A 42,824-nucleotide genomic window follows, 5' to 3' on the forward strand; every position below is an offset into this window, starting at 1 on the left:
TCATGAATATGCAGGTGTGAGGCGTGAAGTAGCGAGGTCGCCAGATGGTTGAGGGAACGCAGGTTGTTTGAAAATGACCCTTCGTGCCGCTGCCCGGAAATTGTATTTATTATTTAACAACATGACAGTACACGATTATGGATCTTGTCAAAGCTGAACAACTCAATGCGCCGTTTCAGGGGATGGTTAACCTGCCCGTGTTGAAGCAGGCCGGTCTGCTGGTGGGCCTGGCCGCCAGTATTGCGCTGGGGGTGGCGATCGTACTGTGGTCCCGCACTCCCGACTACAGCATTCTCTACAGCAGCGTTACCGGCCAGAGTGCCCAGGAGATGGTCCAGGTACTGTCGGGCGCGGGGATCAATTACCGGCTGGATCCCGACAGCGGCACCTTGATGGTGGACAGTGACAAATTGCATCAGGCCAAACTGAAACTGGCCGCGGCCAATCTTACCCAGACCGATGGCGTCGGCTTCGAATTACTGGAAGAAGCGGACGGTTTCGGTTCCAGCTCGTTCATGCAAAATGCCCGTTTTCATCGTGCCCAGGAAGGCGAAATGGCACGTACCATCAGTTCGATCGCGGCCGTGCAGACCGCGCGGGTGCATCTGGCCCTGCCCAAGCAGTCGGCGTTTATTCGCAGCCAGCGCCAGGCCAGTGCCTCGGTGATGCTCAAGTTGCGTCCGGGACGGCAACTGGAAAAACAGCAAATCAACGCGATCGTTAATCTGGTCTCGTCCAGTGTGCCGAACATGACCGCCTCGGAGGTGACGGTGGTCGATGATCAGGGGCGCCTGTTATCGTCCGGCAAGGACCAGGAAGGGCTGGCCCTGACGGCCAGTCAGTTCGATCACAACCGCAAGGTGGAAGATTCCTACGCCAGCCGGATTGAAAACATACTGACCCCGCTGGTGGGGCGTGAGAATGTTCGCGCGACGGTCAGCGCCGATCTCGATTTTACCCGTACCGAGTCCACCCGCGAGGCCTATAACCCCGATGCCCCGGCGGTGCGCAGTGAGCAGTCGTTTGAAGAAGAAATCAATGGTTCGGCCATCGCCGGCGGGATTCCGGGCGCGTTGACCAATACGCCGCCAGGTCAGGCCCAGGCCCCCGAGGAAGTCAATGCTGCCACGGGTAATCAGACGCAAACCGATGAGACCGGCCAGGTTCGACGTCGCTCAACACGCAACTATGAGCTGGACCGCACCATCAGTCACAGTCGCAATGTGCCCGGCTCCATCCGTCGACTCTCCGTTGCCGTGGTGCTGGATGTGAAGCAGGGTGTGGATGCGGACGGCAATCCGGTTCCGACACCCTATACCGATGCGGAGCTGGAACGTTTTACCACGCTGGTCAAAGAAGCGGTCGGGTTTAACGCCGTGCGGGGCGATTCGGTCCAGGTGATCAACGCCGAGTTTACCCCACCGGTACAACTGGAAGAGGTTCCGACCGAGTCGTTCTGGGAAAAACCGGGCTTCTGGTCGATTCTCAAGCAAGTGGGTGGTGCGCTGCTGGCTCTGCTAATCTTGTTTGGTGTGCTACGCCCGGTCATGCGCAGCCTGGCGAGCCACCGCCCGACCCGGGTCGTTGACCCTCAGACCGGTGAGGAACTTTCCGAGGATCAGCTCAGTCTCTCCGGCGGCGGTGGCGGACAGCCCCGTTTGCCCAAAGCGGCAACGTATGAAGATAATCTGAATATGGCCCGACAGCTGGCGGCCCAGGAACCCAAGCGCGTGGCCCAGGTGGTCAAAAGCTGGCTGGACGACAAATAAGTTCGCGGCAGGATAGTAATCGATATGGCAGAAGCAGATTCCAAAGGTAAAAACATCACCGGCACGGAGCGTGCCGCCGTGCTGTTGATGACGCTGGGCGAGCAGGATGCGGCAGCCATCCTCAAGCACATGAGCCCCAAGGAGGTCCAGCGGGTGGGTGAAGCCATGGCGACCATGAGCAATGTGAACCGGGAAACCGTGGATCACGTGTTGGCACAGTTTTGCGATACGGTGGATGAACAGACCGAACTGGGTATCGGCAACGAGGACTATTTGCGTAATGTCCTGGTTAGCGCGCTGGGCGAGGACAAGGCCGGCAATGTGATCGACCGTATCCTGATGGGTCACAATGCCAAGGGGCTGGAAACCCTCAAATGGATGGAACCGCGCGCCATTGCCGAACTGATTCGTCTCGAGCATCCACAGATTATCGCGATCGTGCTCTCTTATCTGGAAAGTGATCATGCCGCCGAAGTGCTGTCGGCGTTACCGGAGAATATGCGCACCGATGTCGTTATCCGGGTTGCTACACTCGACGGTATTCAGCCCAGCGCCCTGCATGAACTCGACGAGACGCTGGAAAAACAGTTTGCGGGACATGCAGACAGTCTCAAGTCGGCAGGGGTCGGTGGTGTCAAAACCGTCGCCAACCTGCTTAACTTTGTCGACACCAGCCTCGAGTCGCAAATCATGGATATGGTCAAGCAGCAGGACGAGGAGCTTGGCCAGAACATACAGGAACAGATGTTTGTCTTCGATAACCTGATAGACGTGGACGATCGCGGCATCCAGTCGTTGTTGCGCGAAATCTCTTCCGAGAATCTGATCGTGGCATTGAAGGGCGCCGACGAAAGCGTTAAAGACAAGATCGTCAAGAATATGTCCAAACGGGCCTCCGAGATGTTGCTCGACGATCTGGATGCCAAGGGTCCGGTACGGCTCAGCGAAGTGGAGACCGCGCAGAAGGAAATTCTGACGGTGGCACGGCGCATGGCGGAGTCGGGCGAAATATCATTAGGCGGCAGCGGCGATGAGTTCGTCTAAGGAGGTCGACAATCAGCAGTCCGCCTATGAGCGTTGGGAACTGCCCCACGTTCATGACGATGCCACATCACGTTCCCCGGCTACTGCCTCACAACTGGAAGCCGTACAGCAACAGGCGTATGAAGAAGGCTTTGCCCAGGGGAAGCAGGAAGGCTTCGACAAGGGACTGGCCGATGGACAGGAGGAAATCCGGCGTCGGGTTGAACAACTGGAACGCCTGATGTCGGCATTGACCGAGCCGTTTGCCGAACTGGATGAACAGGTGATCGAGCAGACCGGCCAACTGGCCATGGACGTCGCCCGGCATGTTATTCGCCGTGAGCTGAAAACCGAACCGGGGCAGGTCATCGCTGTGGTGCGCGAGGCCGTCAATGCCCTGCCAGTCAGTGCCCGCAATATCCGGGTTCAGTTACATCCCGAAGATGCTCAACTGGTGCGCGAAGCGCTGTCCCTCAATGAAACCGACAGCGACAACCGGTTGTGGCAGGTAGTGGAAGAACCACTGATCAGTCGTGGCGGGTGCAAGGTGGTGGCGGAAAACTCGACCATCGATGCGACTATCGAAAAACAGATTGCCCGAATCTCAACGGCCGTGTTTGGCGGGGAGCGTGTCAGCGATGGCGACGATTCCGACAACTGAGCGCAGTAACAAATGGCGACAGGGTCTCGATACCCTGTCCGGTCGCCTGCAACAGGTGGAAACCCTGATTGTCGAAGGGCGGCTCAGCCGGATGGTCGGCCTGACCCTGGAAGCGGTTGGCTGTCAGTCAGTGATCGGAGCCCGCTGCCTGGTCGAAAGCGAAGACAGTGACAGCATTGAAGCCGAGGTGGTCGGGTTTGCAGGTGAAAAACTGTTTTTAATGCCTACCGGGAATATTCATGGTATCCATCCCAATGCCCGGGTGATCCCCACCAATCGCGTGTATGAGACGGTTGTGGGGGACGGCGTGCTGGGCCGGGTGCTCGACGGTGCCGGCAAACCGCTGGACGGACGTGGCCCCCTGATGGCCTCCGAACGCATGCCGTTGACCGGCAAACCGATCAACCCGCTGGAGCGTGCCCCGATCAGTGCCCCGCTGGACGTGGGCGTGCGCGCCATCAATGCCCTGTTAAGCGTCGGTCGCGGCCAGCGTATGGGGTTGTTTGCCGGCAGTGGTGTCGGCAAGAGTGTCCTGCTGGGCATGATGACCCGCTATACCGCCGCGGATGTGATCGTCGTCGGTATGATCGGCGAACGCGGCCGCGAGGTGAAAGAGTTCATTGATAACATTCTCGGCCCCGAAGGCATGGCGCGTGCCTGCGTGGTGGCGGTGCCGGCGGACCAGACACCGGTGATGCGCATGCACGGCGCCTTTCTGGCAACCAGTATCGCCGAGTATTTTCGCGATCAGGGCAAGCATGTTCTGTTGCTGATGGATTCATTGACCCGTTTCGCCCAGGCCCAGCGGGAAATCGCCCTGGCCATTGGCGAGCCCCCTGTGACCAAGGGCTATCCGCCGTCGGTCTTCGCGCGCATGCCGCAGCTGGTGGAGCGAGCCGGTAACGGCCCCAGCGGCGGAGGTTCGATTACCGGATTTTATACGGTGCTGACCGAAGGTGACGATCAACAGGAACCGATTGCCGATGCCTCGCGGGCAATACTCGATGGGCATATTGTGCTGTCACGCCAACTGGCCGAGTCGGGGCATTATCCGGCGATCGACGTGGAAGCCTCGATCAGCCGGGCGATGAATGCGATTGTCTCAAACGAACAGCAAAAGCAAGTGCAGCGCTTCAAGCAACTTTATTCCACCTATCAGCGTAATAGTGATCTGATCAGTGTTGGTGCCTATGCCCGTGGCAGTGATTCTCGAATTGATGAGGCGATTGCCATGCATCCAACATTGATGGCGTTCCTGCGTCAGGATATGCATCAGCCGACCAACTGGCAGGAGAGTCTCAATCAGCTGGAGCAGCTATTGTCGGAACCGACAAACACGCCCCAACCGGAAGTCCCGATGGTGACGATCTGAGATGAAAAAATCCGACCGTATCAAATCGCTCATGCACCTGGCGGAAAAGCAGGAACAGCAGGCCGTACGCGATCTGGGTCAGGCACGACAGCAAATGGAAGCCCAGCAGACTAAACTGGAAGAACTGCGTGAATACCGCGAGGAGTACCGGCGGCGCTTTTTGCAGGATGGCGAGCAGGGGATCAGTGGTTCCCAGTTACAACATTTCCAGGCTTTCATGTGCCAGCTGGATCAGGCGATCGAAAATCAACACCAGGTGGTCGAACAACTGGCCGGGCAGTGCCGGCAACAAACCGATCATTGGCAACAGCGCCATCAACAGACCCGCATTCTGGACAAAACCCGGGATCGCTTTGCGCGCCACGAACGTCATCAGGCCGAACGGCAGGAACAGCGCGAAAATGATGATCTGGCCGGGGCCCGGCACAAGCCGAACAAACCGTCCTGAGGGACCGGGAACCGGTAGATCGAGTCGGCCCGATCTTCCCCTTGCGGGACAGGAAAAATAAGACAGTAACAGACTTCATTCCCCGTCCCTGAGCGGTTTGGCATACCCCTTGCAGTTACCCAGACAAACCGCTGTGGAGAACACATTCATGTCTGAAGCTGCAATGATGTTGCTGTCGGGGAAACCAACTGCCAAGGGTCAGGGTGCCGTCGAGAACGCGCGTCAGGGCGAGGCGGGGACGCAGCCCGATGGCACGGCGCCGCCGCAATTGTTCGGTGGCCTGTTGCTGAAAATGCTGAATACCGAAGGGGAGCAGGCGGCCCTGCAATTGCCGCCAGCGGCAACCGCCGGGGAGCAAAGCGGCAACAGCTTGCCGTCGGAATCGCCGGCCATCGCCTGGTCTGCCCTGATGGTCTGGGATGAGTTGCCGCGCACTGACGGACAGGCCGTTCTGCCCACCGGTGGCCGACCTGAGACTATGTTGAGTCGCGAGGCCCAGGCGGCCGCCAGTTTCCTGTTACGCCAGGCCAATCCGTTGCAAGCCAATTTACAACCGGGGGCGCAAGGCGAAGCGATGAGCCAGGTCGCCGGCGGCACGTTCCAGAATAGCGACGAGCTTTTCAACCAGAATCTGCTCAAGTTACTCACCGAGCAAAGCAGCAACCGGGTTGTCGATCCACGTCAATCGGCCACTTTGCTGACGGCCCCAGAGAGTACCGAAACGGGTTTGAACGGTTCGCTTTCCCTGAATGCCGGCTCCTCCACTTCACAGCAGGGGCAGTTCAATCAATTACTGGCGGGACTCGGGGGAATGAACAGCGCCGGAGGACAACGCCCCGAAATGCAATTGCCGCCAATGACGGTTTCGCCGCAGCATCCGAACTGGAGTAACGGGATTGGTGAGCGGATCCAGTGGATGGTCGGCCAGAACATGCAAAAGGCCGAGATTCGTCTTGAACCCCCGGAACTGGGCTCTCTGGAGCTGCGGGTGACGATCAATCGCGATCAGGCCAGTCTGAGCATTACCGCCGCCAATCCCCAGGTGCGGGATGCGGTGGAAGCCGCGGCTCCCCGGTTACGGGAGATGTTCGGCGAGGTGGGTCTTGATCTGGGCGATGTGAATGTGTCCCAGGAATCGTTCGCCGAACAGCAACAAACCGGCGATAACCCGGACACCCAGGGCCAGGGGCTCGCCCGTGGCGATGAGCCCGGGGAGGATAGCGAGTCGTCCGCCGACAGTGGAGAAACCCGGCTCAATTCGAGCGACAACGGGTTACTGGATCTTTATGCCTGAGCCAGCGGTGGTTGTCCGTCCCGGCGAGGGTTTTCGCAGGCCTGTCGTCAAACGGTGGCGGATTCATGACACCGCAGCCGGGTGATAGAACAGGGTAAATGTAAGATGTTGATTATAAATCAGTTAATAATCTTCAGAGAATGGGCACGCTTTCTGCATCTGGCTGTTCGATACGGTTTGATACAGAAGTATTCAAGTTGCCGCCTTCGGCTACCGACATTACAGCAATCACAAACAGGTGAATTCTGATGCCGCTTTCGATGTACAGCACCAGCCAGCTCAGCGAAGCCGACCAGCTCGTGGAGACGCACGGGCCGCTGGTGCAGAAGATCGCCTACCATCTGATGTCCCGCCTGCCCGCCAGTGTGGTGGTGGATGATCTGATCCAGGTCGGCATGCTCGGACTGCTGGATGCGGCCCAGCATTATGATCCGTCCCAGGGGGCCACGTTTGAAACCTATGCCACTATCCGCATCCGCGGGGCGATGCTGGATGAACTGCGCCGCAATGACTGGGCCCCCAAATCCGTGCATCGCCGGGCACGGGATCTGATGGAGTGTGTGCAACAGATCGAGGCAGACACCGGGCGCGAGGCCCGGCCAGGCGATGTTGCCGGGATGATGGGGATTACCCTTAACGAATATCACCAGATCCTGCAGGAGACCAACAGTTGTCGTATTCTCAGTTTTGTGGATATTGGGGTCGATGACGGTCAACTGGGGGATAACTACAAGGCCGGACAGACCACACCGCTGGATGGACTGGAAGAGACGCGCTTTCAGGAGCATCTGGTCGAGGCTATCGAGGCGCTGCCGGAACGCGAGAAACTGGTTATTGGCCTCTATTATGACGAGGAATTCAATCTGCGCGAAATTGGCGAGGTACTGGGGGTGAGCGAATCCCGGGTCAGCCAGTTAATGAGCCAGGCACACCTGCGTATGCGCAAGCACCTGTCCGATTACACCACCCGGGATTGATCCCGCCCCACGCCGGCGTTTTACGGGTCTGGCTCACAGAACGCTTCTTCGCAGGCCGACACGGCTCGCATCGACGCCTGAATACTCTATACTCACCGTTGTTAAGCCTTTGATAACTAAAATAACGGCGGATGTTCTGTGATCCGCTTATCGGTTTTGTCAGCTTGAATACCGTTACCATGCCCGGGTTGGAACCGTTATGTTCTGACAGGATGTGAGGAGATAATAATGAGTGATATATTAATGATTGTGCCCGGCAGCGTTTTATTGAGCGTGCTGATCTGGTTCATTATTCTGAGTTTTGTTCTGTGGGCAGCGCGTGCTCATGCCCATCGCGCTATCCGCTCCTTCGGCCAGGTGCTGCACGGCGCCATGCGCCTGACCGCGACGGCCATTATGCGCGCCGAAAAACGTCTGCTTGAACGCAACCGTGAGGTATTGCTGAACCAGGGCAGGGAAGCCACCGAACGCATTATCGAAAGGGAGTTTGAGCGGATTGATGCCACCGTGCGCAAGGACCTGGCGGAGTATCCCTCACTGCATCGTCAGTTGAGCGAGGAAATTGCCAAGATTGACGAAGATTACAAGGAAAGCACCGAAGTGCCACCGGAACCGCCGGCCTGGGTCAAGGCGGTGGAAGCTGTCGCCAAGATTCCGTCCACCAAGGGTGATCCGATGGTCGGCAATGTCCTCGAGGATATCCATCAATCCCTGGTCAAGGCCAACACCCGGGCGCTGGAAGAGTATCGCAAGGCCAGTCATAAACGCCACCAGCTGCTGAATAACATGATGCCGCACTGGCGCAACGTCAAACAGATACTCGGCAAGGTCGACAAGAACGTCAACAGCCTGTTGCAGCGTTCGGTCACCATCGATCGGCATATGGAAGAGTATGAAAATATCCAGAAACACAGTAATCGTGCTCTGGAAATGCTCTCTTCCTCGTCCATCACCCAGTTTTTTATCTCTTCATTTGTACTGATTATCGCCATTGGCGGGGCCATGATTAACTTCAACCTGATCGCCTTGCCCATGTCGGAAATGGTAGGGGCGAAAAGTGAAATTATCGGCATGCCAACCTCGGACGTGGCCGCGCTGGTGATCATTCTCGTGGAAATCGCCATGGGCCTGTTCTTGATGGAATCGCTACGGATTACCCGGTTGTTTCCGATTATCGGCGCACTGCCGGACAAGATGCGGGTGCGAATGATCTGGATAACCTTCACTATACTGCTTGTTCTGGCCTCGGTGGAAGCCGGCCTGGCCTATATGCGTGAATGGCTGGTTGAAATGAAACAGGCCTCTATGTTGACTGGCGGCGAGGAGGCCCTGCAGGGCGGTTATCTGTGGATTACCACTGCCGCGCAGATGGGGCTGGGCTTTATGTTGCCATTTGCACTCGTATTTGTGGCGATTCCGCTTGAGTCTTTCGTGCATTCCCTGCGCACCGTGCTGGGAATCATCGGTGTTGCATTCCTGCGTAGCCTGGCATGGCTTCTCAGGTTTGTTGGCAACATCTCTCGCTATGCCGCGAGGGTGCTTGAAAATATCTATGATCTGGTTATTTTTGCGCCCCTGTTAATTGAACGGCTGGTAGCGGCAAACAAGGAATCAGGAAAAGGCGGAGATAAAAGCAAGAAAATCGATACCGTATCCGCAATTTAAGGGGGAATAATGAAACCAACCAAACTGCTTATTCTGATAATGGTGGTTGCTCTGGCCGTTGTCAGTGGCTGCTCAAGGCATAACAAGGCGCGCGATCACGGTGTCTATATGCTGCTGGATACATCGGGCACCTACACCGAGCAGTTGACTGATGCACAGCGCATTATCAACTACATTTTGAGCGAGCTCGAGCCGGGCGATACATTTGCCGTGGCTCGTATTGACACCGGCAGCTTCAGCGGCAAGGATATTGTTCATCGGCAAACGTTCGATACACGTCCCAGCCAGGCCAATGCGCAACGCCGAAAATTTCGTGAGACGATCGACACGTTTGTCAAAGAGGTGAAACCCAGTTCTTATACCGATATTACCGGCGGTATCCTGCAGGCGATCGAGCATCTCAATGAAGTCGGGCCGGGGAACAAGACGATTCTGATCTTCTCCGATATGAAAGAGGATCTGAAAGAGGGTTATGTGCGTGATATACCGCTGCAGCTGGATGGCTTCAATGTGGTGGCCCTGAACGTTATCAAGTTAAGCAGTGATAATGTTGACCCGCGCAAATACATGAACCGCCTGGAAGCGTGGCAGAACCGGGTCGAATCCGGGGGCGGCCAGTGGAAGATGGTTAATGACATGGAACGCCTGGAGTCGGTCATGGATTTTGATTGAAGTAGAAGTTGTCGAACTTCACTAAAGACGGGCCGTCGGGTGACTGACGGCCCGTTTTTTGTGCGGACATCGAGCCGGTTTTGTCGCTTTTCCTCCGTCTCTCCGCCGTCATCCTGCCCTTTTCGGTGGGCGCGGGCCTACACATCCCGCAGCCGCAGTGGTAACCTGTGAAGGTTCAAGATTCTCATGGTCGGACCGATAGATACTGCATGATTTACTGATTAAAGTCTGATGAGTCATACAATTGCACAACACCGACGCCGGCAACCGATGTGGTTCTATGAAAAGAACTATCGGTTTTTGTGCCTGTTGCTGCCGGACTTGCACCATGGCCGTCAGGAGAGTTATCAAATCACACATGAGCAGCACAGACTGGATATTCAGGTCACCGAATTTGGCCCCTATACCCAGCGGTTGCAGCTATCTCAACGCTTTGATGCCAGCTCGGCACTATTGCGCGATCTCAGTATGAGCGTGCGTGTTTACCATGATGCCATGCTTGCAGAAGTGATCGGGTATCAGGGGGTGGAGCGACTGCTGGCGCGGTATGAGCTGCCCAACAGCGGCATGTTGTTACCTGACGAGAAACGCCAGGCGAATCTATTATTGCATGACTGGTTAACCGTATTCATTAACCGTCATCGGCAGGCCGATCGCAGTGTCACCCTGTCATGAACCGGCTACAGGCTGAAATGGGTCGATTTATTCCTTTTCCAGTCCATCTTGCCAGCGCCGTTGTCCTGGTGATGGGGCTGATGATCAATCCGGTATCCGCAGAAAATGTGGCGGAGGCGCTGTCGGCCAGTCAGCGCGGAGAGCATGATCGGGCCCTGTCCATTTTGAAGCAACGCGCCGAGGCGGATGATCCGGTTGCGCAATACGATCTCGCCCTGTTTTATAAAAATGGTACCGGCGTTGCCTCTAACAGACAATTGGCGGAATACTGGTTCAAGCGGTCGGCCCGTGGTGGACTGGTCAATGCCTATGCCCAGTTGCGACAGGACGCGGTCCAGCCCGGACAGCCGCCGCAGGTCGAGCTGGTGTTTGGTCCGCAGGAGTGGATACGGGTTCAGGAGCCCGGCAACTATACCCTTCAGCTGGCCAGCAGTCGCAACAGCCGGTTGATAAAGCGCTATTACGCCGAATACCAGCTCCAGGGTCGCGGCGGCTATTTTCTGAATAAAAACCGCGACCAGTATGCCCTGGTGTATGGCACCTATCCCTCCGTGGCCGATGCCACCAGGGCGATCGAAACGCTCCCTGAGGCACTGCGTCAATGGCAGCCCTGGGTCAGGCAGCTGCGCCAGATCCAGGCGAGCATGGCCGACGAGTAGCCTCCCTGCCTCTTTTAGCCGGGTTCCCGGCGGTATAACCCTCCCGGTTGTCGGGTAAAACTGTGCTAAAGTTCACATTTTGTTTGCCGACACCTTGAACAGGACTTGTAATACCGGGTCAATTTCAGGAGTCGGGCCCGAACAACCACTTCACGGGGGGTGAAGTGCCATGACATGTTCACATACCACCAATTGCCAGCTTTATGCCCAGTTCGCGGCCGATGCGTCGTTGAAATTGTGGAAACAACACTATTGCGAGGGGCTTTTCGACCAGTGCGCCCGCTATCAACTTGCGCTGGAGGGCAAACCGGTCCCCTTGACCTTGCTGCCCAACGGCAAGATGGTTGAGCGTCGCTCCAAGGAGCAGATCAGTGCTTCGGCGCTGTTCAATGCCATCCAGAAACAGCGGGTCGGGGTCGTTCGCTCGCTGATCAAGACCGGCATGTCTTCCTATGAACTCAGGACCGAAGACGGTATGACGCCGCTGATGGCCTCGGTGACCGTGGGTAATGCGGAGCTGGTGAAACTGATGCTCGAATACGGCTGTGATCCCCATGCCACCAATGGCGAAGGGAAACGGGCTATCGATCTGGCGAAGGCGTCTGGTTTCACCGATTGCGAGCAGATACTGCAAAAGCATATGGACTCCAACCCGTTCCGCAAAAATACGCAAGCGGCGCCCGCCACGGTGCAAGCCGATGCTGAATCGGAAATGAATGAAGTAGTCGGTTTTTTACGTCGCCTGAATCCGTTTCGCTCCAGGGAGGCGTAAGCGGTGGAATACTGGCCCTGGTGGATTGGTGCGCTGGCGCTGGGCGGTGTCAGTCTCGGTTACCTGTTGCTGATCGGTAAAATGCTCGGGGTTTCCGGCAGCTGGGCCAAGGTGGTCGGCTGGAAGGAAGACCGGGAGCTGGCCCGTTCCGCCGCACAACTCGAAGAGGCCGATGATGGCGAAATCGAGGATGCACTGCTGGCCGCGACCCTGGCGGAATTCGGAGCGGGTGCCGTGGATGAGAAGTCATCCGCTGAGACGTCAGCCGGGGATGACACAACCACGGCAACCTCACAGACGGTGAGCCACACGCCGTGGACCGCGCATCTGACCTTTCTGCTGGCCATGTTTATTGGGGGCCTGATTGCGGCCCTGACCTCCGGGCAGTTTGAAGTTGAACTCCAGCTGAGTGATACCCACAGTCGGATATTCGATGGTCCCATGGAAGTCTGGCTGGCGCTATTGTTTGGCGGCATGATGGTCGGCTTTGGCGCGCAGATGGCGGGAGGCTGCACCTCCGGCCATGGCTTGAGCGGTTGTGCCCGACTGATTCCAGCCAGTTTGCTTTCTACCGTGGTATTCATGCTCAGTGCCATTGGTCTGTCTTTATTGATGGAGGCGGCAATCTGATGAAACAGTCCAGAACACGTATGTATCTTGCCTATGGGCTGATGGGTGGCCTGATGGGCTATGTGATCGCGCGTATTGGTTTTGGCGATTATGATGAACTCCATAATATGTTCATTTTGGAAGACCTGCGCATGTTGTATGCCTTCGCCGGTGCCGTTGCCCTGTCATTACTGGGTTTTATCATTCTGGCGCGCCGTATTCCCAAACAGGAAAAATTTTTCCAGCCGGGAACGATTCCCGGCAGCATGTTGTTCGGCTTCGGCTGGGCGGTTTGCGGCGCCTGTCCAAGCATGGTATTCGTCCAGCTTGGTGCCGGTAAAATTCCGGCTTTGATGACGATGGTGGGGATCTTGCTGGGTATCTACCTGCACAAAAAAGCCCACGCCCGCTATTTCCGCTGGGATACCGGATCCTGTGTCAGTGACTGAATACGCACGTATCGACTCGGTTATACACGGTATGACTACGCAGAGTATCAAGTGACGTGTTACTAACTGTTACACATTTGTAACGTCTTTGCTCGAAGTGGTCTTTTACCGGCACAGCGACCGGAACAGTGTTGGCACTTCGGCCGGGCGTTGTTATATTCACCTGAAGACTATCCTGTTATTGTGCAAGTGCCCGGACGAGGCAGCATAGCAGATTGAGTAAAATTAATAAGAACAATGAGCCGCCGCGTGTCAGACAACAAAAAAACGCCACAATCGGGCGACTCCATAGCGACAAATCACAATGCTGTTCGCTATCTCCGTCACCGCCTTCAACGCCTGTTACAGCTCACAGAGTTAAATAAATTCGATCCCGATAAATTCGATGATAAGGCTCTGCTTGAACAGGATCCGCTCGCGCTTGTAGCGGATGCCCTGGCAGAGATGATCGAGCGTCATCGTGTAACGACAGAAGAGTTGCGCATCGCTTACGCGGAGATCTGTGAAGTCCTCAATGCCTCCGGTGCCGCAATTATTGTTACCGACAGCGAAATGCGTATTGAAATGTACAATGAACAGTCACAAACCCTGTTGCAGGGCGATAGGGATGAAATAATAGGGAAGGTGTTTTTCGAGCAAATAACTGATTGCCCCTACAAGGGAAATCAGCAAAAGCTGCGGGAGTTGATGGCGCAGGGAGTACGGACTAACCATACTGAATTTCAGATAGATGAAAGTTATTATAATGTCACTGTCGCGCCGATCCTCGATGAAGGCGGAGAGCCGGAAAAAACTATTTTCATGTTATTCGATGTGACCCGCCAGCGCGGAGATTTTAATCGCCAGAAGCTCTCTGCGGTGGTTCTGGAAAACACCAGTGAAGGCGTGGTGGTGACTGATCACAACAATCGGATTATCGAGGTCAATGAGGCCTTGCTGACTATCACCGGGTATAGAAAAGAAGAGCTGCTGGGTCAGGATCCGAATATCTTGAGTTCCGGTACCCACGATCGGGGTTTTTATGCCGAAATATGGGAGCAGCTTCAAAAAGAAGGCGTTTGGCGTGGTGAAATCTGGGATAGACGTAAAAACGGCGAACTTTTCCCGGCCTGGCAAACGATCAATACGATTCGTAATGACGCCGGTGATGTACTTAATTATGTGTCCATCTTCTCCGATATCAGCGCCCTCAAACAGTCACAGGAAAAACTCGACTTTCTGGCCTATCATGATCCTTTGACCTCTTTACCCAACCGGGTTCTGTTTATGGATCGCCTGACTCAGGCGCTGGAGAAATCCGCGCGTGAAAGCAGAAAACTGGCGATTATCTTTATCGACCTGGATCGTTTCAAAAATATCAACGATACACTGGGCCACGCCCTGGGCGATAAATTGCTGGTGGATGCGGCGTCACGCTTTCTTATGAATATCCGCAAGTCCGACACCGTCGCCCGGCTGGGCGGCGACGAGTTTGTGGTGTTGCTGGAGAATATTGAATCAGAAGAGCATGTGGCCTATTTCGCCGAAAAGCTGCTTAATACTTTTATCGACCCGTTTGTGATCAATGAGAACTATCTGCATCTGAGCCTGAGCATGGGGATTTGTCTCAGCCCCGATGATGGCCGGGATGTGGAGACGCTGCTGAAAAATGCCGACGCGGCCATGTATCGCGCCAAGGATCAGGGTCGCAACGGATTCCAGTTTTTCACCTCGGAATTGTCGCGCAGGGCCCACGAAAAACTGACACTCGAAACCAATCTGCGCCAGGCTATCGAGCAGAACCAGCTGGATTTGCATTACCAGCCTCAAAACCAGTTGGATAATGGCCGGATCACTTCGGCCGAAGCCCTGTTGCGCTGGTCGCATCCCGAACTGGGCGCGATTCCGCCGGATCGTTTTATCCCGATAGCCGAGGAGACCGGGTTGATCGTTCCGATTGGTGACTGGGTCATTACCCGCGCCTGTGAGCAATTGCGCCAGTGGCGCGAGGCCGGCTATGAAATTCAGCAGATAGCGATTAATGTCTCCGGTGTCCAGTTACAACGGGGTGACCTGGTCAGGCATATTCTCAGTACTTGTGATTATTATCAGCTGGCCGTTTCCGATCTCGAACTGGAAATTACCGAATCGATTCTGATGGAAGACACCGAGAGTGCAATTCGTATCCTGACCGAACTGCAAAAACACGGTGCGACCATTACTATCGATGATTTCGGAACCGGCTATTCCTCATTGGGCTATCTCAAGAAGCTTCCGGTTAACAAGCTGAAAATCGACCGGGATTTCATTCGCGATATTGTCAGCGATCCCGATGATGCCGCCATTGTGCGGGCGATTCTGGCCATGGCGGAAAATCTGCAGCTGACAGTGATTGCCGAGGGCGTCGAAGAAAAGGCGCATTGTGATTTTCTGCATGCACAAAACTGTACGATCGCCCAGGGCTATTATTTCAGTCGGCCGGTACCCGCGATCGAGTTTCAGAAACTGCTCATGCAGGAACTATCTGCCTGACAAACAGGGATCTGATAAGGCTTCTTCGCAGCCGAACATTCTGAACCTGGCTGGGATTATGCTTGTGCTGACAGACAAAAAAACGCCACCGAAAGGGTGGCGTTTTTTACTGGATGGTGGAGGCGGCGGGAATCGAACCCGCGTCCGCAAGTCCTCTGCCATTGGCTCTACATGCTTATCCGCGTCTATTGTTTTAACCGGCAGCAACCCGACGGGCAGGGCCAACTGACGGCGATTCCGGTTAGGTTTTAACGTCGCAGCCCCGGACGAGCTTTGACGCGATCCTGTGAGATATGACCCCTGGAATCTGAACGCACAGGCACGGCTTCAGTCAGAGGGCACCCTACCGGGTTTTAAGCGGCGAGTGCGTAGTTGTCGTCGTTGGCAACTATAGATTTGCAGATGGATTTACGAGGAAACCTGCATCCTCGGCATGCACCTCCGGTTTCGCAACCCGCGTCGAAGCCAGGTCGCCCCCTTGGTACTTACTATCTGACTACTATTCTAGCGGATAGTTCCCTGTATATATAGGGGCACTGCGGGGATTAACAAGGTGCTAGGTACTAGGTTCTAGGTGCTAGGAAATTGCGGGTAGGCCTGACTGAGCGCCCTTCGGGCTTACTGGCTGAGGGTCAGGCTGGTTTTCTAGGACCTGGCTCCTAGGACCTGGCCCCTTTAATGATGCGCTGTTTGTCCCGTTGCCAGTCGCGTTCCTTGATGGCGGCGCGTTTGTCGTGGGCCTGTTTGCCCTTGGCGAGGGCGATTTCGAGTTTGGCCCGGCCTTTTTTCCAGTACATGGCGGTGGGAATGAGGGCATAGCCCTTGCGTTCCACGGCACCGATCAGCTTGTTCAGTTCATCGCGGTGCAGTAGCAGTTTGCGGGTCCGCTGGGGTTCGGGCTGGATATGGGTGGAAACGGTGGGCAGCGGGGTGATCACGGCGCCCAGCAACCAGGCTTCGCCATCCTTGACGATCACGTAGCTGTCCCGGATTTGCACGCGCCCCTCGCGCAGGCTCTTGACTTCCCAGCCTTGCAAAGCCAGACCGGCCTCGAAACGCTCCTCCAGGATATAGTCGTGGCGGGATTTCTTGTTCAGCACGATAGTGCTGCTGGTGTGTCCCGATTTGGTTTTCTTTGGCTTGCCCATAACCGCGCATTATACCGGAGCTGCGCGAGGGCAGATAGTTAAGCGGGAACAAAAGCTGCCCGGGAGGTTGAGCCGGGGAGAGAATTCACCGAAAATCCGGGCATAACGAAAATAATGGAGCAGGGCATGGCACGCAAATCGATGCATGGGGAATGGTCATCGCGCTGGGCATTTGTCCTGGCGGCGACCGGTTCAGCGGTTGGTCTGGGCAATATCTGGAAGTTCCCTTATATCACCGGGGAGAACGGTGGCGGTGCGTTTGTGCTGGTCTATCTGGCCTGTATCATCGTGATCGGGATTCCGGTGATGATGGCCGAGATCATGCTGGGGCGACGGGGTCGCCAGAGCCCGATTAACACCATGCATGACCTGGCGGTCGAATCGGGTCACAATCCCAACTGGAAATGGCTGGGCTGGCTGGGTGTGCTGGCCGGATTTCTGATTCTGTCCTATTACAGCGTGATTGCCGGCTGGTCGCTGGCGTATGTCTTCCGCTCCGCCAGCGGCGCCTTTACCGGGGCCACGGCCGATGGTGTCGAGAGTCTGTTTCTGGAGCGTTTTCTGGCGCACCCTGAAACCCTGTTGTTCTGGCATACCCTGTTTATGGCCATGACCATGATAATCGTTGCTCGCGGGGTTAAAAGCGGGCTGGAATCGGCGGTCAAGTTCCTGATGCCAACCCTGTTTTTGCTGTTACTGGTCATGGTGGGCTATGCCATGAGCCAGGGCGAAGCCTTCACGCAGGGACTGGAATTCATGTTCAGGCCCAATTTTTCGGCCCTGACCTGGGGTGGCGTATTGACCGCCATGGGACAGGCTTTTTTCACCCTGAGCCTGGGGATGGGGGCCATCATGGTCTATGGTTCCTATCTCTCGCATACGGCGTCCATTAGCCGGACGACATTTGCCATCGCCGCCGCCGACACCAGTGTCGCCCTGCTGGCGGGGATTGCCATCTTCCCCATTATTTTTGCCAATAACATGGAACCGTCGGCCGGGCCGGGATTGATCTTCATTAGTTTGCCGCTGGCCTTCGGGCATATGCCGGGCGGGGTTCTGTTTGGCAGCCTGTTCTTCGTGTTGCTGAGTTTCGCTGCCTGGACCTCCAGTATCTCGTTACTGGAGCCTGTGGTCACCTGGCTGGTAGAAACCTTTAGTCTGCGCCGGATTACGGCCACGCTTTACGCGGGGATCCTGACCTGGCTGCTGGGTGTGGTCAGTGTCTTCTCCTTTAATGATTGGGCGTTTGAATTCGAGTTTGCCGGTGTACTGAAGGAGAACGGGGTTTTCGATATCCTTGATATCCTGACTACCAATATCATGTTGCCGCTGGGCGGGCTGTTCATCGCCATCTTCGCCGCCTGGTTTATGAGCCGTGAAGCGAGCCGTGACGAGCTCGGGCTGGGCGACAGCATGCGCTATAATCTATGGCGTTTCCTGGTGAAATTCGTCACGCCGGCGGCCATTTTACTGGTCTTTTTAAACATGCTCGGCATCATCTAACCTGTGACCTGATGGACTATGCAGATCAATAAAAGCGCCCTCGTGCCTTACAGCCCCGACCAGATGTATGCCCTGGTGGATGATATTGTGGCCTATCCGCAGTTTTTGCCATGGTGTCATCATGCCGAGGAACATCACCGCACGGACAGCCATGTCGAGGCCAGTCTCGAGATTGCTCACAGCGGGCTGCACAAATCCTTTACCACTCGCAATGAGCTCTATCCGCACGAGCGCATCGAAATGAGCCTGGTCAAAGGGCCGTTCAAAAGCCTGAAAGGGGTCTGGCGATTCGAGCCCCTGGGCGATGATGGCTGCAAGGTGTCGCTGGAGATGGATTTCGAGTTCTCCAGCAAGTTGATGGGGATGACCTTCGGTTCTCTGTTCAGCAAGATTGCCGGCACGCTGGTGGATTCTTTTATCGAACGCGCCCGGGTGGTGTATGGCTGAGCCTGCCTCAACACTTCCGGTGGAAGTGGCCTATGCGCGCCCGGATGAGCAGGTCCTCATTCCCCTGGAGGTAGCGCCCGGAACGACGGTCCAGCAGGCCATCGAATTGTCCGGGGTGCTCGAACAGTTTCCCGAAATCGATCTGGCCAAAAACAAGCTGGGCATCTTTGGCAAGATCACCCGCGCGGATACCGAATTGCGGGAGCGGGACCGGGTGGAGATCTACCGCCCGTTGATCGCCGATCCCAAGGAGTCGCGCCGGCGCCGGGCGGCCAAAAAAGAGCCGGAGAGCGAGTCGAAAGACTAATCAGCAGCCCTCAGGGCATCGGCAGGCCACCGCCGGGTGAGGGACGCGGCGGTGCCGGACCCCGATCGCCGCCGGTGCTCTGGCTGGCCGTGTCGGCACGGCCGCTACCGGTGGGTGTGTAAATCTTGTTGAAATCGACAAACGCCGAGCGGTCGATCTTCGCCAGGCTTCCGTTCTCGAAATAGAGCGTCAGATGCTGGCTTTCGGGCTTGCCGCCACCGGGCTTGAAGCTGTAGACATAGTCCCAGCGCCCGGGATGAAATGGATCCCGAATCAGTGGCGTGCCCAGCAGGTAAACCACCTGCTCGCGGGACATGCCGGGCTCGAGTTCATTCACCTGCGGGGCTTCGAGCGTGTTGCCCTGCTGTATGTCGACCTTGTAGACCGAACAGCCTGCCGGCCCGAGGGCGAGCAGGGTCGGTAAAATCAGAATGAGAAGGTTTCGCATTTCTATCCCGGATACGGTTATACTTGGGCGCATGATACAGCATGCGCAAGACAGGTTGTAGAGAGAGCGAAATGGAAAGCCAGGATCTGAAAAAAGCCGGCCTCAAGGCCACCCTGCCGCGGCTGAAAATACTCAACTTCCTTGAGGACACCGAGGTCAGGCATATGACCGCCGAGGAAGTCTACAAGGCCCTGCTGGAAAGCGGGGATGAAATCGGTCTGGCGACGGTCTATCGTGTCCTCACCCAGTTCGAAGCTGCCGGCCTGGTAACCCGTCACCATTTCGAAGGCGGTCAGTCGGTATTCGAGCTCAACGAAGGCACCCATCACGATCACATCCTGTGCGTCAAATGCGGCCGCGTCGACGAGTTCATGGACGAAACCATCGAAGAACGCCAGCACGCCATCGCCGACAAACTCGGCTACTCCATGACCGACCATTCTTTATATATATACGGCGTCTGCCCCGATTGTCAGAAAAAAGCGAAGTGACCTTTTTCAGGTAAACGATATTCAACGCGGAGTTCGCAGAGCCGCGGAGACGCGGAGACGCGGAGTTTACTATTATTTCTGCCTGCCTGATCGTGTGAATAGCAAGCTGCTGGTTGGGTTTTATCTGTTCGAATATAAAAACCTGTCCTCGAACGCCGGTTTATCGTAAATCGACGAAAAAATTATTCCTCTGCGCCTCCGCGTCTCCGCGAACTCCGCGTTATTTTTCGTAAATTTTGAAAAATCGTTCACCCCGCCTGGGCGCGATCGATCATTTCGCGGGCGTGGGAGAGGGTCTGGTCGGTGATTTCGATGCCGCCGAGCATGCGTGCCACTTCGTCGACGCGTTGTTCGGGAGTCAGTTCGGTAATTTCGCTGATGGTGACGTCAGAAGCGGCCCGTTTACTGACCTGAAAGTGATGCTCGCCCAGGGCCGCAACCTGGGGCAGGTGGGTGACGCAGAGTACCTGGCGATGGGCGGCCAGTTCGCGCAGTTGCAGGCCGACGATTTCGGCCACCCGGCCGCCGATGCCCACGTCCACCTCGTCGAAAATCAGGGTCGGGATGCGGGTGTCCTGCGCGGTAATCACCTGAATCGCCAGACTGATGCGCGACAGCTCGCCGCCGGAAGCGACCCGGCTCAGCGGCCGCAGCGGCTGACCGGGGTTGGCGCCGACAATAAATTCCACCCGTTCCAGTCCGTTGGGTGAGAAGCCGTCCTCGCGGGCTTCCAGTTGCACATCGAAACGACCGCCTTCCATACCCAGCGTCTGCATGCTTTGCGTGACCTGTTCGGCCAGTCGTGTGGCGGCCTTGTGGCGGCCGTCGCTTAACTGCTGCGCCAGCTGACGATAGTCGTTTTCGGCGTCGTCCAGGGCCTGTTGTAGCTGACCCAGTTGTACGTCGGCGTGCTCCAGCGATTCGAGCTGTTGTTGCAGTTGCGGCAGTACACCGGGTAATTCCTCGACGGCCACATGGTGTTTGCGCGCCAGGGCATGGATGTCGGAGAGGCGCTGTTCGACCCAGCCCAGACGACCGGGATCCAGCTCCAGCCCATCCAGATAATGGCGCAGTTCGCTACCGGCCTCGCGAACCTGGATCAGCGCGCTGTCGAGCAACTCGGCAACCGCCTTGAGCCGGGAGTCGGTCTCAGCCAGCTGTTGCAGTTCACTGCTGCACTGGCTGAGCAGATGACTGGCATTGGTTTCCTCATTGTCTTGCAGCAGCTGGCTGACCCGCTCGCTGGTCTCCAGAAGTTGGCTGGCATTGGCCAGGCGCTTGTGTTCCTGCTCCAGCTCCGGCGGTTCGTTCTCCTCCAGGGCAAGGGTTTCCAGCTCGTTGACCTGAAAGCGCAGCAGATCCAGCCGCGCGTCGCGTTCACTGCTGGCCTGGCGCAGATTGTCCAGTTCGGTTTTGTGTTGTTGCCAGCGTTGATACACCTCGCGCAATTGTTGCAGCAATGTCTGGTGGCCGGCATAGTCGTCCAGTAGCTGGCGCTGGATATCCCGTTTGAGCAGGGACTGGTGTTCGTGCTGGCCATGCAGATCCACCAGCATCTCGCCTAGCTCGCGCAGGCTTTGAATGGGACTGGGCTTGCCGTTGATAAAGGCTTTGGAGGGGCCGTTGTTGCTGATGGTGCGGCGAATGATGCATTCGTTTTCGCTGGCCAGCTCGCGTTCGGCCAGCCAGGCTTCGGCGTCGGGGGCATCGACGGTGCTGAAGGTGACGCTGATCTCAGCCTTGTCGGCGCCGTGGCGAATGACGGCGGTGTCGGCACGATCGCCCAGCGCCAGGCTCAGGGCGTCGAGCAGGATCGATTTCCCGGCGCCGGTCTCCCCGGTAAAGACGGTCAAACCGTTGTCCATGGCCAGGTCGAGCTGTTCGACTATAGCAAAATTCCATATGTGAATGTGTGTAAGCATATCAGACAGTTACTGCATAATTGTAAGGTCGCTCCCGGCATGACCTCCAGGGATGGAGGAAATGCAGGGAATTGCCGGGAGCAATTCCCTGCCCATGCCTCCCGCGACAGGGCCTGCCCCATGAGCGCAGCGAATGCCGTGGGTATTAGTACGTCCCTGTACGTCGTTCCAGATATGGATATGCGTCAGCATGCCGTGTTACTCATCCTTTTTCGATCACAACCCGCACGGTTCAGAAGTGTTCGCCCCAGTGCAGCTTGCGGCGCAGTATCTCATAATGATTGTGCTTGCAGGGATGGATCAGGCGGACCACGGTCTCCTTTTTGCGGATCAGAATCCGCTCGCCCGAGACCACGCCCAGATTGATCTGGCCGTCGCAGGTGACCTGGGCGTGGGAATGGGGATCCTCCTTGACCACCACTTCGATCTCGCTGTCGCCGTCGACCACGATGGGCCGGTAGCTCATGGTGTGCGGGCAAATCGGCACGATGATCATCGCATCCATGTCCGGCTCCAGGATCGGGCCGCCGGCCGACAGGGCGTAGGCCGTGGAACCGGTAGGGGTGGAGATGATCAGGCCGTCGGAGCGCACGCTGTTGAGCAGACGCCCGTTGATGTAGGTTTCCGTTTCGACCATGCGGGCCACTTCCCATTTGTGCAGCGCCACATCATTGAAGGCGTCGCTCTGGCTGGGCGGGCCTTCGTGATGATGGATCACCGTGGTGAGCATGATCCGATGTTCTTCCTCGAATTTGCCATTGAGGATTTCATTGATTTGTTGCGCCATTTCGTCGGGTGAGACATCCACCAGAAAGCCGAGTCGCCCCAGATTGACGCCCAGCAGCGGGACTTTGCTTTCCACCAGCGAGCGGGCGGCGTTGAGCAGGGTGCCGTCTCCCCCGATGGTGATGGCCAGATCGCTGCGTTGTCCCAGTTCCTCCAGGCTCACGCGGGAATAATCGCAACCGTTCAGGTGCTGGGCGGTGCTTTCTTCAATCAGGATCTCGCACTGACGCCGTTCCAGAAGCCGGCCCACTTCGAGAATGGCTTCATTGACGCCGGGATCGGCGTATTTGCCAATCAGTCCAACTGTGTTGAAAGCGTTATTCATTGTTATTCTTCCCGTTTTCGATTCTCCCGGTACAGCCGTCGGGCGGGCTTGACAGCGGTCGCGACGAGTTGCAAATTCGCGATTGGCACTCTATTCTGACGAGTGCTAATCATACCTCCATTTGACCAGACCGGGATGTGCCGTGAGCAACGATCCGATTATAAATGATCGCGCCCAGTCGCTGTTAAAAACGCTGATAGAACGTTATATCCAGGACGGCCAGCCGGTCGGTTCCCGGATTCTGTCGCGTGAGTCGGGCATGAACGTCAGTCCGGCGACCGTACGCAATGTCATGGCCGATCTCGAAGATCTGGGGCTGGTCAAAGCGCCCCACACTTCCGCGGGTCGGATTCCCACAGTACGCGGATACCGGCTGTTTGTCGATAATCTGCTGACCGTCCGTCCCTTGCGTGGCAATGTTATGGAACGTTTTCGTGATGAACTGCATCGCCTCGATGATCCCGAAGAGCTGATCGATCGCGTCTCCAACCTGCTCTCCAGCATGACCCGTATGGCGGGTCTGGTGATGTTGCCGCGTGCCGGCTCGGTCCAGCTAAAGCATATTGAATTTCTTCCCCTGTCCGGGGACCGGGTACTGGTGATTCTGGTGGTCAATGATCAGCAGGTGCAAAACCGGATCATCCACACCGATCGGGCCTATACCCAGTCGGAGTTGCAACAGGCGGCCAATTATCTCAATAGCGAATTCGCCGGTCGCGAGCTGGATTCGATTCGTGCGCGGGTGCTCCAGCATATGGAAGAAATCCGCGACGACATGAAGCAGATCATGCAACTGGCGGTGCAACTGGCCGACGAGGTGGTCCAGACCAGTCAGACCGCCGACTACGTGGTCCACGGCGAGACCAATCTGATGAGCTATGCCGAGATGGCTGATATGGAGCGCCTGCGCCAGCTGTTCGAGGCGCTCAAGACCAAGCAGGACATCCTGCACATTCTCGACAAGTCCATCCACGCGGAGGGCATGCAGATTTTCATCGGCGAGGAATCGGGCTACGAGGCCTTCGGCGAATGCTCGGTGGTGACGTCGCCCTACAGGGTGCAGGACGAGGTGGTGGGCGTGCTGGGGGTCATCGGCCCGACCCGCATGGCCTATGACCGGGTGATACCGGTGGTGGATGTGACCGCCAAATTGCTGGGGTCACTCTTGACCTCGGAATAATCATCCCCATATTCCCTCATAATTCTAAACAGATTCAACCACTTTCAGGTAATCGCAACGCTTCGGAGTAGAGCATGAGTGACACAGATGTGACCGATGAACAGCCCCAGGACAACCCCGGTGAGACGGAGGCCTGGCATGAGGGTGATTCCCACGCGCCTCTGGAGGCCGATAGCGTCGAGGAATTGCAGGCCAAATTGACCGAGGCGGAAAACCGCGCCCAGGAGAACTGGGAGAAGCTGCTGCGGACCAATGCGGAGATGGACAACCTGCGCCGGCGCACCGAACGGGAGCTGGAAAGTGCCCACAAATATGCGCTGGAGCGCTTCGCCCAGGAACTGCTGGCGGTGCGGGACAGCCTGGAGATGGGCGTGGCCGCCGCCGAACAGGAGGAAGCCAGTGTTGAGAAAATCAAGGAAGGGACCGAGCTGACCCTGCGCATGCTCGAGGGCGCTATGGACAAGTTCAATATCCAGCCCATCGATCCGCAGGACGAGCCCTTCGATCCGGAGCGGCACCAGGCCATGTCGACGGTTGAAACGCCGGATAAGGCCCCCAATACGGTAATCAATGTGATGCAAAAGGGCTATCTGCTCAATGACCGTTTGATCCGCCCGGCCATGGTGATTGTCTCCCGGGCCCCGGAGGCGGACGACAAGGGCACAAAGGTCGACCAACAGGCTTGAAGTCGGCGTGGATGCCCCCATTTAGAAAGCAACAACAGATTTTAAGACCCGAAACTCGCAAAACGTGGAGAACCGAACAATGGGTAAAATAATTGGAATCGACCTTGGTACAACCAACTCCTGCGTCGCCATCATGGATAGCGGCAAGGCCAAGGTGATCGAAAACAGTGAAGGTGACCGTACCACGCCATCCATCGTGGCTTACACCAAGGACGATGAAATCCTGGTGGGCCAGTCCGCCAAGCGTCAGGCCGTCACCAATCCCGAAAATACACTCTTCGCCATCAAGCGCCTGATCGGCCGCAAATTCCAGGATGATGAAGTCCAGAAGGACATCAACATGGTGCCCTACAACATCATGAAAGCCGACAACGGCGACGCCTGGGTGGAAGTCAACGGCAAGAAAATGGCCCCGCCGGAAATTTCCGCCAAGGTCTTGCAGAAGATGAAAAAATCGGCCGAGGACTATCTGGGCGAGGAAGTGACCGAAGCGGTCATTACCGTGCCGGCCTATTTCAATGACTCCCAGCGTCAGGCGACCAAGGACGCCGGCAAGATCGCCGGGCTGGAGGTCAAGCGCATTATTAACGAACCGACCGCGGCGGCTCTGGCCTACGGGATGGACAAGAAGCGTGGCGACCAGAAGCTGGCCGTCTACGACCTCGGTGGCGGGACCTTCGATATTTCCATTATCGAAATCGCCGACATCGATGGCGAGCATCAGATCGAGGTACTGTCCACCAATGGTGATACCTTCCTCGGTGGTGAGGACTTCGACAAGCGCCTGATCGACTATCTGGCCGAACAGTTCAAGAAGGAACAGGGCATCGATCTTAAAGGCGATCCGCTGGCCATGCAGCGCCTCAAGGAAGGCGCGGAAAAGGCCAAGATCGAGCTCTCTTCCTCGCAGCAGACCGACGTCAATCTGCCGTATATCACGGCCGATGCCAGTGGTCCGAAACACATGAACGTTAAGATCACTCGCGCCAAGCTCGAATCGCTGGTCGAGGAATTGATCACCCGCTCCATGGAGCCGTGCAAGACGGCGCTCAAGGATGCCGGTCTGTCGGCTTCCGATGTGGATGATGTCATTCTGGTCGGCGGTCAGACCCGCATGCCCAAGGTCCAGGAAGCGGTCAAGGAATTCTTCGGCAAGGAGCCGCGCAAGGACGTGAATCCGGACGAAGCGGTCGCCCTGGGTGCCGCCATTCAGGCCGGTGTCCTGGGTGGCGACGTCAAGGACGTGCTGCTGCTCGATGTCACCCCGCTGTCGCTGGGTATCGAAACCCTCGGCGGTGTGATGACCAAGCTGATCGAGAAGAACACCACCATCCCGACCAAGGCGACCCAGGTGTTCTCGACCGCCGATGATAACCAGAATGCGGTGACCGTCCACGTCCTGCAGGGCGAGCGCGAACGCGCTGACGCCAACAAGTCGCTGGGCCGGTTCGATCTGCAGGACATTCCGCCGGCACCGCGCGGTGTGCCGCAGATTGAAGTCACGCTGGACATCGACGCCAACGGTATCCTGAATGTGTCGGCCAAGGACAAGGCGACCGGCAAGGAAAACAAGATCGTGATCAAGGCCTCCAGCGGCCTCTCCGAGGAGGAAGTTGAACAGATGGTCAAGGATGCCGAAGCCCATGCGGCCGATGACCAGAAGTTCCACGAAATGGTCGATGCCCGCAACCAGGCTGACAATCTGATCCATGCCACCCGCAAATCCATGGATGAGCTGGGTGACAAGCTGGAAGCCGACGAGAAAGAGAAGATCGAGACGGCTATCAAGGAACTGGAAGAAGCCATGAACGGCGACAGCAAGGACGAGATCGAGGCCAAGACCAAGGCACTGACCGACGCGTCCGCCAAAATGGCCGAACGGCTCTACGCCGAACAGGGTGCTGCCGGTCAGGCCGGCGCGGAAGCCGCCTCCGAAGCCGGAAGCGGCCAGGCCGACGAAGACGTCGTCGATGCCGAGTTCGAGGAAGTGGACGACAACAAGAAATAAGTCGTCACTTTCCCGGCTGTCACTACCCTGGCTGGATACAGGTAACTGTATCCAGCCAATTGCTGTGTAAGTTTCGGCGTTGTAGTACGGTAAAAGCGAAACCACTGAAAACACTGATGTACATCGAATATTTAGCGTTAATAATGTAATTAACCATGTTTGATTCGGTGACTTCAGTGTCTGTCGGTGGTTACGAACAACGTATACAGATAGTTTGCGATTAATCAGGCGCGAGTACAGCGTTTGATGATTTGGTTTTCAGAATACGAGCAGTGACGCTTGAATGCGTGCTGCGTCGTTGATTCACGACAAAGCAAAAACGATTATGGCCAAACAGGATTATTACGACGCGCTGGGTGTTTCCAAAAACGCCAGTGATGACGAGATCAAAAAAGCCTTCAAGCGCATGGCGATGAAATATCATCCGGATCGCAACCCGGATGATGAAGAGGCGCTGGAGAAGTTCAAGGAAGCGCGCGAGGCGTATGATGTATTGAGCGATCCGCAAAAGCGGGCGGCCTACGACCAGTTCGGGCATGCCGGCGTGGATGGGGCGGCCGGTGGCGGAGCCGGGTTTGGCGGCGGCTTCGGTGGCGCCAGCTTCAGCGACATCTTCGGTGATGTCTTCGGCGATATTTTTGGCGGCGGTGGTGGCCGTGGCGGACAGCGCGTCTATCGCGGCGCCGATCTGCGCTATAACCTGGAACTGACCCTGGAAGAGGCGGTGAAGGGCTATTCGGCCAGTATTCGCATTCCCACGCACGTTCTCTGTGAAGAGTGTGACGGCAGCGGGGCGAAGAAAGGCAGCTCCCCGAGCACCTGTACCACCTGTGGTGGTCACGGTCAGGTGCGCATGCAACAGGGCTTTTTCTCGTTGCAGCAGACCTGTCCGCGCTGTCAGGGCACCGGCCAGATTATCACCGACCCCTGTGGCGTATGCCACGGTCAGGGCCGGGTCGAGAAAACCCGCACCCTGTCGGTCAAGGTCCCGGCCGGCGTGGACAACGGCGATCGTATTCGTCTGGCCGGGGAGGGCGAAGCCGGCGAGAATGGTGGCCCGCCGGGTGATCTCTATGTGCATATTCACGTCAAGCCCCATCCCATTTTCCTGCGCGACGGCAACGACCTGCACTGTGATGTCCCGGTCAGCATTGGCGTGGCTGCCCTGGGCGGTGAACTGGAAGTCCCGACTCTCGACGGTCGGATCAAGCTCAAGGTCCCGCCGGAAAGCCAGAGCGGCAAACAGTTCCGGATGCGCGGCAAGGGGGTCAAGTCGGTACGCGGCGACGGCGTCGGCGATCTGCTGTGCAAGATTTCCGTCGAAACGCCGGTCAATCTCACCAGCAAGCAAAAAGAGCTGTTGCAGCAGCTCGATGATTCCATGCAGGAAGATGGTATCAAGCATAGCCCGCGTGCCGCCTCCTGGCTGGATGGTGTGAAAAAATTCTTCGAAGATATGAAGTTCTGATTCAAGTCGTATTCGTTAACAGTATCCGCCAATGAACGCGAATCAACGCGAACAGGGCTACAATTTAAAAACTTTTTGAAAATTATTCGCGTTCATTGGCGTTAATTCGCGGATAAACACCACCGAGGAGCCATTATTCATGACCAGGGTTGCAATTGTGGGTGCCTCCGGGCGTATGGGGCGGGTGCTGCTCGAAGCCACACATCAGGACCCACAGGCCGAGATTGGCGCGGTCGTGGATCGACCCGGCAGCAGTATGATCGGTGTGGATGCCGGTGAGCTGGCCAGTCTCGGTCAAATCGGGGTCAGGGTGGATGACAGTCTGACCCGGGTGGTCGATCAGTTTGATGTCCTGATTGATTTTACCCGTCCCGAGGCGACCATGTTGCATCTGGAGATCTGCCGCGCCGCCGGCAAATGCATGATCATCGGCACCACCGGTTTTACCGATGAACAGAAAAAACAGATTGGCCATGTCGCCAAACAGATCGGGATCGTCTTTGCCCCCAACATGAGTGTTGGCGTTAATCTCTCTTTCAAGTTACTGGATATTGCCGCCCGGGTGCTGGGTGACAACGTGGATGTCGAGATCATCGAGGCCCACCATCGACATAAAGTGGATGCCCCTTCGGGGACGGCCCTGCGCATGGGCGAAGTGGTGGCCGATGCCCTGGGTCGGGACCTGATGGAATGCGCCGTGTTTGGCCGCGAAGGCAATACCGGCGAACGGGATCGCCAGACGATCGGTTTTGAGACGATCCGGGCCGGCGATATCGTCGGCGAACATACCGTGATGTTTGCCGGTGCGGGTGAGCGGGTCGAGATCACCCACAAAGCTTCCAGCCGCATGACCTTTGCCAATGGCGCCGTACGTGCCGCCAACTGGATCATGCAACAGGACAAAGGTCTGTTCGATATGCAGGATGTACTGGGTTTACGTCATATGCAGTGACGAGGTACGAGTGACGAGGCAACAATCCCCCGGTTCGTGGTGCCTCGGGTGGACCGTGCCACCCTGCAAGTCAACTTATATTTTTAAAATCAGGTAGTTGCGATGACCTTTTTATTCCTCGTCCCTTGTCTCTTGTCCCTTGTTACTTGTGGTTACAAGGCCAGTTGGTTAGAATAGAAAGGGTCTGAATTTAAGGTCAGATCGACAAATCGAATCGAAATTTTGCATAGCGGGAGACTCCAGATTGGTATCTCCCGCTTTTTGCAGGCGCCCCGCGCAAGGGAGGACTCTTGAAAAAACCGGCACTGCTGGCGTTGGAAGACGGTACCATTTTTCACGGTGAGTCTATCGGCATAGACGGCCAGACCGTGGGCGAGGTGGTGTTCAACACCGCGATGACCGGTTATCAGGAGATACTGACCGATCCCTCCTACGCCAAACAGCTCGTTACCCTGACCTATCCGCACATTGGCAATGTCGGCGCCAATCATGAGGACGAAGAATCCCGCGCCGTATTCGCCGAGGGCCTGATCATTCGCGACCTGCCGCTGGTCGCCAGTAACTGGCGCAGCCAGGAAACCCTGGACAATTATCTGCAGCGCAACAACGTGGTCGGGATCGCCAACATTGATACCCGCAAGCTGACCCGTATCCTGCGCGAAAAGGGCGCCCAGAACGGCTGCATCATGGCCGGCAACAGCATCGACGAAAAACAGGCGTTGCAGGCCGCGCGGGAATTTCCCGGCCTCAAGGGCATGGACCTGGCCAAAGAGGTCACCACCGGCACGGCCTATGACTGGCTGGAAGGGGTGTGGAACCCCGGTGAAGGCTATCCCAATGTCCCCGCCATGGTTGAAGAGGCGCTCCCGTACCGGGTGGTGGCTTATGATTATGGCGTCAAACGCAACATCCTGCGCCTGCTGGTTAATCGCGGCTGCCGGGTGACGGTGGTGCCGGCGACGACCCCGGCCGAGGAGGTGCTGGCCATGGATCCGGACGGGATCTTTCTCTCCAACGGGCCGGGGGATCCGGAACCCTGCGATTACGCCATCGATGCTATTAAGAAAATACTTGAGAGCGGGGTACCGATGTTCGGTATCTGCCTCGGTCATCAGCTGCTGGGGCTGGCCAGTGGCGCCAAGAGTGTCAAAATGAAGTTCGGCCACCATGGCGCCAACCATCCGGTCCAGGATCTGGAAAGCAAGCAGGTGATGATCACCAGCCAGAACCATGGTTTTGCCATCGACGAGGATTCCCTGCCGGATAACGTCACGGCGACACACCGTTCGCTGTTCGACGGCACGCTCCAGGGTGTGGCCTGCACCGACCGTCCGGCGTTCAGTTTTCAGGGACACCCCGAAGCCAGCCCGGGGCCACATGATCTTTCGCCATTGTTCGACAAGTTCATTGAATTGATTGAGTCCGCCAATGAACGCAAATAAACGCTAACTCAATAATACAAAATGGATTTTGTATGAAGATGAAAAGGATTTTATCTGAACAGGTCATTGGTTGTGCATTTGAAGTAAGTAACACCCTGGGAGCAGGTTTTCTAGAATCAGTCTATGAAAACGCTCTATGTGAGGAGATGGTTAGACACGGCCTGCAATTTCAAAGACAGAAATCATTGCAGGTGAAGTATAAAGGTAAAGTTGTAGGAAACTATATTGCTGATGTTGTTGTGGAAGATAAGCTTTTGCTGGAGTTGAAGGCGTTGTCTAAATTGTCAGGTGAGCATGAGGCCCAACTGATGAATTATCTGAAAGCAAGTGGGTTAAGTGTTGGTTTGTTGTTTAATTTTGGGGTGCCGAAATTATCATTCAAGCGACTCGTGTGGCAATACAACACTACAGAACGAATTTAATGACATTCATTTGCGTCCATTTGCGTTAATTCGCGGACCGAATATAGAGTAAAAAAATGCCAAAACGTACCGACATCAAAAGCATCCTCATCGTCGGCGCCGGGCCGATTGTTATCGGCCAGGCCTGTGAGTTTGACTACTCCGGGGCGCAGGCCTGCAAGGCGCTGAAGGAAGAGGGGTATCGCGTCATCCTGGTCAACTCCAATCCCGCCACGATCATGACCGATCCGGAGATGGCCGATCGCACCTATATCGAACCGGTGGAATGGACCACCGTGCGCAACATCATCGCCAGCGAACGCCCCGATGCCCTGTTACCCACCATGGGCGGGCAGACCGCACTGAACTGTGCCCTGGATCTGGATCGCGAAGGGGTGCTGGAGGAATACGGCGTGGAATTGATCGGGGCCTCCATGGATGCCATCGACAAGGCCGAGGATCGGGATCGTTTCCGCAAGGCGATGCGCAAGATCGGGCTCGAGTTGCCCCACTCGGAAGTGGCCTACAGCATGGAAGAGGCTAACGAGGTGCAGAAGCAGATCGGTTTTCCGGCCATCATCCGCCCTTCGTTTACCATGGGCGGCAGCGGCGGCGGTATCGCCTATAACAAGGAAGAGTTCGTCGAGATCTGCGAGCGCGGCCTGGAGCTGTCGCCGACCAACGAACTGTTGATCGAGGAGTCGGCGCTGGGCTGGAAGGAATACGAAATGGAGGTGGTGCGGGATCACAAGGACAACTGCATCATTATCTGCTCCATCGAGAACCTCGATCCGATGGGCGTGCATACCGGTGACTCGATCACCGTGGCCCCGGCCCAGACCCTGACCGACAAGGAATACCAGATCATGCGCGACGCCTCGCTGGCGGTACTGCGCGAAATCGGGGTGGATACCGGCGGCTCCAATGTACAGTTTGCCATCAACCCCGACGACGGTCGCATGATCATCATCGAGATGAATCCCCGGGTCTCCCGCTCCTCGGCGCTGGCCTCCAAGGCCACCGGCTTTCCGATTGCCAAGGTGGCCGCCAAGCTGGCGGTCGGCTATACCCTGGACGAGTTGCAGAACGAGATTACCGGCGGCGCCACGCCGGCCTCCTTCGAGCCGAGTATCGACTACGTGGTGACCAAGATCCCGCGGTTTACCTTCGAGAAATTCCCCCAGGCCGAAGCCCGGCTCACCACCCAGATGAAATCGGTGGGCGAGGTGATGGCCATCGGCCGTACCCAGCAGGAGTCGCTGCAAAAAGCCCTGCGCGGTCTGGAGACCGGCGCCGACGGCTTCAACGAAATGGTCGATCTCAACGACGACGATGCGCTGGAGAAGATCCGTACCCAGTTAAAGAATACCGGGCCGGAGCGTATCTGGTATGTGGGCGATGCCTTTCGGGCCGGTTTCAGCGTGGAAGACGTGCACGAGATGACGGCGATCGATCCCTGGTTTCTGGTCCAGATCGAAGAACTCATTCAACTCGAAGCGCAGGTTCGCGAGGGGGGCATGAAGGGGCTCACCGCAGAGCGCATGCGCGAGCTCAAACGCAAGGGCTTTGCCGACACCCGCCTGGCCAGGCTGGTCGGGGTCAGCGAGAAGGTGCTGCGCCAGCATCGCTACGAGCTGAATGTGCGTCCGGTCTACAAACGGGTCGATACCTGTGCCGCCGAATTCGCGACCAATACCGCCTACATGTATTCCACCTACGAGGAAGAGTGCGAGGCCGACGCGTCCGATCGTAAAAAGATCATGGTGCTCGGGGGCGGGCCCAACCGCATCGGTCAGGGAATCGAGTTCGACTATTGTTGCGTGCATGCCGCGCTGGCCATGCGTGATGACGGTTACGAGACCATCATGGTCAACTGCAATCCCGAAACCGTTTCCACCGATTATGATACGTCGGATCGGCTCTATTTTGAGCCGCTGACCCTGGAAGATGTGCTGGGGCTGATCGAAGTCGAGAAGCCCACCGGGATCATCGTGCAATACGGCGGCCAGACACCGCTCAAACTGGCCCGGGATCTGGAAGAGGCCGGCGCGCCGATCATCGGCACCTCGCCCGACTCCATCGATCTGGCCGAGGACCGGGAACGCTTCCAGGCGATGATCGACAAGCTCAACCTGCAACAACCGCCCAATCGCACGGCGCGTAGCGAAGAGGAGGCCATGAAACTGGCCGAGGAGATCGGTTATCCGCTGGTGGTCCGACCCTCCTATGTGCTCGGTGGCCGGGCCATGGAGATCGTCTACAAACCCGAGGATCTGGATCGTTACATGCGCACGGCGGTCGAGGTCTATCCCGATGCTCCCGTCCTGCTGGACCGTTTCCTGGACGATGCCATCGAAGTCGACGTCGATGCGGTATGCGACGGCGAGACCGTGGTGATCGGCGGCATCATGCAGCATATCGAGCAGGCCGGGGTCCACTCCGGCGACTCGGCCTGTTCCCTGCCGCCGTACAGTCTGAGCGCGGAGGTCCAGGATCAGATTCGCGAGCAGGTCAAGGCCATGGCCATCGAGCTGAAGGTGATCGGTCTGATGAATGCCCAGCTTGCCGTGCAGGGCGACAAGATCTTCGTCATCGAGGTCAATCCGCGCGCCTCGCGTACGGTCCCGTTTGTCTCCAAGACGGTGGGACTGCCGCTGGCCAAAATCGCCGCGCGTTGCATGGCTGGCACAACGCTGGCGGAGCAGGGCATAACCGCCGAGCGGATTCCGCCCTATTATTCGGTCAAGGAGGCGGTGTTCCCGTTTATCAAATTCCCGGGTGTGGATCCTCTGCTGGGTCCCGAAATGAAATCCACCGGCGAGGTGATGGGTGTAGGGCGCAGTTTCGGTGAAGCCTTCGGCCGCGCCCAGCTGGGCGCCGGCGTGGCTCTGCCTGCGGCCGGCACCGCTTTTGTCAGTGTCCGTGATGTCGACAAGAGCGCGGTGGTTGAGGTTGGCCGGGAACTGGTCGAACTCGGTTTCAATCTGGTGGCTACCGGCGGGACGTCGGACGTATTAAGTAAAGCCGGCGTTCTCAATCAACGGGTTAACAAGGTCAATGAAGGTCGCCCCGATATCGTCGATATGATCAAGAACGATGAAATCAACTTCATCGTGAATACCACCGAAGGCAAGCAGGCGATTGCGGATTCCTACGAAATCCGACGCCAGGCATTGAATCACAAGGTGGGCTACACCACCACGGTGGCCGGAGCACGAGCGACCTGCGAGGCGCTGCGCAGTCTGAACAACATCAAGGTACATTGTTTGCAGGATCTGCATCAGGAGATGAATGCATGAGTCGTCAACCGATGACCGCCGCCGGCGCCGACAAACTGCGTGCCGAGCTCAAAGATCTTAAAAGTGTCCAGCGCCCGAAGGTGATCGAGGCGATCGCCACGGCCCGTGAGCACGGCGATCTGAAGGAAAACGCCGAGTACCATGCCGCGCGTGAACAGCAGAGTTTCATCGAAGGGCGGATCAAGGAGATCGAGGCGGCCCTCTCCAACTCCGAAATCATCGACGTGCAGGCAGTGGGCAAAAATGCCGGCGGCAAGGTCGTGTTCGGCGCCACGGTGGAACTGTACGACATCGAGAACGACAAGGAAGTGACCTATCAGGTCGTTGGCGAACAAGAAGCGGATATCAAACAGAACCTGATCTCCATCACCTCCCCGATCGCCCGAGCCCTGATCGGCAAACAGGAAGGTGACGAAGTCACCGTCCAGGCGCCGGGCGGCAATCGCGACTACGAAATCGTGTCGGTGAAATACATTTAGCCAGGTGTGTATAAACAACGCGGAGGACGCAGAGGCGCGGAGGCGCGGAGAAAAGCATTTTATTATTTAGAATGCTCCGGGTCCTGAAAGGGCATAAAATTGTTGAAGGGAATGTCTCGTTCAGACAATGAAACTGATCCACTGGCCCAACTACTCTGTTTCTCAAGTTATCTGAAGATTGTGACTGTCATTACTTTAATTCCTCTGCGACTCCGCGCCTCTGCGTCCTCCGCGTTGTTTCCAGTGAATTCTCTACAGAGTTACATGTATGAACTACGCAATTCCTGAACGCATTGCCCTGACCCTGTGGGTCGGGGGCATGTGGATTACCGGCTATCTGGTGGCGCCGATGCTGTTCTCGGTGCTGGAGGATCGGGCGCTGGCCGGGATGCTGGCGGGCAAGCTGTTCAGTGCCATGAGTTATGTGGGCCTGGTGTGCGCGGCATTGTTACTGTTGATCCAGACCCGCAAGCCGACGCCGAAGGGCTGGCGCGAATGGCGCCGTGGATTGTTGCTGGCGATGTTGCTGGTGATTGTGATCGGCGAGTTTGTCTTGCAGCCGATGATGGCCGAGCTCAAGGCGGCGGGACTGGAAGAGGGCAGCGCGGCGCAACAGCGCTTTGGTATGTTGCACGGCATCTCCTCAAGTCTGTTTTTGTTTAACAGCCTGGCGGGTCTGGCCCTGGTGATCTTCGGGTTGGAGCCGGATAATCAGCGCGGCAGCTGAATTTTGGGCTCGTCGGCCGGACGGTAGAACACGGCGACATGGCCGATCAGCTGTACCTGCTCGGCCCGACTGTGTTCGCTGATCTGCTCAATCAGCTGCTGGCGCTCTTCGCGATCCGCCGCATTGACCCGCACCTTGATCAGCTCGTGATAGGCCAGCGCGTTGTCGATTTCGCCCAGCACGTTTTCACCCAGCCCGTGTTGTCCGATAATGACGACGGGCTTGAGATGATGGGCGCGCTGGCGCAGGAATTTTTTCTGGCTGCTGGTCAGGGACATGAAAGTAAGAATCCAGATAGTGAAGGCCGTAAATTGTACCAATTCATACCCCCACTGACGACTGCCAACGGCTAACTGACGACTGGAATTCCTATGGCCCGATCCAAAACCAGCAAAAAATGGCTCAACGAGCATTTTGACGACGCTTATGTCAAAAAAGCCCGGCAGGAGGGCTGGCGCAGCCGTGCCATCTACAAACTGATCGAAATCGACGAGCGGGATCGTCTGCTCAAACCCGGTATGACGGTGGTCGATCTGGGTGCGGCGCCCGGGGGCTGGTCGGAATATGCCGTACGCCAGGTGGGGAGCAAGGGGCGGGTGATCGCGCTGGATCTGCTGCCCATGGATGCGATTGCCGGGGTCGAATTCATCGAGGGAGATTTTCGCGAGGAGCCGGTCTACGAGCAGTTGCTGGCGGTGCTCGACGGACGGCCGGTCGACCTTGTAATGTCGGATATGGCCCCCAATATGAGTGGTATGAAGGCGGTCGATCAGCCGCGCGCCATGTATCTGGCCGAGTTGAGTCTGGAGCTGGCGCAAAAAGTCCTCAAGCCGGGCGGGGATATGCTGATCAAGGCGTTTACCGGCGAAGGTCTGGATGAATTTAAACGCGAAATCCGGCAACATTTCGCGAAATTGATTGTCCGAAAACCGAAGGCTTCACGGGCCCGCTCTCCCGAGATTTATCTACTGGCGAGGGGCTATAATGTGTAGTAGTGTATTTTGCATGACAGCAAACGCCTGTGATGGCAGGCCATGAGGTAGACCATTGAACGACTTGACCAAGAATATTCTGTTGTGGGTGATTGTGGCGATCATCCTCATGTCGGTGTTCCAGAACCTGAGCACGACAACTCCGGCAACTGAAAAGCCCTATTCACAATTCATGCAGGATGTGAAAAGCGGGCAGGTGATGGAAGTCACGATTCAGGGGCGCAACATTACCGGTCGCACGCAAGGTGGTGAGAACTTCAAGACCTTCAGTCCTGAAACCGACAACACCGCCATGATCGGCGACCTGATGAAGCACAATGTGACCATCAAGGCCAAACCGCCGGAACAATCCATCTGGACCCAGATCTTTATCTCCTGGTTTCCGTTCCTGTTGATCATCGGCCTGTGGATTTTCTTCATGCGCCAGATGCAAGGTGGCGGTGGTGGTCGCGGCGCTATGTCGTTCGGCAAGAGCAAGGCCCGCATGCTGGGCGAGGATCAGGTCAATATCCGTTTCAATGACGTGGCCGGCTGTGACGAAGCCAAGGATGAAGTGCAGGAGCTGGTCGAATTTTTGCGCGATCCGGGCAAGTTCCAGAAGCTGGGCGGGATGATCCCGCGCGGTGTCCTGATGGTCGGCCCCCCCGGTACCGGTAAAACCCTGCTGGCCAAGGCTATCGCCGGTGAAGCCAAGGTGCCGTTTTTTACCATCTCCGGTTCCGACTTCGTGGAAATGTTCGTCGGCGTCGGCGCCTCGCGCGTGCGTGACATGTTTGAGCAGGCCAAGAAGCAGGCCCCGTGCATTATCTTCATCGACGAAATCGATGCGGTCGGCCGGCACCGTGGTGCCGGTCTGGGCGGCGGTCATGACGAGCGCGAGCAGACCCTCAACCAGTTACTGGTGGAAATGGACGGCTTTGAAGGTAACGAGGGCGTGATCGTCATCGCCGCCACCAACCGTCCCGACGTGCTGGATCCGGCGTTGCTGCGCCCCGGTCGTTTCGACCGCCAGGTGGTCGTGCCGCTGCCCGACATGCGCGGTCGCGAGCAGATCCTCAAGGTGCATATGCGCAAGGTGCCGGTGGGCGATGATGTCGAGCCCATGGTCATTGCCCGCGGGACACCCGGTTTCTCCGGGGCCGATCTGGCCAACCTGGTCAACGAGGCTGCCCTGTTTGCCGCCCGTGGCAACAACCGTCTGGTCAGTATGGAAGAGTTCGAGAAGGCCAAGGACAAGATCATGATGGGCGCCGAGCGCAAGTCCATGGTGATGAACGAGGAAGAGAAAAAGCTCACTGCCTATCACGAGGCCGGTCATGCCATCGTGGGCCTGAGCGTGCCGTCGCACGATCCGGTCTACAAGGTCAGCATTATTCCACGTGGCCGGGCGCTGGGTGTGACCATGTTCCTGCCCGAGGAGGATCGCTATAGCTATACCAAGGAGCGGCTGGAAAGTTCCATCGCCTCCCTGTTCGGCGGGCGTCTGGCCGAGGAGCTGATCTTCGGCAACGAGCACGTGACCACCGGTGCTTCCAATGATATTCAGCGCACCACCGAGATCGCCCGCAACATGGTGACCAAGTGGGGGCTATCCGAGCGACTTGGTCCGATGACCTATGGCGAGGACGAAGGCGAGGTATTCCTTGGTCATTCGGTGACCCAGCACAAGAATCTCTCTGATGAAACTGCGCATATTATCGATGAAGAGATTCGCTCTGTCATCGATCGCAACTACCAGCGGGCCAAGACGGTGCTGACCGATCATATGGATAAGTTACACCTGATGGCACAGGCGCTGATCAAGTATGAAACCATCGATAAACGACAGATCGATGCCATCATGAGTGGTAACGAGCCACCGCCGCCCGCTGACTGGGATGATCACGAGCCGCCGCACAGCCCCTCCGGTGACGAGGAGAAGAAAACCTCTCGTACCGACAAGGGTGAAGGCCAGATCGGTGGTCCGGCCGGCGAACACTGAAGCACACCGCCATTAAGCGCGATCAACGCCCCGTTTTCACGGGGCGTTTTTCGTTCTTCGGCCGCCAAATAAGGGTCGCGATGCTGCCCGCGCGGGATACCCGCCATAGAACAGGCCCCACAGCCGATGTCGTGGCGTGTGAACGGAATCGGATTTCATTTCTGCCATGTGTTTTGATCGTTGCCGATCCCGGTCGGTGAATACTGTTAAAATACGCCGGAAGATAATCAAAACAAATTACCATCGCGACTGGACAGGGTGAATCCATCAGTATGTCGTTAGATCTCAGTTCCGAACACTGGCCCCTGATCATGGGTATACTCAATGTGACCCCGGACTCTTTTTCCGATGGCGGGCGCTTCAACCGATCGCAGGCGGCGGTCGAGCGTGTCCGGCAGATGATCAGTGAGGGAGCCGATATTATCGACATCGGCGGTGAGTCGACCCGTCCGGGGGCGCCGGCGGTCTCTGAGGAAGAGGAGCTGGCGCGGGTGATTCCCGTCATCGAGGCGATTCGTCGCGATAGCGCGATCCCCATCTCCGTTGATACCAGCAAGCCGGCGGTCATGCATGCCGCAGTAGTGGCCGGTGCCAGCCTGATTAACGATGTACGGGCGCTGCAGGAACCCGGGGCCCTGGAGGTGGCGGCACAGCTGGATGTGCCGATCTGCCTGATGCACATGCAGGGGCAGCCGCGCACCATGCAGGCTAACCCGCACTATGATGATGTGGTGGAAGAGGTTCTGGCGTTTTTACAGCAGCGAATCGAGATCTGCCAGGCCGCCGGAGTTGCACCGGCGCGGCTGATTCTTGACCCAGGCTTCGGGTTTGGCAAAACCGTGCAGCACAATCTGGCCCTGTTCCGCCATCTGCAGCGGTTTGTCGATACCGGTCATCCCGTGCTGGTGGGAGTGTCGCGCAAATCGATGATTGGCAAATTGCTGGGCGAGCGGCCGGTGGACGAGCGGCTGGCGGGCAGCCTGGCGCTGGCCACCCTGGCCGGCTGGCTGGGGGCTGCCATTGTGCGGGTGCATGACGTGCGCGAGAGCGCCGATGCCCTGACCCTGTGCCGGGCTGTGAGGCAGGCCTGAGTATCGGCAGGGTTATTGCTTTATAATCGTGAACTTTCAATCTGGCCGCCAGGGGCGGCGGCAAGAGGACGCTGGATTTATGTCACGTAAATATTTTGGCACCGACGGGGTGCGCGGGCGGGTCGGTGAGTTTCCGATCACGCCCGAATTCATTCTCAAGCTGGGCTGGGCGGCCGGCCGGGTGCTGGGCGATGGCGGCGGCAAGGTGCTCATCGGCAAGGATACCCGGATATCCGGCTATATTTTCGAATCGGCCCTGGAAGCGGGGCTGGCGGCCGCCGGCATGAATGTCTGTCTGCTGGGGCCAATGCCGACCCCCGGTATTGCGCACCTGACCCGCACCCTGCATGCCCGGGCCGGCATTGTCATCAGTGCCTCCCACAATGCCTATCCGGATAACGGCATCAAGTTTTTCTCCGCCGAGGGGACCAAACTGCCGGACGAAGTGGAGCTGGCGATCGAGGCGATGATCGATCAGGAGCTGGTCACCAGCGCGCCGGATAAACTCGGCCGTGCGAACCGGGTGGACGACGCGGCCGGGCGCTATATCGAGTTTTGCAAAAGCACCTTTCCCGAGCATCTCGATCTCAACGGCCTGCATATCGTGCTCGATTGTGCCAACGGCGCCACCTACCAGATTGCGCCCAAGGTCTTTGCCGAACTGGGGGCCGAGCTGACGGTGATTGGCAACGATCCCGACGGTCTCAATATCAACGACGGCTGCGGCTCCACCCACCTGGAATGGCTGCAGAAAAAGGTGCAGCTGCAGGGCGCCGATCTGGGCATCGCCTTTGACGGCGATGGCGACCGGGTTTTGATGGTCGACCGCGAGGGGCGCGTCATTGATGGCGATGAGCTGCTCTATGTGATGACCACCCACCGCCAGCGTATGCAGCGCCTGAAAGGCGGTGTGGTGGGCACCCTGATGACCAATCTGGGCATGGAACACGCCCTGCAGGCGGCCGGGGTTCCCTTTGTCCGGGCCCGGGTCGGGGATCGCTATGTGATGGAGCAATTGCAGGCCCACAGCTGGGAGCTGGGCGGGGAAGGCTCCGGCCATCTCATCTGCCTGGACAAGACCAGCACCGGCGACGGGATTGTGGCCGCTTTGCAGGTGCTGGCGGCCGTCGTGGAGTCGGGCCGCACATTGACCGACCTGGTCAGCGGAATGGACAAATACCCGCAGCAGCTGATCAATGTTCGCCTGGCCCGCAAGGTCGATGTCCTGGCGACGCCCGAGGTGCAGGCCGCCGTGGCGGCCGCCGAGTCGGAGCTGGCTGCCCGGGGGCGGGTACTGCTGCGCCCGTCCGGGACCGAACCGCTGCTGCGGGTGATGGTCGAGGGCCAGGATGCCGGGGAGGTGTTGCGGGTCGCGCAGGAGCTGGCCGGGGTTGTGGAACAGACGCTCGGTTCCGGCTGAACGGCGCCGACACAGGGCGCCAAACCCGTTTCCGGGGCCGAATAGCCCGGTTTTTCATTGATTTATTGTGGTCTGGACGGTAAGCTTTCGCGCTCTTTTATATAGTCAAACCGGAATAACAAGGGGAGAAGGCATGCGTCAGCCACTAATCGCCGGCAACTGGAAAATGAACGGTTCGCGCGCCGATAACAAGACTCTGCTGGACGGCATCAAGGCGGGAATCGGTGAAGTTAACAACGCGGAAGTGGCCGTGTGTGTCCCCTATGTCTACCTGGCGGACGTTCAGCAGCAGCTGGACGGGACGCCCATCGCCTGGGGTGCGCAAAATCTGAGCACCGAGGCCAAGGGCGCCTTCACGGGCGAAATCTCCGCCGCCATGTTGCTCGATTTTGGCTGCAAATTTGTCATCGTGGGCCATTCCGAACGGCGCAGCCTGTACGGTGAAGATGATCAGCTGGTGGCGGAAAAATTCGAGGTGGCCCGTCAGGCCGGCCTGAGCCCGATCCTTTGCATTGGCGAGACGCTGGAAGAGCGTGAGCAGGGTATCACCGAACAGGTGGTCGCCCGCCAGATCGACGCGGTCATCGCCCATGCTGGCGTGGCCGCCCTGGCCGATGGCGTGATTGCTTACGAGCCGGTCTGGGCTATCGGCACCGGTAAGACAGCCAGCCCGGAGCAGGCCCAGGACGTCCACGCTTTCATTCGCGGCCAGATTTCCAGGCAGGATCCGGCCGTGGCCGAAGGGCTGCGAATTCAATACGGCGGCAGCATGAATGCGGGCAACGCGGCCGAGCTGCTGGCCAAACCCGATATCGACGGCGGCCTGATCGGCGGCGCGTCACTCAAAGCGGAGGATTTTCTGACCATCTGCAAGGCAGCCGGTCAGGAATAATCCGGGAGATACTGACACTATGTTGTACAACATTATTCTGGTCCTGCATGTCATCGTCGCCGTAGCACTGGTGGTACTGGTGCTGCTGCAGCAGGGCAAGGGTGCCGATGCCGGCGCCGCGTTTGGCGGCGGTGGCGGTGGCGGGGGCGGTGCCTCGGGCACGATGTTCGGCTCACAAGGCGCGGCCAACTTTCTGACCCGCACCACGGCCGTTCTGGCGACCCTGTTTTTCCTGCTCTCGCTGGCGCTGTTTCGACTCGCCGGTGACGTCACCAAGAGTGAGAGCCTGGTTGACAAGGCTGAACAGCAGCAGCAAGAACAACAGCAACAGGAAAGCAGTCAGGAACGCCCGGGGGATGTTCCGGTGGCCCCGCCGGGCGGTGAGTCCGAACAGGACGCGCCCGTGGATGTGCCCAAATCGGAATAATCCGCTAACGGGCGGATGCCAAGGGCCTTTTGGCCCTTTGCCGAAAACGAAAACCTTGCCGAAGTGGTGGAATTGGTAGACACGCTATCTTGAGGGGGTAGTGGCGCAAGCCGTGCCGGTTCGAGTCCGGCCTTCGGCACCAACACAAACAAAAAGGCCTCCAGAGCTGCGTGCTCTGGAGGCCTTTTTGTTTGTGAGGTTCTAGTTTCTAGGGGCTAGTTGCTAGGAAAAGCACACACCTTTATTCATGCCGATGCCGCGAGAAAGAGTTCACAGCGCTTTTCTAGGACCTAGCCCCTAGTACCTAGCCCCTGAATCTTTTTATAGACCCCTAAAAATAAGCTAACTTTCTGATATAAAAAGGTTTTCGTGCTTTAGGCAAACTTGACACAAAGTTTGTGGCTAGCCTAGACTGGCTCGGCTTTGATCAAGATGATCAGCCACCA

40 protein-coding genes, 1 tRNA gene and 1 other RNA gene are annotated in these 42,824 nt (G+C 57.3%); 36 read left to right on the forward strand and 6 right to left on the reverse strand.

Translation table 11 applies throughout. From position 1 onward, the window contains the following. Positions 1-137 precede the first annotated feature (137 nt). The 15 genes from fliF to RI563_RS02685 all read left to right on the forward strand — a co-directional run bounded on the left by fliF (position 138) and on the right by RI563_RS02685 (position 15,556). Entirely contained in the window at positions 138-1,769 is a 1,632-nt protein-coding gene (fliF, locus tag RI563_RS02615; protein WP_310692790.1) for a flagellar basal-body MS-ring/collar protein FliF, read from the forward strand. Between the two features lie 24 nt (positions 1,770-1,793). Next, complete coding sequence (gene fliG / locus RI563_RS02620; RefSeq protein WP_310692791.1) at positions 1,794-2,813, forward strand: flagellar motor switch protein FliG; 1,020 nt, start codon at positions 1,794-1,796, stop codon at positions 2,811-2,813. After that, entirely contained in the window at positions 2,800-3,453 is a 654-nt protein-coding gene (locus RI563_RS02625) for a flagellar assembly protein FliH (protein WP_310692792.1), read from the forward strand. The genes fliG and RI563_RS02625 overlap by 14 nt, the downstream gene beginning before the upstream one ends. Beyond that, positions 3,431-4,825 (forward strand): flagellar protein export ATPase FliI, encoded by a 1,395-nt coding sequence (fliI, locus tag RI563_RS02630; RefSeq protein ID WP_310692793.1) that lies wholly within the window; start codon positions 3,431-3,433, stop codon positions 4,823-4,825. Before RI563_RS02625 ends, fliI begins: the two co-directional genes overlap by 23 nt. A 1-nt stretch (position 4,826) precedes the next feature. Next, positions 4,827-5,273, forward strand: a complete 447-nt coding sequence (gene fliJ, locus RI563_RS02635; protein ID WP_310692794.1) for a flagellar export protein FliJ — start codon at positions 4,827-4,829, stop codon at positions 5,271-5,273. A 148-nt stretch (positions 5,274-5,421) separates the two neighbouring features. After that, positions 5,422-6,567 carry a flagellar hook-length control protein FliK gene (locus RI563_RS02640; protein WP_310692795.1) on the forward strand — a complete coding sequence of 382 codons (1,146 nt, stop codon included), beginning with the start codon at positions 5,422-5,424 and terminating at the stop codon, positions 6,565-6,567. A 248-nt stretch (positions 6,568-6,815) separates the two neighbouring features. Beyond that, positions 6,816-7,544 (forward strand): RNA polymerase sigma factor FliA, encoded by a 729-nt coding sequence (locus RI563_RS02645; protein ID WP_310692796.1) that lies wholly within the window; start codon positions 6,816-6,818, stop codon positions 7,542-7,544. A gap of 228 nt (positions 7,545-7,772) precedes the next feature. Further along, positions 7,773-9,209 (forward strand): hypothetical protein, encoded by a 1,437-nt coding sequence (locus RI563_RS02650; RefSeq protein ID WP_310692797.1) that lies wholly within the window; start codon positions 7,773-7,775, stop codon positions 9,207-9,209. 9 nt (positions 9,210-9,218) lie between these two features. After that, positions 9,219-9,881, forward strand: coding sequence for a VWA domain-containing protein (locus tag RI563_RS02655; RefSeq protein ID WP_310692798.1), 663 nt, complete (start codon positions 9,219-9,221; stop codon positions 9,879-9,881). Between the two features lie 231 nt (positions 9,882-10,112). Further along, positions 10,113-10,556: a DUF1249 domain-containing protein gene (locus RI563_RS02660; protein WP_310692799.1), complete on the forward strand. Its 444-nt coding sequence runs from the start codon at positions 10,113-10,115 to the stop codon at positions 10,554-10,556. Beyond that, positions 10,553-11,215 (forward strand): SPOR domain-containing protein, encoded by a 663-nt coding sequence (locus tag RI563_RS02665; RefSeq protein WP_310692800.1) that lies wholly within the window; start codon positions 10,553-10,555, stop codon positions 11,213-11,215. Before RI563_RS02660 ends, RI563_RS02665 begins: the two co-directional genes overlap by 4 nt. A gap of 169 nt (positions 11,216-11,384) precedes the next feature. Then, a complete protein-coding gene (locus RI563_RS02670) occupies positions 11,385-11,987 on the forward strand; it encodes an ankyrin repeat domain-containing protein (protein ID WP_310692801.1) in 603 nt (200 codons plus the stop codon). Between the two features lie 3 nt (positions 11,988-11,990). Beyond that, positions 11,991-12,617: a YeeE/YedE family protein gene (locus RI563_RS02675; protein WP_310692802.1), complete on the forward strand. Its 627-nt coding sequence runs from the start codon at positions 11,991-11,993 to the stop codon at positions 12,615-12,617. Further along, positions 12,617-13,045: a YeeE/YedE thiosulfate transporter family protein gene (locus RI563_RS02680; protein ID WP_310692803.1), complete on the forward strand. Its 429-nt coding sequence runs from the start codon at positions 12,617-12,619 to the stop codon at positions 13,043-13,045. The genes RI563_RS02675 and RI563_RS02680 overlap by 1 nt, the downstream gene beginning before the upstream one ends. Positions 13,046-13,294: 249 nt before the next feature. Further along, positions 13,295-15,556 carry an EAL domain-containing protein gene (locus tag RI563_RS02685; protein ID WP_310692804.1) on the forward strand — a complete coding sequence of 754 codons (2,262 nt, stop codon included), beginning with the start codon at positions 13,295-13,297 and terminating at the stop codon, positions 15,554-15,556. Between the two features lie 114 nt (positions 15,557-15,670). Here RI563_RS02685 and ssrA read toward each other — a convergent pair. Together ssrA and smpB are read right to left on the reverse strand one after the other, a co-directional pair. Next, positions 15,671-16,034, reverse strand: a transfer-messenger RNA (tmRNA) gene (gene ssrA, locus RI563_RS02690). Between the two features lie 181 nt (positions 16,035-16,215). Beyond that, positions 16,216-16,704, reverse strand: a complete 489-nt coding sequence (gene smpB, locus RI563_RS02695; protein ID WP_310692805.1) for an SsrA-binding protein SmpB — start codon at positions 16,702-16,704, stop codon at positions 16,216-16,218. 126 nt (positions 16,705-16,830) lie between these two features. Between smpB and RI563_RS02700 the strand changes: the two genes are divergently transcribed. The 3 genes from RI563_RS02700 to RI563_RS02710 are packed head-to-tail and all read left to right on the forward strand — an operon-like array spanning position 16,831 to position 18,961. Then, the gene (locus tag RI563_RS02700) at positions 16,831-18,207 is read left to right on the forward strand and encodes a sodium-dependent transporter (protein ID WP_310692806.1); all 1,377 of its coding nucleotides are present in this window, start codon (positions 16,831-16,833) and stop codon (positions 18,205-18,207) included. Positions 18,208-18,225: 18 nt separating this feature from the next. After that, complete coding sequence (locus tag RI563_RS02705) at positions 18,226-18,654, forward strand: type II toxin-antitoxin system RatA family toxin (protein WP_310692807.1); 429 nt, start codon at positions 18,226-18,228, stop codon at positions 18,652-18,654. Then, positions 18,647-18,961 (forward strand): RnfH family protein, encoded by a 315-nt coding sequence (locus RI563_RS02710; protein ID WP_310692808.1) that lies wholly within the window; start codon positions 18,647-18,649, stop codon positions 18,959-18,961. Before RI563_RS02705 ends, RI563_RS02710 begins: the two co-directional genes overlap by 8 nt. 10 nt (positions 18,962-18,971) lie before the next feature. Here the strand turns inward: RI563_RS02710 and RI563_RS02715 are convergent, their stop codons facing one another. Continuing rightward, complete coding sequence (locus RI563_RS02715; protein WP_310692809.1) at positions 18,972-19,409, reverse strand: outer membrane protein assembly factor BamE; 438 nt, start codon at positions 19,407-19,409, stop codon at positions 18,972-18,974. Positions 19,410-19,480: 71 nt separating this feature from the next. Between RI563_RS02715 and fur the strand changes: the two genes are divergently transcribed. Further along, positions 19,481-19,900, forward strand: a complete 420-nt coding sequence (gene fur / locus RI563_RS02720) for a ferric iron uptake transcriptional regulator (RefSeq protein ID WP_310692828.1) — start codon at positions 19,481-19,483, stop codon at positions 19,898-19,900. Positions 19,901-20,148: 248 nt separating this feature from the next. On the opposite strand, the gene recN is transcribed toward fur, so the two are convergent. Next, the gene (gene recN / locus RI563_RS02725) at positions 20,149-21,822 is read right to left on the reverse strand and encodes a DNA repair protein RecN (RefSeq protein ID WP_310692810.1); all 1,674 of its coding nucleotides are present in this window, start codon (positions 21,820-21,822) and stop codon (positions 20,149-20,151) included. A gap of 232 nt (positions 21,823-22,054) precedes the next feature. Further along, positions 22,055-22,933, reverse strand: coding sequence for an NAD(+) kinase (locus tag RI563_RS02730; RefSeq protein WP_310692811.1), 879 nt, complete (start codon positions 22,931-22,933; stop codon positions 22,055-22,057). Between the two features lie 142 nt (positions 22,934-23,075). Here RI563_RS02730 and hrcA point away from each other — a divergent pair, with 142 nt between their 5' ends. From hrcA to RI563_RS02780, 10 genes are all read left to right on the forward strand, one after another. Further along, the gene (gene hrcA, locus RI563_RS02735) at positions 23,076-24,113 is read left to right on the forward strand and encodes a heat-inducible transcriptional repressor HrcA (RefSeq protein ID WP_310692812.1); all 1,038 of its coding nucleotides are present in this window, start codon (positions 23,076-23,078) and stop codon (positions 24,111-24,113) included. Between the two features lie 74 nt (positions 24,114-24,187). Next, complete coding sequence (grpE, locus tag RI563_RS02740) at positions 24,188-24,799, forward strand: nucleotide exchange factor GrpE (protein ID WP_310692813.1); 612 nt, start codon at positions 24,188-24,190, stop codon at positions 24,797-24,799. A gap of 79 nt (positions 24,800-24,878) precedes the next feature. Then, entirely contained in the window at positions 24,879-26,807 is a 1,929-nt protein-coding gene (gene dnaK, locus RI563_RS02745) for a molecular chaperone DnaK (protein WP_310692814.1), read from the forward strand. Between the two features lie 325 nt (positions 26,808-27,132). Then, complete coding sequence (gene dnaJ, locus RI563_RS02750) at positions 27,133-28,275, forward strand: molecular chaperone DnaJ (protein ID WP_310692815.1); 1,143 nt, start codon at positions 27,133-27,135, stop codon at positions 28,273-28,275. Between the two features lie 139 nt (positions 28,276-28,414). After that, on the forward strand, positions 28,415-29,227 hold the full coding sequence (dapB, locus tag RI563_RS02755; RefSeq protein WP_310692816.1) for a 4-hydroxy-tetrahydrodipicolinate reductase: 813 nt from the start codon (positions 28,415-28,417) through the stop codon (positions 29,225-29,227). 290 nt (positions 29,228-29,517) lie between these two features. Next, positions 29,518-30,669: a glutamine-hydrolyzing carbamoyl-phosphate synthase small subunit gene (gene carA / locus RI563_RS02760; protein WP_310692817.1), complete on the forward strand. Its 1,152-nt coding sequence runs from the start codon at positions 29,518-29,520 to the stop codon at positions 30,667-30,669. Positions 30,670-30,701: 32 nt separating this feature from the next. Beyond that, positions 30,702-31,091 carry a GxxExxY protein gene (locus tag RI563_RS02765; protein WP_310692818.1) on the forward strand — a complete coding sequence of 130 codons (390 nt, stop codon included), beginning with the start codon at positions 30,702-30,704 and terminating at the stop codon, positions 31,089-31,091. 56 nt (positions 31,092-31,147) lie between these two features. Beyond that, entirely contained in the window at positions 31,148-34,369 is a 3,222-nt protein-coding gene (carB, locus tag RI563_RS02770) for a carbamoyl-phosphate synthase large subunit (protein WP_310692819.1), read from the forward strand. Then, positions 34,366-34,848 carry a transcription elongation factor GreA gene (gene greA / locus RI563_RS02775; protein WP_310692820.1) on the forward strand — a complete coding sequence of 161 codons (483 nt, stop codon included), beginning with the start codon at positions 34,366-34,368 and terminating at the stop codon, positions 34,846-34,848. Before carB ends, greA begins: the two co-directional genes overlap by 4 nt. 268 nt (positions 34,849-35,116) lie before the next feature. Continuing rightward, positions 35,117-35,575, forward strand: a complete 459-nt coding sequence (locus RI563_RS02780) for a DUF4149 domain-containing protein (RefSeq protein WP_310692821.1) — start codon at positions 35,117-35,119, stop codon at positions 35,573-35,575. Here RI563_RS02780 and yhbY read toward each other — a convergent pair. Continuing rightward, complete coding sequence (yhbY, locus tag RI563_RS02785) at positions 35,560-35,853, reverse strand: ribosome assembly RNA-binding protein YhbY (RefSeq protein ID WP_310692822.1); 294 nt, start codon at positions 35,851-35,853, stop codon at positions 35,560-35,562. The genes RI563_RS02780 and yhbY overlap by 16 nt on opposite strands. 93 nt (positions 35,854-35,946) lie before the next feature. Between yhbY and rlmE the strand changes: the two genes are divergently transcribed. The 7 genes from rlmE to RI563_RS02820 all read left to right on the forward strand — a co-directional run bounded on the left by rlmE (position 35,947) and on the right by RI563_RS02820 (position 42,520). Continuing rightward, positions 35,947-36,567, forward strand: a complete 621-nt coding sequence (rlmE, locus tag RI563_RS02790) for a 23S rRNA (uridine(2552)-2'-O)-methyltransferase RlmE (protein ID WP_310692823.1) — start codon at positions 35,947-35,949, stop codon at positions 36,565-36,567. A 55-nt stretch (positions 36,568-36,622) separates the two neighbouring features. Next, positions 36,623-38,548 (forward strand): ATP-dependent zinc metalloprotease FtsH, encoded by a 1,926-nt coding sequence (ftsH, locus tag RI563_RS02795; RefSeq protein ID WP_317622849.1) that lies wholly within the window; start codon positions 36,623-36,625, stop codon positions 38,546-38,548. 272 nt (positions 38,549-38,820) lie between these two features. Next, positions 38,821-39,639, forward strand: coding sequence for a dihydropteroate synthase (gene folP, locus RI563_RS02800; RefSeq protein WP_310692824.1), 819 nt, complete (start codon positions 38,821-38,823; stop codon positions 39,637-39,639). A 79-nt stretch (positions 39,640-39,718) separates the two neighbouring features. Next, complete coding sequence (gene glmM, locus RI563_RS02805) at positions 39,719-41,059, forward strand: phosphoglucosamine mutase (RefSeq protein WP_310692825.1); 1,341 nt, start codon at positions 39,719-39,721, stop codon at positions 41,057-41,059. 133 nt (positions 41,060-41,192) lie between these two features. Continuing rightward, a complete protein-coding gene (tpiA, locus tag RI563_RS02810) occupies positions 41,193-41,951 on the forward strand; it encodes a triose-phosphate isomerase (RefSeq protein ID WP_310692826.1) in 759 nt (252 codons plus the stop codon). Between the two features lie 19 nt (positions 41,952-41,970). Beyond that, entirely contained in the window at positions 41,971-42,378 is a 408-nt protein-coding gene (gene secG / locus RI563_RS02815; RefSeq protein WP_310692827.1) for a preprotein translocase subunit SecG, read from the forward strand. Positions 42,379-42,435: 57 nt separating this feature from the next. After that, a tRNA-Leu gene (locus RI563_RS02820) sits at positions 42,436-42,520 on the forward strand. The last annotated feature ends 304 nt before the right edge of the window (positions 42,521-42,824 follow it).

The organism is Thiohalophilus sp. (genome assembly GCF_031581315.1).
Taxonomy (GTDB): Bacteria; Pseudomonadota; Gammaproteobacteria; order UBA6429; family Thiohalophilaceae; genus Thiohalophilus.

Coding starts and splice junctions, on each gene's coding strand:
- RI563_RS02625 (WP_310692792.1), top strand. CDS start 2,800: ATGAGTTCGTCTAAGGAGGTCGACAATCAGCAGTCCGCCTATGAGCGT.
- RI563_RS02730 (WP_310692811.1), bottom strand. CDS start 22,933: ATGAATAACGCTTTCAACACAGTTGGACTGATTGGCAAATACGCCGAT.
- RI563_RS02655 (WP_310692798.1), top strand. CDS start 9,219: ATGAAACCAACCAAACTGCTTATTCTGATAATGGTGGTTGCTCTGGCC.
- RI563_RS02670 (WP_310692801.1), top strand. CDS start 11,385: ATGACATGTTCACATACCACCAATTGCCAGCTTTATGCCCAGTTCGCG.
- recN (WP_310692810.1), bottom strand. CDS start 21,822: ATGCTTACACACATTCACATATGGAATTTTGCTATAGTCGAACAGCTC.
- dnaJ (WP_310692815.1), top strand. CDS start 27,133: ATGGCCAAACAGGATTATTACGACGCGCTGGGTGTTTCCAAAAACGCC.
- grpE (WP_310692813.1), top strand. CDS start 24,188: ATGAGTGACACAGATGTGACCGATGAACAGCCCCAGGACAACCCCGGT.
- fliF (WP_310692790.1), top strand. CDS start 138: ATGGATCTTGTCAAAGCTGAACAACTCAATGCGCCGTTTCAGGGGATG.
- secG (WP_310692827.1), top strand. CDS start 41,971: ATGTTGTACAACATTATTCTGGTCCTGCATGTCATCGTCGCCGTAGCA.
- rlmE (WP_310692823.1), top strand. CDS start 35,947: ATGGCCCGATCCAAAACCAGCAAAAAATGGCTCAACGAGCATTTTGAC.
- dnaK (WP_310692814.1), top strand. CDS start 24,879: ATGGGTAAAATAATTGGAATCGACCTTGGTACAACCAACTCCTGCGTC.
- RI563_RS02705 (WP_310692807.1), top strand. CDS start 18,226: ATGCAGATCAATAAAAGCGCCCTCGTGCCTTACAGCCCCGACCAGATG.
- carB (WP_310692819.1), top strand. CDS start 31,148: ATGCCAAAACGTACCGACATCAAAAGCATCCTCATCGTCGGCGCCGGG.
- RI563_RS02765 (WP_310692818.1), top strand. CDS start 30,702: ATGAAGATGAAAAGGATTTTATCTGAACAGGTCATTGGTTGTGCATTT.
- greA (WP_310692820.1), top strand. CDS start 34,366: ATGAGTCGTCAACCGATGACCGCCGCCGGCGCCGACAAACTGCGTGCC.
- RI563_RS02640 (WP_310692795.1), top strand. CDS start 5,422: ATGTCTGAAGCTGCAATGATGTTGCTGTCGGGGAAACCAACTGCCAAG.
- RI563_RS02710 (WP_310692808.1), top strand. CDS start 18,647: ATGGCTGAGCCTGCCTCAACACTTCCGGTGGAAGTGGCCTATGCGCGC.
- smpB (WP_310692805.1), bottom strand. CDS start 16,704: ATGGGCAAGCCAAAGAAAACCAAATCGGGACACACCAGCAGCACTATC.
- RI563_RS02780 (WP_310692821.1), top strand. CDS start 35,117: ATGAACTACGCAATTCCTGAACGCATTGCCCTGACCCTGTGGGTCGGG.
- RI563_RS02650 (WP_310692797.1), top strand. CDS start 7,773: ATGAGTGATATATTAATGATTGTGCCCGGCAGCGTTTTATTGAGCGTG.
- fliG (WP_310692791.1), top strand. CDS start 1,794: ATGGCAGAAGCAGATTCCAAAGGTAAAAACATCACCGGCACGGAGCGT.
- glmM (WP_310692825.1), top strand. CDS start 39,719: ATGTCACGTAAATATTTTGGCACCGACGGGGTGCGCGGGCGGGTCGGT.
- RI563_RS02715 (WP_310692809.1), bottom strand. CDS start 19,409: ATGCGAAACCTTCTCATTCTGATTTTACCGACCCTGCTCGCCCTCGGG.
- tpiA (WP_310692826.1), top strand. CDS start 41,193: ATGCGTCAGCCACTAATCGCCGGCAACTGGAAAATGAACGGTTCGCGC.
- dapB (WP_310692816.1), top strand. CDS start 28,415: ATGACCAGGGTTGCAATTGTGGGTGCCTCCGGGCGTATGGGGCGGGTG.
- RI563_RS02665 (WP_310692800.1), top strand. CDS start 10,553: ATGAACCGGCTACAGGCTGAAATGGGTCGATTTATTCCTTTTCCAGTC.
- RI563_RS02680 (WP_310692803.1), top strand. CDS start 12,617: ATGAAACAGTCCAGAACACGTATGTATCTTGCCTATGGGCTGATGGGT.
- yhbY (WP_310692822.1), bottom strand. CDS start 35,853: ATGTCCCTGACCAGCAGCCAGAAAAAATTCCTGCGCCAGCGCGCCCAT.
- fliI (WP_310692793.1), top strand. CDS start 3,431: ATGGCGACGATTCCGACAACTGAGCGCAGTAACAAATGGCGACAGGGT.
- RI563_RS02660 (WP_310692799.1), top strand. CDS start 10,113: ATGAGTCATACAATTGCACAACACCGACGCCGGCAACCGATGTGGTTC.
- fliJ (WP_310692794.1), top strand. CDS start 4,827: ATGAAAAAATCCGACCGTATCAAATCGCTCATGCACCTGGCGGAAAAG.
- fur (WP_310692828.1), top strand. CDS start 19,481: ATGGAAAGCCAGGATCTGAAAAAAGCCGGCCTCAAGGCCACCCTGCCG.
- folP (WP_310692824.1), top strand. CDS start 38,821: ATGTCGTTAGATCTCAGTTCCGAACACTGGCCCCTGATCATGGGTATA.
- RI563_RS02645 (WP_310692796.1), top strand. CDS start 6,816: ATGCCGCTTTCGATGTACAGCACCAGCCAGCTCAGCGAAGCCGACCAG.
- RI563_RS02700 (WP_310692806.1), top strand. CDS start 16,831: ATGGCACGCAAATCGATGCATGGGGAATGGTCATCGCGCTGGGCATTT.